This is a genomic window from Virgibacillus salarius, from assembly GCF_039521925.1.
In the GTDB taxonomy this organism is placed as follows: Bacteria; Bacillota; Bacilli; order Bacillales; family Amphibacillaceae; genus Virgibacillus; species Virgibacillus salarius.
Genome location: NZ_BAAACY010000170.1, coordinates 1 through 57671, shown reverse-complemented (window position 1 = coordinate 57671; position 57671 = coordinate 1). Strand labels below are relative to the sequence as shown.

The window sequence follows — 57671 nt, the reverse complement described above, 5'->3', positions numbered from 1 at the left end:
CATCGATAATTTGTCGAAAGATATAATTCGTTCCAGTTAAAACTTGCTCTCTACTTCTAAAGTTTCTGGCTAAATCAATGCGTTTTCCCGAATTAGTATTAGCAGCAAATCGTTTATACTTACCAATAAACAAAGACGGCTCCGCATGTCGAAAACGGTAAATACTTTGCTTTACATCTCCTACCATAAATCGATTTCCCTTACCAATTTGATCACTTAATAAATGTAGAATGGTCTCTTGTACTAGGTTAGTATCCTGATATTCATCGATGAGTAATTCAGAAAATCGTCGTTGAAATCCAACTGCCACTTTTGATGGTGTTGGTGACTCGGTTGAATCATCTTCATTTAATAACTGTAAGCAATAATGTTCGAGGTCCGTGAAATCTACCATTGCTCGCTCCCGCTTCTCTTTTGTAAAGCGTTGTTTAAATTCCTTCACTAACTCCGTCAATTGTTTAATTACTGGCGCCATTTCACGCATATCTTCTAAATGACTAGCTAAATCTCTACTAAACCAGTCCTGCTTCATATCATTCCAACGTTTTTTATAGCTATTTCTTAGCTTTTGAACATGCTTTTTTTTCTCCTCATTTACTTCAACACGTTGACTCGATAGTTTTGAAAATGTGTAGTCTTTCATGAAATTATAAAGTTGATTCCAATCACCTTGAACTCGTTTAACTTCCTGCAACATAGCTATATCTTCTTCTATCGTATTCGCATACTGGTACGGTCCGTCATTTTCTTTTGTTATATTCATAGCAAGTAGCATTTCTTGCTGAATAGCTTCAAACTTCCCTTCCACCTCACGCTTAAGTATATTTAACCAATAAAGATCTATTTGCTCATCATTTTCTGATACATCATACGCATTTGCTAATTGATCTAGCCAGTGATCAGGCCAAGGATTCTGTACAGCAAACGAATAGAGAGAAAGGATTAAGTCTTCTACTTCAGCATCACTACGGTCACTCGAAAAACGATCTACGACTTGAAAAAATAATGCCTGGTCAGCGCCATCTGCACCATACCAATCCTCAAACAAATCATCCATTACCTCTTGTTTCATTAAATCTACTTCCATTTCATTAGCAATGCGAAATGAAGGATCAATATCTAATAAATATGCATATTGACGTACAACTTCAAGACAAAAGGAATGCAGTGTGGATATCGATGCCCGTTGTAGTAGGGATAATTGTTTCTTTAGATGTTGGGAAGATGGGTCTTCAGCCAAAGCCTTTTCAAGAGCTGCGCCAACTCGCTTACGCATTTCTTGGGCTGCAGCATTTGTAAAGGTTACTACGAGTAGAGAATCGATATCTACTGGGTTCTCTTTATTAAGGAGCTTCTGTATTATTCGTTCAACGAGTACAGCGGTCTTCCCTGAACCTGCTGCCGCTGCAACGAGTACATCGCTCCCACTGGTATATATTGCTTCCTCTTGTTCTTTTGTCCAGCTTACCATGAATCGCCCTCCTCTCTCTGAATACGGTTAAGGATATCTTCATCCTTTAAGTCGGTTAGCTTTCTGTAATCATTCGTTGCTATGGTTGAATCAAACTGACATACAGCATGGAATGGGCAATATGTACATGCAACTTGCTGCTTATGCTGATAAGGGTTTAAATCAACTCCCCCTGTAGTCATATCAATACCAGCTTTAGCCATAAGTCGATGCATATGATTTTGTAAACTAGCGAATGTTTGTTGATCTGCTATTTTGGAATAACTATAAAAGCCACCCTTTTTCTTTACACCTGCAGGAACAATTTGGCTAGCTCCAGAATCTAATGCAGTATCCATCCATTTCACAATTTCTTCGTCTGATAATAGTAATCCTTGCATTTTATATTTCTTAAACAATTCTTCCGCGATGGAGGCATCATCAAGTCTCCCTTTTCCTGTAATCATTGGATTATGGACATGGAAGTATAATACTCCTGCTGGTGTCGCTTGAACCCCTAGCCACTTTTCAGAGTGCGTTAACACCACATCTAAATACGTAAGCATTTGTAGAGCTAGACCATAATAAACTTCCATTAGGTTAAGTCCTTTGGCACTAGACTTATAATCTATAATTCGTAAAAATAGTTCATCATCCTTTATTGCTCTGTCGACACGATCAATTCTACCTCGTAGCATTAACTCAAAACCATTCTCCAACGTAATCGTTAATGGTGGCAGCTTCTGATTTTTACCAAAACCTAATTCTAACCCAACTGGAGAGAAATTACTTTGTCTTGCCTGCTCACTTAATACAAAAGCCGCTCGTGCGATAACTTCTTCCAGCTTTTGTTGAATGTATTTATAACGGTTAGAACTGTGTAGAATCTGATGCTGCAGTACTGGCGCTAAATGGCTTACAGCCTTAGACGCATAATTAGCTGCATCAGACTGGTTCAAGTGTGAAAAATCTCTACCTTCGCTTTGAACCCATTCTGTAATGGTTTTTAACGCTTCATGGAATAATTGTCCAATATCTGGTGCATCTAACTTGTATGTTCTACGCTCTTCAAGTCCTAAACTGTATTTTGCAAAGTGCTGGTATGAACATCGATAATATGTCTCTAATCGAGAAACACTCGCCTTTACCTGTTTTGGATAAAGCTGATCAATGGTTTCACTAGACAAGTCGGTAGGTTTATTTTGATAGAATAAACTTTGTAAAATTCGATACGTCGTATGATACTTCTTGTGATGCTCCATATACCAATTCAGTACATACCACCATATGCTCCTAACAGGGTAGCCTTTTTGATATCTAGCTAACTGAGCTGTTAAAGCAGCTCTTGTCTTCGTTGGTGTCGTTATAAATCGACCTGCATCTAATAATTCATCAGGATCCTGCAAAACCAAGTGGTCACTGGAGCTTGGAAATAGATCCTCCATACGCTTAATCAGCTGTGAAGGCATCTTTGCCTTTCCTTCATCATCACTTAAAGGATAACTAATCCACAATCTGTCTCTAGCTACCGTAAATGCTATATACATATAGAACCAATCATCAAGTAATTGGCGCTTGCTACTTTCTGCTAGCTTTAATCCATGACCAGCCAGCATTTCTCTTTCCTGTTCATTTATCAATCCATCAGTTGGTGGTTTCATTGGCCAAACGCCTTCATTTACACCGAGAAGGAAACCACATTTTATTCCACTGATTCGAGAACGATCGATAGAACCAACTATGACATGGTCCATACTTGGCGGAACATGAGCAAACGTTAACGTCTCGAAACCAGCTTCTAATGTTTTTCGAAACGTAGTTAGTGACATTTCCTCTTCTCCAGCCATCTCAACGATTTCATCAAACAATTGAATGACAGCATCCCATACCTGCTCCTGTTCCCTTCCTTTTTCAAGCTCTCCAACATTATCATAATCCGTACGTATTTCCTCTAATCGAACGGGAACTTGTAATTCCTCTAGTAATAAATAAATGGTTTCACATTTTTCCTGAACGGTTGAAGCGTCTCTCATTTGCGTATCGAAGTTTCCTAATGCCTGCGCCACTTGGTTACGATAATGATTTATTCTTGCTTGTGTATCTCTTTCCATATCTGTTTGCGCCATTTGGTCAAATCCTCGAAATCTTTGAAACACCCACTCTTCTTCTCCTAGCCAGTGCTCTCTTGATCTAATTCCATACTCTAGTACATAATTTTCTAATTCATCTATTGCGTCAGGGTTTAGCGGATATTCCTTATTTAAACTTGGAATAAAACCAGTTTTGAGTACGCGAAAAACAGCATCATATCGCCAATTTCCTTCTACCATATCTAATAAAGAACGAATCAATTCAATTAGCGCATGATTCTGCATGGTTCTTTTTTCATCAATAAAAACTGGAATGTCATAATCATTAAAGAGCGTTGCAATTAAATCATGGTACGTATCGGTTTGCCGAATAAACAGCGCAATATCACGATAACGATAGCCCTCTTCCCTAACAAGTCGAACAATCTCTTGAGCTGCTCCTTCTACTTCTGCTCGGGGATGGACTGCTTCTGCAATTTGCAGTGGAACTTGCCCATCATAGTGAGGGACAGGTCGGACATCAAAATTTTTTTCCAAATGTGCAAAGTAAGGCCGATCTCGAAATCTTCCATATTCAGGGTCAAGTTCAACGGTCTCTTCTATCATTACGTCATTCATTTCCGCAGTTTGCTTAAGTGCTTGGTAGGTTTCCGTTGTCTGGTAAAATAAATCCAATTCAGACACACCGTCCCCCTCTGGCTGCTCCACAGTTAACGCGACAGTTACACGTTTGCATTTTTTCATAAGTGCTTCTACTACCATCATTTCTTTTGGTGTAAACCGATGAAACCCATCAACGTATATCTCTGCTTCATGTAATAATTGCGATTCTTTGATCTTATCAGCAAGTAATTGCAGTTGATCCTCGCCATCTATATATTTATCTTGCAAAGCAAATAGTAATTTTTCATAGATATATACTAAATCCTCAAGCTTATTCGCTAACGCCTCTTCCCCAGGCTCCTTATGTACGTATTGACCAATTTGTTCAATTTGCGCATGCAATAGCTCTGGTGTAATGGTATATCGCTTAAACTCCGTTATCATTGTTTCTAATTGATGTAAAAAACCTTGTTTTTCCATTGCTTTTTGGAAAACATGCCACTCATCTTGTTTTTCTTCTATAATTTTGCGTAGCATCATTTGAATACCAACCGTACTAATAAACTGCTTCGTCCCGCCTCCTGTTTCCTGCAGCACCCTCCAAGCCAGCCTTGAAAAGCTTGCTACTTGAGCACGAATACTCCCGCGAATATCTTTATCATTAAACAGTGTATACTCCTGTTGAAATGTCATTTGATCTGGAACGATATAGAATATAGGTGGACCTTGTGGTTCCTGAATTAATTTGGCTTTCATCTCATCCAATGAACGGCCGCTTTTCCCCGTTCCTGCTCGTCCAGTAATAAAACGGAGTCCCATAATGTTTCCCCCATTTCCTTCTCCAATTTAAAAAGCTCTCATCCTTTTATTTTACCAAAGATGAGAGCTACTACATAACTATTTGCCAAGGCTTAAACTTGCTTGAGAAAGCGGCCAATATTTCACATCTACTTTCCCTACAAGCTGTGTTTGTGAAATAAACCCAAACGATCTGCTGTCCAGACTATTATCACGATTATCGCCCATTACAAATAGTTTTCCTTCTGGAACCTCTGTTTTACCCGTAATTTCTTCTAAGGTAAAGTTTTTGGTGTATGGTTTTCCATTACTTGCCTGAACGAACTCACTTAAAAATCGTTCTTCTACATATTTTCCATTTATATATAAGTTATCGTCCTTATATTTTATTTCATCCCCAGGAACACCTATTACACGTTTTACATAGTCCTCCTGTTTATTAGCGTGAAACACGATGACATCAAAACGATCCACATCCGTTAGATCGTAGACGACTTTATTAACCATTAATAAGTTACCATCGTTTAATGTTGGCTGCATGGATTCTCCGTCTACAACATAACTAGCAAAAATCACAGAACGGAATACCATCGCAACTATGATCCCAAGCAATACAAGTGGAATCACTTTTCGATATTTTATTTTTTTCATGCCAAACCTTCCTCCAGAGTATGTTCTCTTTACATCATACCCTGGAGGACAGTGTCTTAACCCTTTTCAGAGCCTATTTCATCTTTTTCAAGCGCCTTTTTCTGCAAACGCTTCTCGATATACTTACCAATAATCCAAAAAAGGACGATGCAACCTCCAACAATTATAGTCTTCACCGGATTTTTAGCAAATTCCATAATACTTGAGCCTACATAAGCAATGGAAAAGATCATCACCGATTTCCCCATAATTACAGCAAGAATAAACTGTTGCTTACTAATTTTCGACAAGCCTGAAACAACATTGATGACAGAGGATGGTGAAAAAGGAAAACACATTAATAAGAAAAGTGGTCCAAATCCATGTCGCTCCAACCAGGTTGTCACTTTCTTTACTTGTTTATTCCCTCGAATCGTTTTAAAAATTCGTTTATTACCAAGCTTGCGAATGACTAAAAATACTAAGATAGCGCCCAGTGCTGACCCTGCCCATGATAATAAAAAGCCTTCAAGCAACCCATATGCCGCTGCATTGGCAAATACAAATACAACCAATGGAAGAAAAGGGAGAAACGCTTCAATGAATGGCAACAATATCCCTGGTAGTGGCCCTAAATTCTCGTAATTATGAAGCAAGTGCATAATATATTCATCGAAATTGTCATTTTCAATCATTGTTTTCCAATCCGAAAGTTGGATGTCTAATAAATACATGTAGTAAAATCTCCTCAATATGTAAATGTCACTTTATCCTATTTTTAAGTCTATCTATTTTTATTTTAATGTAAACATCTAATTATGCATAGTCATATCCTTAATTTGCCACTTTCTTTTCATTTCTAATAGTTACCATTGATTAGTTTATTAATTTTTGCATATACTATGAACAAGAACAAACGTTCTTGTCAAGGAGGGAGATTGTCATGCGCTATCTAAACGAAGAAGAATTAACGATTGCTTCTCGCTTTCTGTTCCTATCGATGGCCATGGTCGTTATACAACAAGACATGCAACATTTCCAAAAAGGAGCGTTTAAAATCACAGAGCATTATATGGGACTTTTGAAAAGAATGGAGGCAGAAGCAGTCAATGAACGCAGAGTGTTACGAAGTACTATGCTTCATAAACAAATAAAGGTCGTTACATTAGAAAAAAATGATTCATTTTCTTCGTATTTATTCCTCTGCCGAGGTCGTGAGGAAAAACGGAATTATTTTAACCCTGCTATTCGAAAAAAAGTCCTAACTATTCTTGAGGAATTAATGGAAAAGGGGCAGTCCGATCAATATGCTTCTGCAAAAACCTAATACGATTATCTAAAAGATAGCGAAACTGCGCAGTTCGTTGAACCTGATTTAGCGCAGAACCATAGGAGATATCAAGAAATACACGCTTGCCATTCTTAAACAGGATTTCTGTACCATAATTAGCTGCTTTAAGAACTTGATCAATATGGGAGTGTGCAATCCATGAACATTTGGAGCTTGAAGGGGATGTAGTCGGGAAGAAATACATGCCACTAATTGGATCAATTGTGATTGGTGCTTTATGTGTAATTCCACAGATATCTTTGGTACCCTCTTGTCGACCTTTTAAACTTGCACCAAAAAACTTACAAGCATGATCGACAATTTTGCTAGGAGAAAAGCTGACTGGATATTCAGCTTCTTCTTCTAATACCATAGTAATGGGGTTATCTTTGGAATCACGTTGGGCAACAAGAGCAACAGTCAGTGGGGTGATTTCTGGTGTAGATGTATACAAATTCAACATTAAAATGCTCATCCTTTCCGAAGAAAAGAAAGTGGCTTATATATTAATTTATCAAAATTATAGAGAAAATGGAAGATAAAAACAATATCTTCACAAAATTCAACGATTGTTTTCTGCATCACCCTCATGTTTTAATTCATAATGCGATGGAGTGGTTTGCTCCTGTTTCTGAGATACATCAAACTCAGGATTTAACCATGTAAAAGTAGCAAGCTCCTTCTCTTCATCTTCGTATAAGTTCATCCCTTATCACCTCTTATCTCTATTCTCTCTCAATTTATACACAACCATACATTATTTGTTCAGTCTTATCCCACAACAAAAAAGAGGCTGGGACAAAACACAACTTCTTTACTCAAAATACGAATAATCATATTATCAATAGGAGTATCATCGCCGCACCGTGAAACTATATTCGTTTTCCGCGGGCACGGCCTCAGCTAACTTTGGTAAAGAAAAACACGTTAATACGTGGATCTTCGGACGCGTGCTGTTACCGCCGGAGTCTCGCTTATTTCAGGTGCTAAATGAATGATTCTGATCAAAAAACGAACGATAATTAATCAAAAATAATCATCGTTCGTTTTCGTTTTTAATTGTTTCTTCATTCTCTTGTCCCAGCCATTTTTTCTTCTCAATTTCGTGTATGCGATCTTAAATTTTTTCGTAATATCTTTCCTGTCGTATTTTTAGGTAATTCCTCAAGAAATTCAACAGTGGAAGGAATTTTATATTTTACTAGATAGGTAGCACAGTATTCCAATAACTCGTCCTCTGTTATAGAAGAATCATTAACCACAACGAAGCTGCATACAGCCTCTCCAGTTTGACTATCGGGAACACCGATAACAGCAACCTCGGAAACACCTGGATGGGCGTATAAAACCTCTTCCACTTCTCTTGGATATACATTATACCCACCCACAAGAATCATGTCTTTTTTCCTATCAACGATATAGAAGTACCCTTCATCATCCATTCGAGCCATATCTCCTGTATAAAGCCAACCATCCTTTAAAGCAATTGCCGATTCTTCCGGCATTTTATAATAGCCTAGCATAACGTTTGGTCCACGAACAACAAGTTCGCCTACTTCTCCCACCTGTACTTCTTCGCCAAACTCATCAACTACTTTGTTTTCCACGTGAAGGATACTTCTACCAATAGATCCTGGTTTGCGCGGACGATCCAATGGGTTAAAACAAGTTACTGGTGAGGCCTCAGATAACCCGTACCCTTCTGAAACCTTCACATGGAAGATCTCCTCAAAGGACTTTAAAAGAGCCACAGGCATAGATGCGCCGCCAGAAATACATAAACGAATCGTAGAAAAATGATCTACCATCTCTTTCCCACTTCGTACCAAGTAATTATACATTGTAGGTACACCAGCGAAAATCGTGGCTTGATATTGTTTACTAACTTGAAACACATCCGTAGGTGAAAATTTAGGCAAAATCAGTACTGTTCCACCATTCATTAATGGAGCGTTCAACGAAACCGTTAAACAAAAAACGTGAAACATAGGTAATGCAGCAATCACACGGTCTTGATTATTTATTGTTAAATAATCTGCTGTATCTTTTGCATTAGAATATAAGTTTTTATGTGAGAGCATCGCTCCCTTAGGTGTTCCTGTCGTTCCAGAGGTATATAGGATAATAGCCAAATCCTCTTGATCCAAAGAAGGGTCTATAAAGCTTGTTTCTCCAAGAGCTAAAATTTCAGTAAATGCTTTTGTTTTTTCTTGAAGAAAGAGTGGTGATGATACGTTTTTCTCGGAGTCGCAGACTATGTAATGATTAATCGCAGGTAATTGATCATCGATTGCATGAAACTTTTCCAATAATACATCCATTGTAATAACAGCCTTGACATCTCCATTCTTCACTATATATGTCATTTCACTTGATGTATATAAAGGATTAATTGGAATAATAACTAGACCAAGTCGTAACGCGCCATACAGACCAATGACATAATAAGGACTATTACCAACAACTAAGGCAACATGATCTCCTTTCTTGTATCCTAAGGATGCTAGGCCAGAGGCAAATAGCGAAACAGCATGATTCAGTTCAAAATAAGACGTTTCTTTATGTTGAAACACATATGCCGTCTTGTCAGGATACTTTTTTGCAGTAACAGCTAATTGTTCACTTAAATTCACTGCTAATCCTCCTCATGCATAATGAATGAATAATCATTCATTATGCAGCATTTTTTAATAGAAGAATACTTCCCATTACTTTGGCTATTCCTCTATCTTCAAAAACATATGAATTATTTTACTATTTTAGTATAAATTACGATTTTTATCATTTCAAGTGCAAGCGTTAACAAATTGTGAGAAATTCAAATTCTATTCCTTCACAGTAAGGAGATCACTGTGTTAAAAGCAAATTAGGCCAAAAAAAAGACATCCTTAGTTGGATTTCTTTTTTTCTCTATAAAACGAATAGACAAAGTAGATAGATAGTAATGGAGCCGTCGCCCCTGCGGAAGCAGCAACTGCTGAAGATCCCGCTAGGAGCGAGTTTGATTCCTGTAAAAGCTGCAGCTGTCCGTGAAAAGATGACGGCTCTAATTGAACTTCTAAAAAGCCCTAGGCTTAACAATTATCTTCATTTAATAAATTAAATTAATAAAATCATCTTTAGAAATTTTTCCTAAGTAATGAGATACATCAACATTTGCCAATGCTTCTTCCAGAGCTTGGCGATTATGACGAACACCTACTAACTTTTCTTCCATGACTTTTATTTCACCAATACCAAAGAAATCCCCATAAATTTTACAATTTCCAATGACACCTTTTTTAACATCTAGTCGCACATCAACAAGACCAGCAGGGAATTTATGTGATGCTTGAATGTTGAAGGATGGTGATTTCCCATAGTTCCATTCCCAATTTTGATAGCGCTCACGCGATATTTGATGGACATTTTCCCAATCTTCCTCAGTTAACTCATAGCGCGGAACATCAGCAACATCCTCTACGTCGAATACATGTCGCAGAATAATCTCTTTAAATTCATCAACGGTAATTTTTTTCTCAAGAAATTCTGAAATGTTAGCAACACGACTACGGATTGACTTAATTCCCTTTGACTCAATCTTTTCTTTTTTAACTTTTAATGCAGAAACAACATTTTCTATTTCAGAATCCAGCATAAGTGTACCATGGCTGAACATTTTCCCTTTGGTTGAATACATGGCATTCCCTGAAATTTTCCGACCTTCTACAGTAAGGTCATTTCTCCCTTGTAGTTCAGCTGGCACACCAAGTTTATTTAAAGCATCAACCACTGGTTGTGTAAATTTAGCAAAATTTTGAAAGCTATTTCCATCATCTTTCGTTATGAAGCTAAAGTTTAAGTTACCTTCATCATGGTATACTGCTCCGCCACCTGATAATCTACGGACGACTTTAATGCCGTTATCATCTACATATTGTGTATTTATTTCTTCGATCGTATTTTGATTCCGACCGATAATAATAGATGGAGCATTCACATAAAATAGTAAATATGTATCTTTCTCACCAAAATTTTGCAATACATATTCTTCAAGTGCAAGATTAATTGATGGGTCTGTAATCCCTTTATTGTCAATAAACTTCATCGTTTATACTCCCTTCAACATAAAAATAGGTATTTGGTATAGCTTTAGTTTAATGTAAATAAGAGTAGTAATCAAAAAATAAACCTAGCGCTCCCAAACCAAACCTTCTTTTGCAATTTGTATTACACCTTGATAAATCTGTTCCGCCTCTTCTTTTAATTGATTCTTATCACCGTACTGAGGCAAATGACTTAAAATTAGCTGTTTAACATTAGCTTGTTGTGCAATTGATGCTCCTTCACTACTAGTCATATGCCCTACATTTGTCCCATCTTGTTCCGCATAAAGATTGCAATCTGTAATCAAAAGATCTGCATTCTTCGCAAAATCAATCCAGTCTATATGATAACTAGTGTCTGCTGTATATACAATAACATGTTGACCATCTGTAATACGCATTCCATAACAAGGGACTGGGTGCTTCGTTTTTAGAAAAGTAATGGTAAACGGTCCTACGCTTAAAGGCAATGCTGGGTCATATTCTATTCCCTTTGTAAATGAATGTGTCAATGAATCAAATGCGTCTCTATCCTCTGTATGTGCAAAAATGGGTAATACACGGCCTACTCCTGTTATATAATAGTTGACCAATCTTGCATACTGTAGAACTCCAATATCAGCGATATGGTCGTAATGATAATGAGACAATAGGACAACGTCCAAATCTGAAATTGCTTTAAACTGTTGCAATTTTGATAAAGCTCCACTACCCATATCTAGCACCATGCTATAACCTCTCGTTTCTAGTAAATAGCATGAAGTTGCTCCATTTGGCGCAGGATACCCACCCCAGCAGCCAATAACAGTAAATTTCATAAGCATACACTCCTATTTTTTATTTTGTTGTAACACAGTATTGACTAATTGAATACTGTTATATTACAATGAGTTTAATTCAATCAAGAGGAGGAATCACATGATAAACGTCATGGAGTTTTTTAGAAATCTACCTAAGAAAAAGTGTAGTAAATGTGGTCATGAAATGGTTGAGAAAGCAGATTGCTACGGTAATTTATGTGACGATTGTGATCATCCAGCTAGATAATGTTATCATTTAATTCTTGATAAAGAAATAATCTTTGTAAGTGCTATTTCCATCAGTGGGGGTTTTGCCTTCACCCCCACGTATTATTTACGATACCGTCGACCTTTGTAATGTGGATAAATCAAAATCACCAGAAACCAACAGCTTTAACCTACCATAAAGTGAGTTTTTATTGCCAAGCTATAAGCTCTCTAGCCCCCAGCCAGAGGTTTTCTCCTTAAAACAAAAGCACAAGCGCCTGATTAGAAGCCTAGCGACTGGAGCGAGTCAACGGAGATAGAGCTTGCGAGCCGATGTTGACTTAGATTAGGGCGGTTCGTGAAGTCGCGTAGTTTCTAGGCGCTGGAGCTGGACGAGGCTCAACACGCCCATCTTTATCCACTTGGGCAAATTTTATAATTTCCTAGACTAAAAAAGCCGAATAGAATTTCAGCTTCTATCCGGCCCACTGTATATATGATTACTGTAAGAATGATATGACATCTTGTGCGGTTTGCTCACCTTGTTCAATACAATCGGGAATACCAGCCCCATCAAAGGAACATCCTGTTAAAAACACTCCTGGTACATGTTTATTAGCCTCATTACGCACTTCAGAAAGACGCTCCAAATGTCCTACAGTATATTGCGGTCGTGAATTCTTCCATCGAGTAATGACGCGAAACTCTGGCTTTGCTTTAATTTTCATGGTCTTATTTAAATCATTTAAAACAACATCCGTCAATTCATCGTCAGATAAGTCGACTACAGACTCGTCATTTGGTCTCCCTACATAGCACCGTAGTAAGATCTTTCCTTTAGGTGTCGTTGTTGGCCATTTCTTATGCGTCCATGTACAAGCTGTGATTTGATAATCGCTGCTTCTTGACACTAGAAAGCCTGTACCATTAATATCCTTTTTAATAGCTGACTGATCGAATGCTAAAACAACATTTGCTGTAGATGTAGATGGAACAGTAGTAAATGGTTTAAAGAAATCATACTGGCTAAAAATTTTTGGTATTGTAAAATGCGGTGTAGCCATGATGATTGCATCAGCTTTATACACATTTCCATTGCTTAGTAACAAATGGTACCCATGCTCCTTTTTTTCCACATGATCAACAGATGTTTGCAAGGAGATGATGTCGTCGTCAAGTACTTCTTCCAAACGATTCACAAGTGTTTCCAATCCATTTGTAAAGGAAAAGAATACGCCTTCTGGATTTTTCTTTTTACGCTTATCCGCCTTTGGCATCGTTTTCTGCAAGCCCTTTATTACACTACCATATTTTTGCTCCAATTGATAAAAGTTCGGATAGGTTGCCTTTAAACTCATTTGGTCAATATCCCCAGAGTGAATTCCAGATAATAATGCCTCAATTTGATTTACTAATAACTCATTTCCAAATCGACGGCGGAAAAAAGCACCTAGTGATTGATCGTCCTTTTGTTTCCCTTTAGGCAATACCAAATCAAATAACGCGCGAGCCTTACCCTTTGGTGAAATTAACTTAGAAGTGAGTAACGGTCCGATATCCTTTGGAACTCCCATAAACGTTCCTTTAGGCATCTTATGTAATCTATCATTAACCAATATATAGGATTGTCCTGTTGCATTACGGACGATTTGCTCTTGTAACCCTAATTCTTCCACAAGTTTAACAGCAGGCTGTTTTCTGACAAGAAGTGAATCCGGACCTTGTTCAATCGTAAACCCATCACGTCTCAAGGTTTTTATTTTTCCACCTAAGCGGCTATTTGCTTCAATTAGCTTAATCTCATAGGGTAGATTTTTTGCTTTTATCTCTTTTTGTAAATAGTAGGCAGCAGATAAGCCTGTTATTCCGCCACCCACAATTGCAATCGTCTTGGTTGGCTTCATTGTACTTCACGCTTTACTTTTTTCAAAACAACTTCAGACAATGTACGAATGAACTGGGGATGAACATTCGGCATTTCCGGACGATAGTATGTTGCTCCTAGCTCGTCACAAACTACTTTGCATTCATAATCATTATCAAATAGTACTTCTAAATGATCCGCAATAAAGCCGACAGGCGCATAGACAAATGTACGATATCCCTTTTGCTCATAAAGATCTCTTGTTAGATCTTGTACATCAGGTCCAAGCCAAGGATCAGGAGTATTCCCTTCACTTTGCCAACCAATTTCATAATTACGAATACCCGTTTCTTTAGCAATTAACTTCGCTGTTTCTTCTAACTGTTGTGGGTATGGGTCACCATTTTGCAAGATTTTTTCTGGCAGGCTATGTGCTGAAACAATTAGGACTGCTTTTTCACGCTCATCCTCTGTCATTTTATCGTAGACAGCAGATATTTGATCTGCCCAATACTTAATAAATCCTGGCTCGTCATACCAGCTTTCTACAGAAGTAATGGATGTCACGCCATGCTTAGCAGCTTCATCATTCGCTCGTTGATTATAAGATTTAACACTAAAGGTAGAATAGTGAGGAGCTAATACAATGGAAACAGCTTCCTCAATACCATCATTTGCCATTTGCTGTACAGCATCCTCAATGAATGGTTCGATATGCTTTAGACCGATGTAAGCTTTAAATTCAACTTCATCCTGTAAAGCATTTAAATTTTCTTCTAATGCCGCTGCTTGCTGCTCTGTTATTTTTGCTAATGGAGAAATTCCGCCAATTGCTTTGTAACGATCTTTTAAATCCTGTAATGCAGCTTCATCTGGTTTTCTCCCATGGCGAATATGCGTGTAATAACGTTCGATATCCTCCTCTTTATAAGGTGTTCCATAAGCCATTACTAATAATCCCAATTTTTGTTTTCCCATTACCAAGCACCTCTTCATTTAGATTTCTTGCTTAAAGATTATTTGTTCTTTCCTGTATATTCATGAATAAAGGCCGTCAGTTTTTCTAATGTAGCCGGTTTGATATCCGGCGTAACCCCGTGACCAAGGTTAAATACATGATTGCCATCTGCAAGGCCTTCATCCAGAATAGTTTTGGTTTTCGTTTTAATCATTTCCCAATTCGTTAGTAGAATCGTTGGATCAAGATTTCCTTGGACTACTTTGGTTACCCCGATTTGTCTAGCTTCAGCAATTGAGGTACGCCAATCCAAACCAATAACATCCACCGGCAAGTCATTCCATTCAAGTAATAAGTGCCGTGCACCAACCCCAAAAATGATTAGTGGTACTTGATGCTTTCTCAACTCGGAGAAAATACGCGTCATTACTGGTTTTATAAACACACGATAATCAGCAGCATTTAAGTTACCTACCCAGGAATCGAAGATTTGAATAACTCGAGCTCCCGCTTCAACCTGGGCATCCACATACGCTATCACCATATCTGATAGTTTGTCCATTAAAGCAAACCATGCATCTGCTTGCTGATACATGAATGCTTTCGTTTTATTGTAATTTTTAGAAGGTCCGCCTTCGATCATATAACTAGCTAACGTAAACGGGGCACCGCTAAATCCAATTAAAGGCACATCTAGCTGCTCTTCTGTCAATAGGCGAATTGTGTCCAACACGTATGGAACATCTGCTTTCGGATTAATTGCACCAAGCTTTTCTACATCATGAAAAGATGTAATTGGATTATGAATAACTGGACCAATTCCCGATTTAATTTCAACATCGACGCCAATAGCAGGTAATGGCGACATAATATCTTTATATAAAATCGCAGCATCCACGCCATAATTTTCAACGGGCAATCTAGTAACATAGGCACATAATTCTGGTTGATGCGTAATTTCAAATAATGAATACTTCTCCTTTAGAGCCCTGTATTCTGGTTGGGATCTCCCCGCCTGACGCATAAACCAAGCTGGTGTATAATCGGTAACTTCCCCCTTATATGCGCGAATTATCGTATCATTTATTTTCTTTGACATACCATCCATCCTTTTCACGTACTTCATTAGCCACTAATAACTATATCGATTAATAGTAAACCTGTATAGTAATGCTTACTGATTGTCATGAATTTGTCTAAATTACCACGTTAATTGTACTGATTTAGAGCGTTTACCTTCTACTTTTGTTAATGGGTTATAAGGAACAATATAATACCTTTTCGATCTAAATAATGCGTCATCGATCGTAAATTCTGTAACACCTTCAACTTCGCCAATTCGCTCATCTATGCCAGCTTTATCACGGTAAATTCGATAGATGACACGTTTATCCGTAGACCCCTCCCATGTCAGCTTACCCCTTACTAGTGATATACTCCCAAAGGAATAACTAGCTTGTAAATTCTTGATTTCAGGGAGGACTATCGGCTTCGGAACAGCTGTAACCTTTTCTGGTTTTGTAAATGACTGGACAAGTGAATCCTGTTTATCCAACTCCGTTAAAATGCTTTTTACAAGCCTTGTTGGGTATTCACTACCACCAGTTAAGTAATGCTCCTTATCCGATTTATCATATCCCATCCATAATGCCATGACGTATTCTGGTGTATAACCGGCAAACCACGCATCTTTTGTCTTTCCTTTGACTTGCAAATGTTGTGTCGACCCTGTCTTTCCAGCTAATGCTTTAGAAAAATCTCCAGCACTTGCAGTTCCACTGGCCACTGTTTCTATAAGCATCTCCGTCATGTTCCAGGCAACCTGGGAATCAAACACTTTCGTAGACTTTGGCTTAGCATGGAATAATAGCTTTTGATTACGATTATAGATACGGTCTATCGCATTCGATTCGATCACTTTTCCTTTCCGTGGAAAAACGCTATAGCTTTCCATTAGCTCAATGGGGGTTATTCCCTCCGTCAGTCCTCCTAAGGCAATTGCAAGTCCTTCATCCTTTATAGAAAGGTTTAGTTTGCTTAAATATTGCTTAGCATTTGTGATGCCAATCTCATTTAAAAGCCAAACAGCCGGTGCATTTTTTGAGTGAATGACTGCATCATAAATAGAAACAGCTCCTTCATAATTGTCGTCATAATTTTTGGCCGTATAACCATCATAATCAATTTCTTGATCTGGTATAAGTGTATAAGGCTGAAATTTTTCTTTTTGCATCATAGCTGGTCCATATACTGCAATAGGCTTCATCGTCGAACCTGGTTGTCTTGATACTGTAGCACGGTTCAGGTCACCTAGTTGATAATCTCTACCTCCGATAATGGATACGATCTTTCCGGTTTTCTGCTCCATCATAGCAAAGGCTCCTTGTGTACCAGCAGTATTACCTGGGAAATAATTCTCGTTTTTAAACTGATCATATGCTACTTTTTGTGCAGTATCATTCATATTTACAATAATTCGATAGCCTCCGCGCTTCAGTTCTTCCAATGATAGATCATGCTCAGCTGCGGCTTCCTTCATGACAAAGTCAACATAGCTCGCAGCCCATGGTTTTGGATCCCATTTATTCACATCTAACCCAAGAGATCTCTGTTCCTCTTTAACGCGCTGTTCTGTAGTAATTACACCTGCATCCTCCATCGATCTTAAAACAGTATTACGTCTATCCTTAGCCTTGTCAGGGTGGTTTATTGGAGAATACCCATTTGGTGCCTTAGCAAGCCCTGCCAGCAAAGCTCCTTCGGCAATCGTTAATTCTTCAATTGGTTTGGAAAAGTAATAATTTGCAGCAGTTGCTACACCATATACCCCTTGTCCAAAATAAATTTCATTTAAGTACAATTCAAGAATGCGTTCCTTAGGAAGTGTTTGTTCTAGGTAAACAGCTGCCATCACTTCTTTCGTCTTACGTAACCATGTTTTATCATTCGTGAGAAACAGGTTCTTAGCAAGCTGTTGTGTGATGGTGCTAGCTCCTTCCACTTTACTCATTGCAATAATATCTTTGTATATCGCCCGAAACACAGAACGGAAATCGACACCAGCATGACCATAAAACCGCTTATCTTCAATCGAAATAAACGCCTCTTGAACATGCTTTGGGATATCAGCAAGTGAAGCAAGGGTGCGGTTCTCATTGTATAATCGACCTATGATTTCTCCATCCTCAGTTTCAATCGTAGTTGTAGCATTTAATAAAAATTTCTCATCATCAACTACTAGCCTACCTGCAAATACAATGGCAGCAAAACTTAAGAATCCAATAAAAATAATAAATAGACAGCTATAAAGTATTACCTTTAATTTACGAACAAGGTGGGAACGCTTGGACTTCCTTCTTTCTATTCTGCTCATTTGTTCACCTCTACACATTCACACCTACATTATACGACACAAATCTACAATCTTAAAGTTTTATACTTCATATTAATTAATAATTATTTCAAATAGATTCTAAAGAAAGATTTATGTGAATGCAAACAAAAAACAACCCCTATAGCAAAGCAGAGTTTGTTTTAATCACGATTAAAGATTAACTGATTTGTTAGATAACCATTATTTATAATTTCTTCTAAAATTTTCTCCTTCACTGATTCTTCTACTTTATATTCTGTCCAAACATTTATCTCAAGCTCTTTAGCTTGTAGTGATATTAGTTCAACAGAAATCTTAGCTTTGGAAAGATGCATGTCGAAATGGCAGTTACATCAGCTTGTGCTGCTTGAGTTATTTTCTCAATATCGTATGCATCACTAATTTTTTTGTCGGCGATATTCTCACCAACATAAAACAATAATTCAGGTTCACTGACCTCATATGCAGTAGCATGATACGCTCCATGCATCACATCAAAAGAAAGTTCTTTAATAAGGAAGTTGCTATCGTATTTAGCTTCTAAATAATCCCTAAAACTAGCTTTGGCATTGGCCATCCCCCATGGTGTTCCATGAGCAACAAAAAAAATAAGACATATAGATAAAACCAAAAGAATGGGGACCGTAATTAACACGTTTTTAGAAAGTTTCATAGTGCTTCCACCTTTCCTAGTGTATAGCATAGCATATTTTCTAAATTGACAAATATTTATTTTTCCACGTGTAAGATTTAATAAGAAAAGATATTGACTAACTAGTATCTGTATAGGGTATGATGACTATAAGAGCATTCAAGAAAGGGGAAATATAATGAAAGCTTTTATGACTAATGGAACTGCAGATTTTCTAAAGAAGCTTGAAGAAAAACATACGGATAAACAACTTTGGATCATGAGTTCAAATTCAGGATCACTTGCCTATTATGAAGATGAAAAGAAAAGCATATTTGCATCAGGAAGAGAATACGACATTCTAATCCACAAAGGAAATTTACAGGAAGAGGGATATGTCGTTATGAATAATATTCCAGTAACGGAAGAGGGGCAGCCAGTATTCGAGGATCGTTTTAAAAAACGTAAACACGAAGTAGACATGATGCCTGGCTTTCAAGCATTCCGGTTGTTAAAGCCCAAAAAAGGGAATACGTACGTTGTATTCACACAATGGAAGTCAGTACAAGATTTTGAAAACTGGAAAAACTCGGATCAGTTTAAGCAATCCCATAAAGGACAATCAACAAAACCACCGGCTTATTTCGCAGATAGACCATTCCTTACTACGTATCATATGTTAAGTGACGAATAAGGATATACTAAACTGGGGAGGTCTCAGAAGATGACATTTTCAACACAGTTGGAATAAAATACCTTTCTATGGACAGTTATTCAGCATCCTCGTGAGGTCACGAATTCCGGGGATTTTTACACGATTGCCTTTCCCATAGTAGGTTGGGCATATTCTATGCCCATATGAACACTTGTAGATTCCCTCGTTATAATCCGTAATTAATGGAACTTCCTCTATGTTGTCTTTGCTTAGATACCTTTGATATTCACAACCATTATTGGGGATAAACAAAACACCTAATGATGGAAGTTTCACTTTATACAGTAATTTTCAAGAATAGTCGTTTCTGAATCCGCAGCGAATATACACTGCTTTTGTCGATACGGACCTTTCTCTAAAATTTATAGCACATATTCTATGTACCACAAGGGTGACCTAAAAGCCTTTAAACCAATCGAACATTTACTGGCAGCCGCCCCACTTACCTATATTGAGATTTCACCTTATTACTTGAAGTGGGGGATTACTGCCAGCTATATGTGGAATACAGCCTCTTTCTAAACCATAAGAAAAACGGAGCAAAATTCGCTCAGTCCTTATCACTAAATGCTCAGATTTACACTTCCTCTAGTAGCTATTATGGAATAATAGCTACTGCTTGCTTGACCACCACTCCGGCTTGCCCACTTCCCTTTCCGTGGGGTTTGTCCTTCAGCTAACTTTTTTAGCAAAACCCGCTCAAAAAAGTGGATCTTCAGGTCAAACATTTCCCACAGGAGTTGAAGCGACCGGCCTTCGCTATCATCAGGCTCTACAACGCTAGCATGAAGTAACACAGCTGTTTTTATACTCACGGATAGCGATTTTCACTTTACCCATTGTAAAAAAAGTCAACCTATTTCTTATGACAAGAATTGTTGCACTTTCTCATAGCGGAGACTAATTACGTAGACTCCTGCGGGATTAGCGCGAGCCGAAAATCCACTTTGCAACGTGTTCTTCTTTGCAAAGTTAGTTGAGGCCGCGCCCGTGGAAAGCGAAGTAATTAGTCGGAGCATTGCCCAATATACATCAAACATTTCAAAATAACTACTTGGCTTAACCAGTCATTGCACTGATTTTATACTTTCTTAACTTATAAGAAAAGCAAGCTAACTGTCATACAGTTGCTTGCTCTCGTTTACTAATTTTTTATAACTGTTAAACCATGATTATGAAAAAAATACATGACTTACTAGTTTTTTACATATTGATCAAAAAACGATTGAAAATTTTCTTCCCCTTTATCTCCTACAATACGAGCTACTTCTTTACCACCTTCGAAATGAATTAAGGTTGGCGTTGATTCTATTCCATACGCACTCCACTGATCATTAAATTCACGAAGATTCATTTTTTTCATATCCACGTTATTATCTTCAGCCAATGGCACAAGATAAGGCGTTGTATTCTGACAATGTACACATAATGGATCATAAAAATAGACAGTAACTGGATCGCCACTCTCCACCTTTTGACTTAAGTCATCTGGTAGAATTTGATTCCCGTAATTTGGATCATCTAACTGATCAATTGTCCCTTGATGAAGCTCCTTGTCACCATAAGGATTTTCATTTGACTCAACCGTTTTATTATTTTTATAATCAATAACAAAATATAGACCGGCAAATAATAGTACGATAACGCCAATAAATACTAGCATTTTTTTCTTCACTTATTTCATCTCCTTTTGCTCTTTCCATAAAATAAGGTGTAACACAAAAATAATGATGAATGCAGTACCTGCTAAAAACGGTATGGATACAAAACCAAAGTAGTTTACATAAGTAAGGTTACACGGAACAAGACCACAAGCTCCTCCTGTATCCTGCAATGCTGGTAACTTTTGCACCAAATAGTGGTAGGTTGAAACAAACATTCCAATTCCACTCATAATTAATCCGGGCAAAGCAATGGAAAGGTCTTTCTTTACTGCTGCAACACCATAGATAATGACTAATGGATACATTAATATGCGCTGAAACCAGCAAAGCTCACACGGTTCATAGTTCATAACTTCTGAAAAAAATAAGCTTCCTAGCAGTGCAATAAAAGCCTGAGCCCAAATAAGTAATAATAAATTCTCTGCTCTTTTAGAAATTTTCCCCATCGAAGAAGTCCTTTCTTTTTTGATAGGATCGACACCAAAATACTGTTCTTTATAAGTAAGCACCCTTTAAAAGCACAACAGTGGATAATATGCAGTCAAGGAACTATAAAGTCAGTCTTATCGCACTATCGAATACTATCCTATTAGTTTACTACATATGTATTATACAAATCTAGGGGGTGAATGACAAAAGGCTAGCTTAAAATCACTCCTATTCTGTGACAATTTTATGAAATTTGCTAGTTAATTACCTGACAAATGATTACGATGAACATACACAGCAGCTTGTGTACGATCATGGACCTCTAGTTTAGATAAAATATTACTCACATGTGTCTTTACCGTTTTAATACCAATAAATAATTTCTCACTAATTTCTTGATTGGTCATTCCATTGCCAATACATAATAACACCTCTAATTCACGTTCTGTTAATTCATCATGCCGTTTTTTTTCAACAGAACGAAAGCTCGACATCATTTTTCCAGCTACTTTCGGCTCAATCACTGTTTCACCTGCAGCAGCCTTTTTAATTGCGTCCGTAATCTCAGTAGCTGAAGATGTCTTTAATAGATAGCTAAAAGCACCTGCTTCTAGTGCTGGAAATACCTGCTCATCATCATAGTAACTTGTCAAGATAATGATCCTACATGGAGGATTCGTAGCCATGATTTTCTGTGTGGCATCAATACCAGTTCCATCCTCCATAATTAAGTCCATTAACACGACATCTGGCTTGGTTTCACGAATAAGTTCTACTCCTTCATTACCACTTGAAGCTTCCCCTACTACATCTATAGCATCGTCTGTTTGCAAATATGCAGTTAATCCCTTCCTCACGATTTCATGATCGTCTACAACAACCACTCGTATCATCGCCTCATTCCCCCTTTAACACGGAATTCGAATATCAATGTAAGTTCCTTCTTGTAAATTAGAACGAACAGAGAATGTCCCTCCTAGCTCTTCACTACGCTCTTTCATTGTTTTTAATCCATAGGATGTTTTTCTTTCATGTAATACATCAAAGCCTTTTCCGTTATCACGAACATGCATAAATAACTCATTGGATCGTTTCGCAATATCAATACGTACTTCGGTTGCATTTGCATGACGCAAGATATTTGATAATGATTCTTGAACTATTCGGAAAACTTGTTCTTCAATTGTTGAAGAAACCGATAACTGATTAGGAATACTAATATGGAATTCAATATTGCTTTTCTGTTGTAATTCATTTATTAATTTAGAAATACCATCTGACAATGACTCTCCAGAAAGGTATACGGGACGTAAGTGCAATAACAATGCACGCATTTCTGCCTGTGATTGAAGTGCGGCTTTAGACACTTCAATCATTTGTGTTTTTGCTTTTTCTGGGTGTTTGTCAAATTGCTTAATCGCCGCTTCCGATAACATCGTTAACGCAAATAGCTGTTGACTGACTGCGTCATGCAAATCTCTAGCAATTCGCTGCCTTTCCTCTATAACAGCTGCTTTATGTGCTGATTTAGCAAATTCAGACTTTTCATCCGCCATTCGTTGTAAGGAACGTACTTGATTTTGTAATTTTTCACCGAGCTCATTCATTTCATTACCAATACGCGTAATCTCGTCTCCTTCGTTAAAATAAACTTTTGTCGTATAATTACCATTAGCAAATTGGGTGATTTGTACAGAAAGATAGTCAAAACGATCCTTAACATCTCCACCAGACTTAAACCCTGCATATACCGAAATAATTAGTGCTAATCCAATATATAACGAGATAAATAAAAATATACTTGCAGCAGATAACCAATTTGGATGAAATAATACATAGATAGAGAGTAATATAGATAAAATCGTTACACATGTTAGAAACAATCCATATATATGTGAACGAATATAACTGTAACGAATACTAGCAAACCGCTGATTCATGTGGTTAACCTCCTACACATAATCTATTCGAATCGATCCAGCTTTTAATTTGATATTAAAGTCAATTTTTCGAAGGGATGTATCATAAGCTTTTGTTTCATAGGTTAAGGAACGATTAATCCCCTCTGCCGTTTGACCAATAACATTTACTTCCCCTGCCTTCACAGAAGCGTACACCTTGAACTCAACACTTTCAGGCATTAGAATTGTTACATCACCTGCGAGTGAATGAATGGTTATCGGTATTTCTTTATCTGGAATAAATGCCTTGGAAAAGTCAAAGTAGAAATCACCAGCCCAGTTACTTAGCTTCATTGGCTCTACTTTCCAATTCTGATTAATAAATTCATGACTACCAAACGAAAACATAGAGGTATGATCCCCATGATCTCCTTTATATTCAACCTTCATTTTTTTTCTACCTACAAGCATAAAGCCAATATAAATAATTAATAATGGCCATAACTTAAATATATCCCCAAATGTAAAGGAAATGATTTCGAATCGATCCAATAGAAGTAACGTTCCGAATAGGATAAAAAAGGAGCCAAAGATCCAGCTCCCCCCAATTTTTTTTAAAAAATCAAATAACCACTTTAATCCAATTACGATGAAAAATATTGGATAAATATATGACCAAGCCAAAGAAAAATTGAAATGAATTACTCCAATATTAGCTAATACGAGCATGACGCCTATTGCAATGAAAGTAATCGCAATAAAATAGCGCACCATATTTTTCATTCTGTTCACCCTTTTATGAAGAGATTAATGTTCGTAGTTTCTTGTTCTTTAAATTATATATGGCAATGAACATAACGACGATTCCACTGACGATAATAATTGTCTGTATCGACACGCCGACAGCAATTAATAATGATGTAATAACATAAGAGATTGGAACAAGTCCTGTTGATACAGTCATTAATAGACTCATCATTCTGCCAAGCATTCGTTTCTCCGTCGACTTTTGTAAAATCGTCATGATTGGTATGTTTACTAATTGTAAAAGGAATGCCAGGCTAGCAACTAAGCCAGCAGTTAGGTAAAGATAGGATGACATACCGATAGAAGTATAGATAACTCCTAATACGATTAAACTAATAATGACAGTTAATCCCTGCTTTTTTAGCTTTATCGATGCTAGGAAAATAGCACCAATCAATGCACCTATCCCCATTGCTGTTTGTACAGTGGCCAAGCTAATTGCATTACCAGCAAAAATGTCCTTTACAATGATAGGCATCCCTATTGAAAATGGCCCTGTAAAAAAGAAGTTCAAGAAGAATGCAGTAAAAACAATGGACATAATCAGTTCATTTTTTCTAGCGTAGGAGAAGCCTTCCTTTAAATCCTCCAACGGTGTCTTCTTCTCCCCTGTCGCGTCCGCTTGCTTCAATCGCATAAATAATACAGTCAAAGAAGCGATAAGTAACATGACAAATGCTACAGAAAAAACGCCTTTAAACCCAAGTAACGCTATTAATGTTCCGCCTAGTGCAGGTCCTAAAATCGGGCTAATCTGTGTCGTCATTTGAATAAGAGAATTACCTCGCTGTAACTGCTCTTTTTCCAAGATCATTGGCGTTAGTGAATTAATAACTGGGTAACTAAAAGCATCGGAAATGCCAAATAATGCAGCAAGCACAATTAAGTGCCATACGGTGACCGCATCCATAAATAAAAATAATAGTAAAACGAAAATTAAAATTGCCCTTGTAAAATCAGAAATAAATAAAATCGTACGCTTATTAAAGCGATCTGCTACTATTCCTCCAACTGTCAATAATAATAACCGTGGTACAGAGGCTGCGAAGAATAACATCCCAAAATAAAATCGATTGTCATCTAATGAGAGCATAAGCCATTCTGCACCAATTAAATAGACATAATATCCTGGTGCAGAAAACAATGATCCAATAAATAATAATATAAAATTACGATTTTTAAATATCGGTAAACCTTCTTGTTGATTTTGTTGTACTGTAGCATCCATTGAAAAAACTCCCCCTCGTCAAATTCGAACTATTCTTAGCTTACTTATATTTATAAACGAGAGAAACCTTCCAAAGGATGCTTTTAATTCAGCCTCGAGACGGATAACAGCGTTTCTTTTGTAACCACTGGTAGAGATTAATACTCACTAGTAAACAAAGAAAACCAATAAGAAACCCAGCGAGCACATCTGTTAAATAATGGACATTAATAATATAACGGCTTATTCCTATTAAAAATATGAGCATAGCAAAGAAAAATTCAATGATAAACCGCCTCTTGGACGATTGTAATCGTTGAGATAGAAAATAAGCGCATAAACCATAACAAACCATCGGTATCATGGCATGGCCTGAAGGGAAACTATGACCTTCTGCATTTGCGGCAACTAATATGCTAGGTCTTTCTCTATCAACAAGATGTTTGATCGCAACGTTTATGTAATGCGTTAAGAGTGTGCCACCACTAAGTATTACAGCTGGTAACCAATCCTGATAGAGGAACCAAAATACAACTGCCATAATAATCACGAATGGAATAGTGAATGGCCAAGAGCCTAAATCTGTAAGAAAACGGAAAACCTCATAAAGTATGGAATCTTCTTCTAATCCGATGACAGGATCCCTTGTCCATTGGTCTAGATAAGGAAGTTTATGATTCATGATTTGATATATCCACCAACCGTTAATACACAGAGCTATCATTAAAAGTAGAAGGATATATTTACGGCTATACTGCATGCTTATCCCTCCTATTTCTATTTATAATACATGAAAATAGGTTTTAAAAAAACCAGATAGGGAAATGTATCTATAGAACAAACAAATTTTATAAAGGGTGAGTAATAAATGGAAAAAGAACTACAATTATTAATCGATGGACTAAATGAAGACTTATCGCATGAATATGCAGCTGTCATACAGTATACTTATAGTGCTTCCGTTGTATACGGATTATACCGCTCAGCCCTCAAGCCTTTCTTTGAAGCAGAAATCAATGATGAATTAGGTCATGCTTTATATTTGTCTGAGAAAATAAAATCACTTGGAGGTAATCCGACAACAAAAGCTGCAGATATTCCTCAGCCTACGGAAGTAAAGGATTTATTAGAAGCCACACTTCAATCAGAGGCTGCTACCATTGAACGATATGAAAAACGTAAAAAGCAAGCGGAGAATTTAGGTTATACGGAGCTAGTTGTTAAGCTTGAGGATCTAATTACTGACGAAACACAACATAAAGAGGAAATTGAGCGTCTATTAGCTGACCCTCGATTAGCATCATAAATAAACAGTTTGCTTTCGGAACAAAATTTATTAGCGATTAACCCCTACCTCAAATGAAATGGAGGTAGGGGTTTTTCTCTATATGTATTTACATATATCCGTCCATACATGAAATTATCCTCAATTTTCATGTATACATGCCTAATAAATATTTTTCAATGTTATAATAAGTGAAAAAACATCGAGGAGGTCTTTTGCTTGTTAGAAAAAGTCCATCAGTCCATTGATCAGCTCTATTCAGAAATGGTTCATATACGTAGACATTTGCATCAGTATCCAGAGGTTTCTTTTCAAGAAACAAAAACCGCTGCATTTATTGCTAATTATTATAACGAGCTAGGTATTCCTTGTGACACAAACGTAGGGGGAAACGGTGTAATCGCAACCCTGAAGGGGAAAAAGGCAGGCAAAACGATCGCGTTACGTGCTGATTTTGATGCACTCCCTATTCAAGATGAAAAGGATGTTCCCTACAAATCCAAAGTTGATGGTGTCATGCACGCTTGTGGGCATGACGGCCATACCGCTACCTTACTAATACTGGCAAAGGTTATGAAAGAATATCAAGATCAACTTCCAGGAACCATTGTATTTTTACATCAGCATGCAGAGGAATATGCACCAGGTGGAGCTAAGCCAATTATTGAATCAGGAGCCATAGATCACGTCGATGCGGTATTCGGCACCCATTTATGGGCAACAACACCTGTTGGTGTTCTGCAGACTTCCAAACAAGCATTTATGGCAGGAACGGATCGATTCGAGATTATTATTCAAGGAAAAGGTGGTCACGGGGCTTACCCACATGAAACAAAGGATGCGATTGTGATCGGCTCTCATTTAATTACTCAGCTTCAACAAATAGTAAGTAGACGTGTAGATCCATTAGATACGGCCGTTGTAACTGTAGGCGTATTTGAGGCTGGTGAGGCCTTTAATGTCATTGCAGACAAAGCAAAGATTGTTGGCACTGTACGCTATATTAATCCCGAACTCCAAGACAAGATTATTGAGGATATGAAATGCATTATAAACGGAGTATGTATAAGCAGTGAAGCAACCTACTCCTTTAACTATGTGAAAGGCTATCCTCCGCTTATTAATCATGCAAAAGAAGCTGAATTAGTTCTGCGAATTGCCGAGAAAGATATTGAGGATATTTATAAAGCAGAGGAAATTAATCCGTCTATGGCAGGAGAGGATTTCGCTTATTACCTCATGGAAAAGCCTGGAGCCTTTTTCTTTACCGGTGCGCAAAAGCATGCAGATCCTTATCCACACCATCATCCTAAATTTGATATTGATGAGAGATCCATGCCGATTGCTGCAAAAACACTCATTCAAGCCTACTTTGCTTATCAGGAACAGGAATAATTACAATTAAGGATTTTATCTCTCAAAGAGCTTGGAACGATGCCGCAGCCTAAAATATAATCGTTTTCCACCGGCAGAGCCCTCTCGCTGGATACGGAAGGTTTCGGTAGTGATTCATCGCACGTAGAAAAGCACGCCTCTTTTCCAAGGAATCTCGCATTTATTTTAATCAGAAAACAAACTATAATTAGTTTTAACTAATAACTAATTATAGTTTGTTTTTTATTGGTTCTTATTTACTTTCGTCCAAGATTCTTTTTCTTTATACTAATTTTTTCTTTACATACCCAAGAATAAATAGAAAATTAAACAAGCTTCCACTGATAAGGAAGATTACCATTCCTAAGTATTGACCTAAAGCGATAAATACAATGGAAAATATAACGGTTTGTATACCAGTTAACTGAAATAACAGTTTCATTAATGACGCTTGACGCACAGCCTTAGAAACTGGATAAAGGTCTATCCACATCACCGTTCTATGATGCTGATAAAGTGCCATCATCTGAAAACTGCTTAAGTATAAAAACAAAATAGCAAAAACTACTTTTAACCAGAATGATGGAATAAAATATATAAACAGTCCGCCTATTACAATCAGTCTTACAAACATACCTAAATAATCGCCGCTTCTAATAAAGGTAACTCGATATAGATAATCATACGTGTATTTCTGCATAAATGGCAAGCTGCTTACCAACTTTACAAGCCATTGTCGCTTGCGCACACGACTCTTTAAATGAGGTACATCAGCAAACATATTAGCAAGACGATAAAATGCTTGCATTCTATTCTGGTCTTTTTCTACGAGTAAATCCCAAACAATTCCTGGCTGCTTACGGCAAGTTTGATAAATATAGAGGAATAATGCTGTAAATAAGACAGTGCTTATACCCGCTAACAGCATATTACCATCGATTAAGAAGTAAAATACCGCTACATTTAGCACTGTTCTAACTGTAATATCTGTTCGACGTACGCCAGGTTCTCGAACCTTAAGCATCCACCAATTTGCAATTAAATTTCCTGCTTTAAATAGGAGTAGAACAGCAATGGTAATCATATAGACTTGACCTGATCGCCTATCATAGATAGTACTATACAGTGGTCCCAATGCTGCAGCAGCTAATAAAACAAGATAGAGTTGAATGATAAAGCTATAAAGCAAGGTATTCCGAAAATAAGGACCCATTTTATGTTCTGCAGCAATTAAAAATACAAGATCAGGCTCTTTAAGTAATGTGCGTACAGGACTATAGCTAGCAATCATACCGAATACTGTACCAATAATTATTGCAGCAGGGAAATTTTCTGGTATTTCTAGGAGCCACTTTTGATAATAAAACGCAAGCGCAGAAATGAAAAAAAGCAGAGCTACAGCAATATGTCCATTAAAAATGTAGCGTAGATAACGGCTTGTCTCTTTTACATGAGCAGCAAATCGATTTTTAAAGAAAGCATGTGAATCAAACATGGCTATCTTCTTCCTTTGTTAATTGAACATATAAATCATCTAATGTTGCACCTGGCATATTAAAGCTTTCACGTAATTCTTCAAGCGTACCCATTGCCCTAATTTCACCATCGTGTAATATTACAAAGCGATCACAATATCGTTCAGCAGTTGCCAATATATGTGTAGACATTAGAACACCAGAACCATTATTCTTCATTTCCTCCATAAGTTGTAAATATGACTGAATACCTAAGGGATCTAATCCAACAAACGGTTCATCTACAATGTACAATGGTGGTTCTATTAAGAAAGCACACATAATCATTACTTTCTGTCTCATACCTTTAGAAAAGTGAACCGGGAACCAATTTAGCTTTTTCTCCATTCTAAATTCTTTAAGTAATGGCTGTAATCTCTTTTCAAAAACTTCTTCTGGTATATCATAAGCCATTGCCGTTAAGCGAAGATGCTCATAAAGCGTTAATTCATCATAAAGTATTGGCATCTCAGGGATATAGGCCATTTGGTTACGATAACTTTCCGCATTTTCTTTAAACGTCTTGCCATTAACAGAGACTGTCCCCTTTTTTGCCTGCATCAAACCAATGACATGCTTAATAGTCGTACTTTTCCCTGCTCCATTTAACCCGATTAATCCAACTATTTCACCTGAATGCACGTCAAAAGATATTCCATGAAGTACATTTTTATGCGTGTATCCGCCGTATAGATTGTTAATATGTAATAATGCTTCCACGATTGGCTCCTCCTCTTCGTCTAGTGTATATTTTATCATTTGTGGAAGGGAAAACCAAAGTAAACTATATGCTTTTTTTCGACAAAACGAATAATACTAGCCTGTTTAACATTCATTGTTAAGGAATAGGTGACTCCCTCTCTAGTAGAGGGCAAATGATTTACAAAAAAATTGTATAATTTTTAAACTCGCGTAAACACTATTTAGTGAAGGGATAAGGATGTAACCAAGTTCACCAGAAACAAGTATTTTTCGTGTGATAAACACAAATGAGGTGTCAGCGATCGAGTATCTAATGTAAATTTCGTGTATTCTTACACAAATGAGGTGTTAGTGATCGATATCTAACTGAATTCGTGGATTAAACACAAAAATGAGGTGTTTGTGAACGGTAATCTAATGATATAAATCCTTTTTTTGAGCACATCTTCCATTAAGAAGATACAACAAAAAGGTTTTGTAAATGAGCGTAGCAAAAAGCTAATTGCTTTTAAGACAGTTGTTTACAATGTCCCCGCGTTAGAAGACATTCTTTCCCTTCATCAGACTAGTCCTTTGGGCTAGTCTGTTTTTGTACAGATCACTTCTATTTCAACTTTCTGTTATTTTCACAATAGAATTCTTTACAATGACGGCTATTCCTATATACAATAAAATAAAAAGCAGAGGAATGGTGATACGAATGAGTCATGAAGATTGTATTTTTTGTAAAATTATTGATGGAGAGATACCCTCCGCTAAGGTGTATGAGGATGAAGACGTCTATGCATTTCTCGATATTAGTCAAGTAGCTAAAGGCCACACATTGGTTATTCCAAAAACACATGTGAAAAATATTTACAAAACACCAGCAGAAGTAGCTTCTAAGCTATTTGAACGCGTACCCAAAATTGCGAATGCAATTAAAGATACGTATAAACCGATTGGAATGAACTTACTAAATAATAATGAGAAGGCTGCCGATCAGTCCGTATTTCACCTACATATCCATATTTTACCTCGCTACGTGGAGAATGACGGATTTTCTTCCAATTGGACAGTGCATACTGACGACTATACATCAAATGATTTACAACAAATTGCAAGCGAAATCAATAGCGCTATTAAATTGTAATAAACTGGCTAAAAATAAAGCTACGAATCTTTATATTCGATGACAAATTTGTTATAATAGCATTATACTCCTGCAGCTGACAATCAGTGTACAGTTGAGGAGCAAAGCGTTACTTGTTTAGAGCAGAGATAGCTGAGAAGAGGAGAGGTATAAATGAATACAAAAGCGCTGGTTACTTTGTCCCTATTAGTAGGTGTTGGTGCAGTACTGCATACAGTAGTTCCGCCGATAATTTTTGGAGTTAAACCCGACATGCTACTTTCTATGATGTTTTTAGGAATCCTTTTGTTTCCTACGTTAAAGTATGTAGCGATAGTAGCGATTGTAACAGGAATTGTGTCTGCATTAACGACGACAGCACCGGGAGGGCAAATCGCAAATCTTATTGATAAGCCAATTACTGCAGTTATTTTTTTACTTTTGTACCTGCTTTTGAAAAATCGCTTAAATAATTCGATTAGTGCCCCACTACTTACAGCAGTGGGTACCATGATTTCTGGTGCAATTTTCTTAAGTGTAGCTTTATTCATTATCGGTTTAATGGATGGCTCATTCTTGGCATTATTTGGGCTTGCTGTATTACCAGCTGCATTACTTAATACAATTATTATGGCTGTCGTTTTTCCGATTGTACAGCGTATTATAAAGAGGTCACAGCCACTTGTATCTACTTAATCGATATCAAATCCTCTGGCACAATGTCGGAGGATTTTTTAAAAATTACTTATTAATTACGTTTGACACTATACCCCTTAAAGGTAAATATAACTATGAGGGGAAAGGAGCGAATAAATAATGACTAACAGTAAATCATTATTATTAGGTATCCTAGTTGGAGGGAGTGTTAGTGCAGCAGTTACTTTATTAAGCACTCCATCAACAGGTAGAGACTTTCGCAGCCAAGTAAAAAGCAAAAGTCTAGAATGGAAAGACATGTTATTGAATTTAAAACAAGATGGACTTCGTTTAAAAAAACAAATTCGTGCCACTTCTCAGGAGGGTGCGACCTTAATTAAGGAGCTCACCCAAGATATGAAAAAATCTGTAGGTGATTGGAAAGCAACTGTAGAACCCCATCAAGAAAATATTCACCATTATTTAGAACAAATTGAGTCGAGTTTAAAAGATTTAGAGGAAAAAGTAAAAACACAGTAATCCCAAAAGGTTAAATCAATAGGAAAAGCACAAAAAGCTTACGCAAGGTTCCCCCTCAGTAAGCTTTTTGTGCTTTTTGAACAAATGTAGGAACTTCAGCGTCACTATCTTGCATAAGATATTCTTCTCCTACTTACTTTGACTTTGCTTGCAAGTCTTCAATCGAATCAATATCCATGTATTCTGGTACAACAAGCCCGATTTTTGCTCCTTCTAGATTTGCACCCATATCTACAAAGTCCTCCTTGAATTCATCATAGAAATCTTTGTGTGTCATAGGCATCCATGCAGCTAAGGTAGCATCTGCATCACCATTGGCAATAGCCTCAAATACAACAGCCACATCTACCGGAGTGATGGTCACATCAAATCCTTTTTGACGTAATACCTCTGCTACAACATTTGCTGATGAGCGTTCTGAATCCCATGGAGTAGACACTAACTCAATGGATACGCCATCTACATCTTCTACGCCTTCTGTCCAGGCTTTTACTTTTTCAGGATTGTCTTTTACCCATTGCTTCGCAACTTCTGCAATATCCTTACCACTTTCAGAGGCTTCATACATGATACCTTCCATGTCTTCAACGCTCCAATTGAATTGATCAATTAATTTATAAGCATTAGGCTTATCCTCTTTTAATCCTTTACGAGCTAATGATTTGATAACCTCTACATCGCCATAAATTCCATTTGGATCTTCTAAATATTTAATATTATCAAATTTCGCAAACATCCAATGTGGATTCCAGCCAGTAACAACAATCGGCTCTTCATTTTTAATAGCATCTTCCAACTCTGTTACCATCGCAGCTGTTGATGACTGCTCTAATTCCCAGCCAGACAATGTTTCATATTCTTCAATTGCTTTTTCTGTCGTAACAGTTATACCTGCTCCTGGTTCAATACCAGTGATCGTGTAATTCACTGCTTCACTATAATTCGTTTCTTCACTAGCTTCCTTTGAACCATCTGCTTGCTTATCTTCCGATTCACTTGAACCACAAGCAGCTAATACAAATACAGATAGTAATCCAACACATAACATGGCTAACCATTTCTTATTACTCACCTAAACATCCTCTCATTAATTTATATCAATAGGAAAGCTGATACGATTTGTATCAGCTTGTCATTTTACTTATTCTACTCCTTTAACCCATTCATCTACTTTTTCTTGGTTTTCCTCTACCCATGCAGCAGCTGCATCTTCAGGAGAGGTTCCGTTAGAAATTTCAAGCATTACAGCTTCCATATCTTCAGTAGTCCAGTTAAATTGGTCTAGAATTTTATATGCATTTGGCATATCATCTTTAAGCCCTTTACGAACCATCGTATCAATGGTTTCTGCTTCACCAAATGTACCTTTTGGATCTTCTAAATATTTTAATTCATATTTAGCAAATTTCCAGTGTGGAGTCCAACCAGTAACAATAATATCTTCTTCGTTTTCAATAGCTGAACCTAATTCCGTTGCCATTGCTCCACTAGATGAGGTTTGTACTCCCCATCCCTTCAGATTGTCATAATCTGTTAAGGCTTGTTCAGCGGCTCCAACAACACCAGCTCCTGGTTCAATACCAGTAATCGTTTTGTTGGCTTGTGCATCTAAGTCTTCAATGCTATTTACATCCATATATTTAGGCACAACTAATCCAATTTTTGCACCTTCAAGGTTTGTACCAAGTTCTTCTACTTGATCACCATATTCTTCATATTGGTCAGCATGTGTTGCTGGTAACCACGCAGCCACCATACCGTCTGCTTCACCATTTGCGACAGCTTCCCACATTACAGCGTTATCAAGTGGTGTTAATTTCACATCAAAGCCTTGATCTTCTAAAACCTTTCCAACGACGTGTGTAGAAGCAATTTCTGAATCCCATTCAACATAAGCTAATTCAATTTCTTTTGCTTCACCTTCAGAAGCTGTTCCTTCATCAGAACCATTACCTGTTGACTCATCATCAGAGCCACAACCAGCTGCAAATAATGATAATGAAAGCCCTGCTACTAGACCAAGGCGTTTCCAATTACGTTTAAACATAATGCTAATCTCCCCTTTTATTTAAAATTTATATATGGAAACTTTTCATTAGAAAAGATACCAACATAGGTTATTGTTTTTGCTTATTCATATTTTGAGTAATTCGATCGATAATAATCGCAAGAATTACAATTCCCACTCCAGCAACAAAACCAGTTCCTACTTGAGCTCGTTGCAATGCAGATAGTACTTCTCTACCAAGCCCAGGTGCACCAATCATAGAAGCAATAACTACCATAGATAGTGCAAGCATCACGGTTTGGTTTATCCCTGCCATAATCGTCGTTTTTGCCATTGGTAATTCTACCTTAAATAACTTTTGTGCTCCTGTACTACCAAATGCCTCGGAAGCTTCAACTAATTCCTGAGAAACTTGACGAATTCCTAAATTTGTAAATCGAACGGTTGGTGGTGTTGCAAAAATCAGTGATGCAAAAACACCAGGGACCATACCAATTCCGAAAAAGGCAACAGCCGGTATTAAATATACAAAGGCTGGCATTGTCTGCATAAAGTCAAGAATCGGCGTAATAATTGCTGATGCTATTCTACTTTTTGACATCAGAATTCCTACAGGCACACCAATAATTACCGATAAAATACTAGCAAGTAATACAAGTGTAAAGGTACTCATTAAGTGCTCCCATAATTCTTGGTTATAAATAAACCAAAGTCCAACAATCGAAAAAGTAGCTAGACCAAATTTCTTACCGGAAATAAAGAATGCAATAACTGCAACTAAAAGAATTATGATAACCGGCGGAACAGATATTAGAAATTCAGATGTACTCTCCATAAAACTTCCGAAATGTTCTTTGATCGGGTCAAATAAAAAGGAAAACTTCTCCGTAATCCATTCCGTTGCGTCTTTCGTTTTCTCTGCAATCGGTAATTTTGGAACAAAATCTAATACATTATTAAGCATTTTCTAAATTCACCTCTCCATCACTGGATAGTGCAGCAAGAACTGCACCTCGAACAATAATTCCAATTAATTTTTCATTTTCCACTACAGCTACTGGAATTGGTGAATCATGGATAATGTCAAAAATCTCATGCATCGGTGTTTCTCTTTCGACTTTCGGAATATCATTCTTCAAAACCTCTGTTAAGTTATTAATTTCTTTTTTGCGAGCTTCTGATGCATCATCGGCGGTTATATAGCCTTTCAGGTTACGCTTGCTATCTACTACAAAAATGCTAGATAATCCTTCTTCGCGCATGCGTTCTAAAGCTACACGTGGACCATGCTTCTCCATGTTTACTGTTTCTGGGCGTTTCATAATATGCTGTGCAGTCAATACCTTTGAACGGTCAACGTCTTCAACAAACTTTTCAACATAATCATTTTCAGGATTGACTAAGATTTCTTCAGGTGTTCCGATCTGAACAATTGATCCATCCTTCATGAGTGCAATCCGATCTCCAATCCGTAATGCTTCATCTAAATCATGCGTAATAAACAAGATCGTTTTCTGCATAGTCGTTTGTAAATCTAGTAATTCATCTTGCATTTCTTTACGAATTAATGGATCTAATGCAGAGAAAGCCTCATCCATTAAAAGGACTTCAGGATCGTTAGCCAATGCTCGAGCAAGACCAACTCGTTGCTGCATTCCACCTGATAACTGACTTGGTTTCTGATGAATATAATCTCCTAAACCTACTAACTCTAGTGCTTCCTGCGCTTTTTTCTTACGATCTTCCTTTGGAACCTTTTGAATTTCCAAACCGTATTCAGCATTTTCTAGAATGGTACGATGTGGAAACAATGCAAACTTTTGAAATACCATACTTAGCTTTTCTCGACGGACTTCGCGCAATGATTTTTTATCCATCGTTGCTAAATTGTCTCCATCTATCATAATGGTTCCTTCAGTAGGCTCTATCAAGCGATTGATTAGCCGTACTAATGTTGATTTACCACTTCCAGATAACCCCATAATGACAAAGATTTCCCCTTCTTCAACAGAAAAGGACGCCCGATTCACCCCTACTGTGTTGCCTGTTTCTTTTAAGATGGCATCCTTTGACAAACCTTTATCGAGAAGCTTTAGCGTTTGCTTCGGATTTTTACCGAAAACTTTTGATAGATTTTTCGCTTCTATTACTGGCAATTCATTCACCTCTTTTTTCTATTTCAGCCCATGACCCATGATGAAGGGACTAATACTTTTCTATCAGGATAGCTACACAAAAATACGCGTGCAAAACTATCTTGCATGTTATATAGATTTCCACGAGCTCCGAACAAATTATTCAATTACTTTATCTACTATAACGATTTTAAAGATACAATACAAACTTTAAATTCTATTAGTTTTGTATATATTTTTTGTACAGTTTATACTGTACGAACATTACATTAAATTTGCTTTGTATACCTCCGATTTCCTTTAAAATACTAGTAGATAAACAGTTTTTAATCATTGGGTAATTAGTGTAATCTTGATATATCAAGGCTTTAGGAGGATTTTATGAATAGACCTCAAACAGAAATAATCACCAATAAAATCATGTTGGAATTTTCAAAAACTGTAGAGATGTTCGGATTTACCCCGTTAGAGTCACGATTGTTTGCCTTTTTATACTTATCAGAAAAGCCAAAAACATTAGACGAAATGGCTGAAGCCCTCGGAAAAAGCAAAACTTCCATGAGTACGAGCATACGCTCACTTTCAGACCAGAATCTTGTAACACGTGTTTGGAAAAAAGGGGTCAGAAAAGATCTTTATGAAGCACATACGCAATTATTCAAGTCATTTATGAATTCCTATATTAGCAAATGGATAGATGCAGCGAATCAGCAAAAAGTATCTCTAGAAGATATTAATGACATCATTAAAGAAGGAAAGGATTCTGATTCCAATGCTAAGCTTTATCTTCATATGGAATCAAGGTTACATCATTTAATACAGTTCCATCAGCAAGTCGAGGATTTATTTCGCGAGATGAAGCAGGAATAGTATTTAGGTGCAATAAGCATGAAAAGAAATAATCGCGGACCATTGTTTATAGCAGAACAAAAGTAGCGACTGGAGCAAGTCAACGGGGGATAAGGAATTACGATGAGCTTGCGAGCTGATGATGACTTAGATTAGGGCGATTCATGAAGTCACCTAGTTTCTGGGCGCTTGCGCTGGACGCGGATCAACATACCCATATTTATCCACATGTTAATTTTTATAGTTTCCAGACAATAAAAAAGAAGATAATTTCAGTACATTATCTTCTTTTCTAACCCTTATTATTTTGTTTGATTATACGAATAAATTCATTCATGAGAGAGGGGTAGAAGCCTTCTCGTTGCAGCGCATTAATCGTACTATCCGGTTCAAGCTTTTCTGTTAACATACCTGCAAAATGAATAAGTAATGATGAGAAATGAATCAGACCTTCTTCTTTTTGTGCTTCATATTGTTCGTTAAGCTTCTCGAGGCGCTCCATTAGAATAGCAAATTCTTCTCTTGTTAAATTTCTTTCAATCACTAATTTCGTAAATGGATATTCATCCATATCAATTATTTTGGAAAGTAGTTGTAAATGAAAAGCTGCTGTCTCAGCCTCATTGAAAGTGCCCACTTTATCATACTCCTCCCCTACTAGCACGCTTTACGTCTACCTTACATAGGCTTAATATTAAACGATCTATAGCAGCATGTCCTTACTTGTATTATAAACTTTTCTTAACGTCCAAAAAAAGTATAAAAAAAGTATTGATTTTTCCCTTTAATCGTACTATCATTCTTGAAGGATAAAAACTTCTAAGAAGCATGATGGAGGGATCAAAAATGAATTGCTGGAAATCAATCAACCTTGCAAAAGAATTTGGCAAAAGTCGTTTGTACCTTGTGTCTTTTTTAACTGCCTTACTCTCATTTATTTTTCTCTATGTACCTATTACATTGGCCCAAGGAACAAATGAAGTGAATGAACAGGGTATTATTCCTTTCCTGCTATTGCTTGTGCTGTTACCGACAGTTCATTCATGTATGCATATACTTCCTTTGATCCTGATGAATAAACGAATAAAAGTAATTTTTAAGATGAAATATAACGTTTTTCCTGTATTTTATTATTATACGAAATATCACTTAACAAAAAAAGCATATTTATTAGTTGCGCTAGCACCTACTATCTTAATTACGATACCTGGGCTAGTTGCAAGCTATTATTTTATCGATTACTCTGTCTATATTATCATATTGACGTCGGCCAATATCGGTATCGCATTTATTGATTTACTTTATGTAGCATATCTTTGGAAAGCACCTAAGCGATCACTAATAGAAAATAGAGAAGATGGTAATGGATTTGATATTTTAATAAGAGCGCATCAACACTAAGATTCTTCTGAGACAAAAGTAAATAAGAAACAATAAAAAAGAACTATAATTAGTTGTGATATTAATTATAGTTCTTTTTTAATTAAAATAAATGATTTAGCATCTGACTCCTGAATAAATGCGTAATCGCCCGATTAGAAACGTAGCGACTGGAGCTAGTCAACGGAGATAAAAGCATCACGGTGTGCTTGCGAGCCGATGATGATTTAGATTAGGGCGATTCGTGAAGTCACCTAGTTTCTGGGCGCCAGAGTTGGAGCACGCCCACATGAACAAATTTTATGATTTCTTATCTTTTGAAAAAGAAGCGCGCTTCTTCTCTGAGTGATGTATTGCTTCCGAAGTCTTCGTAACCCTACGGGAACAGCACAAGTCCGATGACCACTTGTAACTTTTTCCTTTATCAACTTAGTTGAGGCCATCTACGGAAAGCGAGTATATTTCTCAGGATATGGCGATGATACCTATATTAATAAAACGATTATACATATTTATAGTAATTTGTCCCATCCTCTTTCCTTTTTTCTTGAAACTTAGAATATTCTTCTCTGTTCAGAATGTTAATCTTTTGATACAGTAATGAATAGGATATTGTAGAATGTAATTATAGAGGAGAAAAACAAGTTGTTTGTTAAGTACGACAAGGGGGTCCTACGATGAATATTATCTTTCTCTTATATGGATTTATTATATTACTTATTTTTAATTCATTAACGCATCAATTTTGTCTAAAAATGGAAATGGAGACCTTAAAGCAAGGAAAAATGTTTCGAGTTATAAACATTATGGTAACCGTCTTACTTGTGTGTTCCTACGTACGAGTAATGAATGTAATGGTATAAGCACACCCTACTGTTTCATATAAGGCTGTATTTTTTATATCCTAATATGTTATATTTATTGTTAGGGGAGATTATTGTACAAGCAGATTAGGAGTGTTCATGTATGAAGAAAACAGCAATTGCTGTCACATTGACTGCAGGATTATTCACACTTGCAGCATGTAGCTCAGGTGACGATGAAGCGGTCGTGAAAACTAACGCAGGAGATGTGACAAAGGAAGAATTTTACCAAGAATTAAAAGATCGTTATGGTGAAAAGATTCTTCAAGAAATGGTAACTATCGAAGTACTTGAAGATAAGTACGATGTATCCGATGACAAAGTAGATGAAGAAATCAAGAAAATGAAAGACCAGCTTGGTGATCAGTTTGACGCTGCCGTACAACAGCAATTTGGCAGTGAAGACGCATTACGTAGTGTCATCAAAATCAGTCTACTTCAAGAAGCTGCTGTCTCAGAAGATGTAGACATTAAAGAAGAAGAACTAAAAGATCTTTATGAACGAAAAAACACTGAAATTAAAGCACAGCATATCTTAGTAGAAGATGAAAAAACAGCAAAAGAAGTCAAAAAGAAAGTTGATGACGGTGGTGACTTTGCAAAGTTAGCTAAAGAATATTCTACTGATACTGGGAGCGCCGAACAGGGTGGTGACCTTGGTTACTTCTCATCAGGTCAAATGGTACCCGAATTTGAGGATGCTGCTTATAGCATGAAAAAGGGCGAAGTAAGTGATCCAGTTAAAACCCAACATGGTTACCATATCATTAAAGTAAATGATATTCGTGATAAAGAAGAAAATATTGGGAAATATGAAGATGTAAAAGAAGATTTACGTCGTGAACTATTATCACAAAAAATGGATGCAACAAAAGCGCAAGAGAAAATTGATAATATTCTTAAAGATGCAGACATTGAAGTGAAGATTGATAAATATAAGGATATGTTCGAAAAGGAAGAAGCAAAGGAATCTAAAGAGGATACCGAAGCTAAAGGATAACTTTCAAACTTTAAAGGACTAGTCACAATTCGTGGACTAGTCCTTTTGCATACCATATGTCAAGATTTCTCTGTTAAACAGAAGCCCTTAATTAAGATGTTTCTTTTTCTTGCTCCTGCCTTTGCTTCCTTTCCCTTTCTGCCCGTAAACGATCCATATACACCTTTCCCTCTTTTTCAATAAATTGGTGCTCCAATTTTTTCTCGGCATGCATTGCTCGAAATGCCATAAAACCGCTTAGAAAAATAAATATGATCATTACGAATACCCACCAAGGCACTCCTAGTATCATCATTTAGGCCTCCTTGTCCATCTTCTCTACAAAATATATATGAAAAGAACATGAAAAAAATGCCCGTAACTTCATTTCTGTTTATTCTTCAAATAACGGCTTATAGAATGAACGATTGTCCATAGCAAATAGCCGTTCCGTAAATTCCCCTGGATTCACTTTATCAAGTGCCCGATTAAGCATATTCATTTTAGCATCAAATAAATCAATAAGATGCAATATTTCAGCTTCACGAACTAATGGTGGCTTTGGACTCCCCCATTCTGGTTTTCCGTGATGACTTAATACGAGATGCTGTAAGATCACAACCTCCTCTCCCTCAATCTGCATTTCTTTTGCTATCATTCCAATTTCCTCTACCATCATGGGAATATGTCCAAGTAATTTACCTTCGAGCGTATATGTCGTTGTCACAACACCAGACAATTCTTTGACCTTACCAATATCATGGAGGATAATTCCCGCATACAGTAAATCCTTATTCAATTCTGGATATAATTTATGCATTTCTTTCGCAATTGCCAGCATACTCACAATGTGGTGGGCTAAGCCTGATGCATAGTCATGATGATTTTTAGCAGCTGCTGGATAGATGAGTAATGCTTCCTGATACTTCTTTATAAAAGCCCGAACTATTCGTTGTAACGTAGGGTTTTGCATTTCAAATATAGCTTCTGTTAACTTCTCTATTAATCTATCTTTTTCAATAGGTGCTTTTTCTATAAAGTCAGAAACATGTACACCGTCTGTAGGCTGTGCAGGACGTAATGACAAAATTTTCAACTGTGCTTTTCCGCGAAATTGATTCACTTCTCCTGAGACTTTCACTATTTGTTCAGCAATGAAGGTGGCTTCATCTTCTTTTGTACTATCCCAAAGCTTTGCTTCAATCTCTCCCGTTGCGTCGCTTAGTATAAGTGTCAAAAAAGGTTTTCCATTACTTGTTAATCCTTTTGTAGCTTCTCTTATAAGTAGAAATCCATCATAGGAATCGCCAATGGTGACTTGGCCAATTCCTTTTTTAAGGTCACTATTCATTTGATTCTCCCCCTTAGATATTCGTGCCTGTTCTAGATTATCTAAACAAAAAGAGACTGACATTAAATAGCCAAAGCCCATTTATCTGTCAATCTCCGTTGTCCATTAATGTTTTGGAATATAGTCGAAGATCTTTCCGGATTCAATTACCTGAATAAACTTCATTAACCATTCATAATAATTCTGTGCATATCGTAGACGTTCAATATCTTTACTTATTTTATTTTTTAGGTTTTCATCATCTGTCTCTTCATAAATCTTTTCCAATTCCGCAATAGCTTCATCGGCTTCCTCGATGTTTGTCTCTGTATGATGGCGCCAACGGTTACCAAATAATGAAGTAAATGATTTATACCAATCTTCTTCTGATTGATACAAATCCTTTCGTATGCCTTTCTTAAATGTTGATTCAACCATCTTCATATCAGATAATGATCGAACACCTGTAGACATACTTGTTTTACTCATTTCTAAGGCATCGCGCATATCGTCCAACGTCATCGGTTGATCTGCAAAATATAAAACACCGTATAATCTTCCAACAGAAGATGTGATACCATATAAATTCATATTTTTAGCAATGACTTGAATGAATTTTTCTATTGTCTCATCATATAATTCCCAATCTTTTGATACATTTTCCTCTGGCAATGGATGTCCCTCCACCTGCATATATATATAATCTGCAAATAGTTTATCATTATTTGTTAATTAATGCGAACAGAATTTCATAGATGTATATAACTTTTATTTTCTGAAGCTTCAACCATTTCTTTTTTACATGTAAAAACAAGGACTTGCTGCTGTTTAGCAATACGATTTAAAATGTTTATTATACGTTGCGTACGAATAGAATCAAAATGGACAAATGCATCATCTATCATAAACGGTAGTGCATGCCTTTCACTCATACTACTACTAATCGCTAATCGCAAGGAAACATATAACTGATCAATCGTTCCCTGTGATAACTCCTTTATCGTAAAGCGCGTGCCATCATTTCTCTCTACCTTAAACGGAACATCCTGTGATGGAGGATATACTTTTTGATATCGATTTCCGGTCAATTCTGCAAAAAATAATGACGTTTCCTCGATAATTTCGCTCAAATATTTATCGCGGTAAGACCGCTTCGTTCTGAGTAGTAATTCTTTGGCCGTTTTCATAACAGCCCATTTTTTTACTAACTGGTTTAGTTTTTCCTTATCTTGCTCTATAAGATGTATGGAATCTGAATATTCTTCAGACATTTCTATTGAGGTTATCATGGCATTACGATCTGCCAAAGTCTGTCTGCCTTTTTCTAGAGCTTCTTCTAAATTGCTTATGCGTTCTTTTGTTTGCTCTAACTCCATTCGTAAGGAATCTGCATCCATGTCCTCTTGCGTATAATGCTGCCAAGTAGTAGCCTTAAACAAGGCAGAGAGTTGACTTTCCAGCTTTGCTCTGCTATTAGTTAAGGTACGTTTTTCGTCTACTATTTTGGCCTTCTTATAGAAATCCTCCTCTGAATTAACCTCGGCAATTGTAAATAACTTTGCCATTTCTTGTTCATAGGTTTTCATTTTTTCATTCAGATTATATTGATTTTCCATTGTCTCCTGAAGTAGTTGCTGATTAAAGTCTAGTTGCTTTATCGTTTCATCGTTTTCCTCAACGATATGCATAATCCAATCATACTGCTGTTTAATGGGTTTACCTTTCCCATCCCGATTTACTTTTGATAAAAACATTGATATTCTATCTGACATTTTTTCTAATGCTTCTTGATTTTCCGTAATTCTGTCTCTATATTCCTGCAATTGCTTCGACATTCTAATACTATTTTTTAGTTCATGGAAAAATTCCGGCCAGTAAGTCGGATTAATCTCCTGTAAAAAGGGATATTGTTCGTGTTGTTCCTTCATTTGATTTTCGATCCGTTGATATCTTTCCATATGCTGGAACTGTTTTTCTTCCCATTGTAATAAGGATATTTCGGTTGTTTTTAGCTGCTCTTGTAATGACCGAATCTCATTCTTTAACTGCTGTTGCTGTTCAAGCTTACTTTCTAATTCTAAACATTCCTTCTCCGTGACGTTATTACTTGGCTGCGGTTTTTCTGAATGTAGCATATGATCAATTTCAGCTATTGATTTTTTTTGCCAAAACCATTGACCTACACCTGTCATCAACACAAACATAGCAATTACCAAGAATAAATTTCGTTCTATTGTTATTGCGACCAGTAAACAAATCAAAGCTGCTGAAATTGCTGCTAACACAATGTATTTTGCTTTTCTTTCTTTCATTAATTTCTTATACTGCCAGTCTTTACTTCGTTGGTTTTGAACATGGTTTATTTGCTGTAGCATTTCCGAATGCTTAACAGATTTCAACTGATGTTGCCATTCATCGATTGTTCTCTCTGGATAAAGATTTTCTCTTCCAGTATCTATTTGATTCCATAAGATCGTTCGCTGTTTGTTAAGTTGGTTACGTTCTATATCTAATTGCTCTTTTTCAAGATCAAGCTTATCCAAGTCGTTTTTTATATGCTTCCAATGCTTTTCTGTGTGAAAGGATAGATGAGTGTTTTGTAAGTCTTCTTCATTTAAAGAAATGTTTAGATTTTCTAACGTTTTTTCAATATGTAGCTGTTGCTTTTGTAATGCAACCTGCAGTCTGTTATTTTCTTGTTGGTACGCTTCATAAGAAGCTTTATCCGCTAATAAATCCTTTGCTTCCTGTATAATAACTTCGTTTACTTTTCTCTCCTCTAATGAATGAATCGTTTCGGATAACCGACGTATATTTTCATGTGAAACTGCATTTTCACTTTTAAGTGGTAGTAACAACTCTTTTTGCTTTTCCAATCTCTCTCTGCCACTCTCCGGAAAAGCTAACACTTCAGGTAAGTGTTGTAACCGTTCCATAACTGCTTGATATTCCTGAATAATTGGCCAAGCATGATGCTTCTTTTCCAACTTAATTCGCTTTGCCGTTTCTTGTTCTAAATCAATTCGAAGCGCCTGTAGTTCCTTTTCTATTTGCTGAGCTTCTAATTTCTTATTTCGATAGGAACCTTCCGATTTTTTCCATTTATCTAAACGTTCTTGCATTTGCTGTAAATTACTTAATTGCTGGTTAATCGCTGGTTTTTTGCCGTATGGTTTATATAACTCACCTATTTTAGAATCCAATTGCTTCTCAACGGTATACAAATTCGTAGAGCCCGTCATACCAATGCCTAAAATAACATCCCCCAGATCATCTTCTTTCATCGTTGTTATAGTAGCTAAATCATTTGCAGAAAATGAAAAGATTGATTGGTAGATAGCATAATTCATTCCTTTTAAACGTTCTTTTAACCATTGCTCCTCTTCTTCATTGCCATCAGCAGTGTAACAAACAGCAGCACCATTTCGTACTTCATGAAATCGCTCAATAGTAAATCGTACTCCCTTATCAACAACGGTAAGTCTTCCCCCCATTTTCCCACTCGTTTTTGGTCGATAAAACTCTCGTTGCTTAGGTGGTAAACCAAAAAGCATAAAAAGAATGAAAGTATGTAAGGTTGATTTGCCTGATTCGTTTTCTCCATAAATATACGTTACCTGTTGGTTTGAAAAATCGATCGTATCGTCTACCCATTTACCAAAGCCAAATATGGTAGCTTGTTCAAATTTCACGCTCTTCCCTCATTCCTTTAATAGCTCATAAATAAGTAATTCTTTAACAGCTGTTTTCAATGCCATCTCTTCTTCTATTGTTAATCGTTCCACAAATTTACGAGCACGTTTCTGTTGATATATTTCGGCAATAAACGGTTGAATGGATTGATTGTCAATTTCATAGAGTAATTCACTAATGAAATGATCTCCCTTGTATAATTCTCGATCAAAGCTAGCTACCTTTTTACTCACGCTATATCGAAAAATATAACTCCAAACCGATGATTGTATCGTTGCCTCATTTATTAACTCCATCATTTCTTCCATCCTACCATCCTGTTGCCATTTAGTTATTCGTTGATCCGTACTTATTAAAGTTAAATCAATTAATTGTGGTGTTGAATAGGTAAGATTATTTACATGCTCCATTAATACCGATTCCACTTCATGTACGGAATTACATGGGGATACATTAACAACAAGTGGATTAATTTGAATGGCTTGCAGTGGAATGAAAGCCAGATCAGTCGTTCCTTCATTTAATACAACATGATAACAACCTTTCATCCCTGTTTCTTTTCGATTTCTGCCTTGGATATTTCCAGGATAGACTATTGCAGGAGTTTCTTTTAAAATTTGTCGTTTATGGATATGACCAAGCGCCCAATAATCGAAGTGCCTTTCAGATAGTTCTTGTACTTGAAATGGCGCATACCTATCATGTTCTGTATTACTTTGAACACTTCCATGTAGCATTGCGATATGAAATGGAACTGAAGTATCGGTTATTTGAAATTCATTCACTTTATTTGCTACTACAGCACGATTCTCATAACTAAAACCGTAAATCAAAGCTAATACCTCTCCATTTCGTTGGTACGGAAAAGGTTGAACCTCTTCCTTTGAAAATATATATACATTATCGGGATAGGCTACAGGATGTTTATTCCCATTTATGTAATCATGATTTCCATAAGACATGTAAACATAAATTTCATGATTCTGTAATTTTTCAAATGCTTTCTTTAATCGTATTTGAGCTTTTAAACTTTGTTTTTCATTATCAAACAAATCTCCAACGATTAACACGAAATCAACACGTTGATTAATAGCGGCTTGTACTAAGTTATCTAATGCTACAAATGTACTCTCCCTCACCTCTTTAAATATAGGGTCAGGTGTATTTGCTAATCCTTTAAACGGACTATCCAAATGCAAGTCAGCAGCATGAATAAACGATAATTGCTTTGACATATAAATTCCTCCATCTTTCTTCATTTTAGCAAACAACCGAATAGAATGCACGTTCGATTAATTACATACAAAAAGATAGCTGTCCGTATAATCAAGCAATTTCTGCTGCTTACAAAGCTTTTCAAGATGGCAAACGATTTGTTAGCTTACCGTCTTAATGAATAACGAGCGTATGAACCCCCGGCATAGCCAGGGGTTTTCTAACATGAACAAAAGCGTAACCGCCCTGTTAGCAACGTAGCAACTGAAGCGAGTCAACGGAGATTAAGGAGCACGGTGTGCTTGCGAGCCGATGATGACTTATCGTCAGGGCGATTCGTGAAGTTACCTCGTTTCTGGGCGCCGGAGCTGGACGCGGCTCAACAGGCCCATATTTATCCACATGGGCTAATTTTATAATTTCCTGGACTATAAAAAAACTTGTAGAAAACGTAAAGGTTTTCTACAAGTAAAGGTCTATCAATAGGCAAACGATTAACATTTATTCTTTTTTTGATAGCGCGATTGCCTTTTTAAAATCTTTTAAAGAGCTGGATCGACCGTACATCAGCACTCCGCCTTTATAAACTTTTGCACCTAGTAATGCTAATAATACTATCGTGGCTACAAGTATACCGATAGATAAAGCTACCTCCCAAACAGGTATATCAAGCATTCCAACTCTTAAAAACATAATTATAGGTGAGAAAAATGGTATGAACGATGTAATTTGTACTAAACTCGACTCTGGCATACTTAATCCATAGATTGCGATAAAGAAAGCAATCATGATTAAAAAAGTCATCGGCATAATTAACTGCTGTGCATCTTCAATCCTACTCACCAATGAACCAAGCATAGCTGCAAGGGTTCCATAGAGTAAATACCCTAAGATAAAAAATACAATGGCATACACGTAAATAGATATAGACATGTCACCAATTCCAAAATACGTGAAGACTCCCTCCGTAAGCTCATCTTGCTTTGAACGAATTTGTGTATAACCGACTACGAGCAGTAAACCAATTTGAGTCAATCCCAACAATGCGATTCCAATAATTTTAGCAAACATATGAGTGACTGGTGACGCACTTGAGATTAAAATTTCCATCACCCTTGACGATTTCTCTGTCGCTACGTCAGTAGCTATCATGTTTCCATACATGATGACTGCCATATATAATACGAACATCATCACATAAACAATTCCCCGTGCTTGATTTAACTCTTCATCTGTCTTTGCCGTTTTATCTAGTGCAACTGTTTGAAAGGATACCGGGGCATTAATCTCCGCTAATGTAGCTGCATCAATCTCTGCTTGTTCCGTCGCATAGGATACCTTCAATTGCTGGAGTTGTTGCTCTATAAACAGCTGATTTCCTGTTTCCGATACATTATTTGCATAATAGGTCGCTTCGGGTAATTGCTTTTTATTGATCGATAAATTTATAAATGCCTTATATTCCTCATTCTGTACTGCCTGCTTTGCTTCTTCTACCGTTCCATTATAGGAAGTTAGTTCAACTTTTTCATTCGATTGTTCTACAAGCTCATTCAACGGTTCAAAAAGTTCATTGGAATCATCGATAACGACTATCTGATCTGCTTTATCATTAGAGAACATGTCTATAATGGACTGAATATTCACCAGGCCAATAATTAATAGTAACGAAAGTAAGGTGGTAATAATAAATGACTTTGTTTTTATTCGAGTCATATATGTGTGTCCAAGGATAATCCAGAACTTATTCATAAGACGCACCCACTTTCTCTATGAAAATATCATTTAACGAAGGTTCTTCTAATTCAAATTTACGAATAAATCCTTTTCCTTGCAGCGCTTGAAATATATCCTGCGAAATTGCTTCACTTTCTATTTGTAAGCGGCAACCTTCCATTACATTCTTATAGGTCACCACTCCAGGAAAACTTTGCAGAAAATCCAATGGAAACGATGCATGAATAATTAAATTTTTCCTACCATATGAGCGTTTAATATCCTGTAATGACCCTTGAACAACCTGCTTTCCTTTATGAAGAATGCAGAGATGCTCACATAGCTCTTCCACATGCTCCATGCGATGAGAAGAAAATACTATAGATGTTCCCTTGTCTTTTAAATCGATTACTGCTTCTTTAAGCATTTCAACATTGACCGGATCAAGTCCAGAAAACGGTTCATCTAAAATAACTAATTTAGGTTGATGAATGATGGATGAGATGAATTGAATTTTTTGCTGATTACCTTTGGATAGCTCTTCCACCTTCTTATTCATGTATTCTGGTATCTTGAATCGTTCAAGCCATCCCGTTAGTTTATCTACTACTTCAATTTTTTTCATACCACGAAGCTTTCCTAAATAAATAAGCTGGTCTTTAACGGTTAGCTTTGGATATAGTCCTCTTTCTTCTGGGAGATACCCTATTAAATGACTTTTATCATAATGTATGGCTTCACCATTCCAAGAAATATTTCCTTCTGTTCGATCTAATAAGCCTAATATCATTCGAAATGTTGTCGTCTTACCTGCACCATTTCCCCCAAGGAAGCCGAACATTTCCTTTTCAGGGATCTCTAAAGAAAGTGCGTCTACAGCCGTATGTGAGCCAAATCGCTTTGTCACATCTTCTATTTTTAGCGTCATTAAAATCCTTCCCCCTTTTCTTTAATCTGTACTACGATCCAAATGGTTAATTGTTTCATTTTAGCCTGAGCTTTTGCTACGAAAGCAGAAACGTAATGTGCAACATCCTACGAATAACATGACTATAAACCAAGAGAAAATATATATTACATGCTATCCTAAAGCCTTGCCTTAAGTTGATTAGTTTCTTGTAATAGTGAAAATTCAATCAATTGGGGATTTGGTTTATCCCCCTATATTGGTTTCACATGATTGCTTCAAGTAAGAACCTTAATGCCATATGTGGAATAACACTCTGTACCAAATAGATATCAGAGTCCTGCTCGATTAGCGAGAAATCCTCCTTTAACACCTATCATCCCTATCAAATATAAAATTCAATCAAATATCTTCGCAAGTAGTAATAATAAACTTAATTTCACCTTTCTCTCTTAAAATATTTGCTCATCGGGAAACTTGTGACTTTTATACTAAATCCACCCTACGTAACCGCTAATCCTCCCGTTTTTCTCGGATCTATGTTTTCAAAGTTAGCTATTTCACCTTATAATAAGGTAAAATTTACACACAGTATACATACGAATCTTTTAAATTATCAAGTCTACTTACACGTTAAAGAAAAGGGGTTTTAATGAAGGAATTTACGCAGTCCTGTCGAATATATATAAGTAAGTTACTTCAAGGAGGAGCATATGTTATGAGAAACTATACACTAACTGTATTTAACCGTTCAGGTGAAAAGCTATTGGATGAAACATATACCGCCGCTAGTGATGATGAAGCAAAAGAAATTGGAACAGCTAAACTAGAAGAGGGAGGTTACCTTGAATATACACATCGCTGTGTTACTCCAGAGGCTAAATTAATATTATTTCATCGATAAATTCCCGCCGTTTTTTCTTCAAAGATCCATAAGCTCTGTTTTCACAACGAAACCGATTTTCTATAACTAGAAAGTCGGTTTCAACCTGTACTTATTTCCCTTTAAATACCGGTTTTCGTTTCTCCAAAAAGGCTTTAACCCCCTCCTGATGATCTTCCGTGTTTCGTAGTTCCCATTGCGATTGCTTCTCTTCTTCTAAATAATAACGTAATACTTCCTTTTGCTTGGAATGATATATCATTTTGGTTTGCAGCATGGCAGCTAATGGTGTTTCTAATAGTTGATTGGCCAACTTAGTCGCATGAGGCATCGCTTTATCCTCTGCTGTAATGTCAACCAACCCCATTTGTTTTGCCTTTATCCCATCCACTTGTTTTAATCCCCAAATAAATTGCTTTGCTTGCTGTGTACCAAGCCGTTCCTGTAACCAAAAATGACCACCGCCATCAGGTACAAGTCCTACACCAATAAATAGCATGCCTAATTTTGCCTCTTTCTGTGCAACAACAAAGTCAGCAGTTAAAGCAATACTTAAACCCAATCCAGCTACCGATCCATGTATAGATGAAATAATAATTTTAGGCATCATATATAGTTTCAATACAATTTGTTCAATCATTTCCATAATATTATCAAAGTACGATTTATCTGAAAAACCCTTCATCATTGAAATATCTCCACCAGAGCAAAACGCATTTCCTTCTCCTGAAAGAATCACAATTGCATCATCATTTTTTTCAACTTCTTTTATAGTTTGTAACAGTTCTTCCAACATTTCTTCATTTAGTGCATTATAACGTGCTGCCCTGTTGAAGTAAATATATGAAATGCAATCTCTACTTTCGTATATAATCGTGTCTCCCATCTTCTTTACCCCTTTCTGATTTCTATATGTAACCATTCGCTAATATCTACCGATTATCCTGCTTTTAGCAATATTACTTTAATTTTTAAATGGAAAGGAATTTCAGTAAAAGGAGTTTCATGTTTGCTCACCGTTTTAAAAGCTTGGATGCTAACAGTTTAATTAATAAACGTCAAAGAGCGTAGAAAAATACACTTTTTCTACGCTCTACATGCAGCTTTTAACTTATTATTCGTTTTTATCCTCTGATGTACCATAGAGTTCTTCTAAAGGTTTTGTAATAATTCTGCTCACATCATTAATAACTAGATTAAGGCGTTGCTCCTCTTCCATTAATTTAGATATATCTTGATGCTGCTGAACTAATTCAACAACTTGTCTTGCTTTTTCAACTTCTTCTTCAGTAATTTCTTGTCCCTGCATTTGTTTCTCTTGCAAGGCCATTTGAGTATCACGAAAATTATCAAACATCTGCTTTGCAGATGGGTCATTCATTACTGCATCATAGGCAGTTTTTAAGCTCTTAAATTCTTCACTTTCTCGAATTGCTTTTTCTAAATCATAAGCACTATCATAAATATTGGGCAAGACAAATCCTCCTTCATATTTCTTACTCTCATTTACTATAACAAACGAAATACGTCGTGTATAGCGTTTCAAATTTTGCAGTCAATTCAATTATTTATTTTTAAATAATTTTTCGACTGTTATAATAAAAAAAAGCACTGAAGAAAATGAGGGTTTGCCAATGATTGAACAACTAAAAAATATTTTCCCTTCTCTTATTGTCGATAGTGAAGAAAAAGGTTATGTTAGTGAAACCTATCAATGGTTTTTAACACATAATGGGGAAAAAATCGGCATTGCTAAGCAGGAACTATCGGAAAAAGATGGTCGATTAATGCGTACATTTTTAACACCGTATCAAGGACCACCTCTCACTAAAAAGGAAAAAGTATGGAAGCAAATCATTGATCAAAATTTCACGGAAGCTCCTACTTCAATTACTTCTCCCTATCGCTTTGTTTACTTTTCTATGAATAAAAACCAGATAAATCCGGGAGTATTTAAAGAGTCAATACAAACATTGTTCGACTATTCCGTTCCCATCATATGGGAAAACGAACATGAAGGTATTCTTATCGAAGAGAAGCCCATCATAGCAGAGGAGAGTATATCTTACGAACAGATTATTGATATATTAATGAGTGATTTATACGTTAATATTCACTTCTTTGTTGGTCCATATTCCAAGAATTATAAAGATGCTAAGCATCAGTATAAGAGCTTGTTAACCTATGCTAATAGGATATTAACCTATACAGATAAATCGGTAATAAGCTACAAAGAAGCAATTCCTCACATTCTGGTTGGCTTCTCAGATCAAGCATTCAGAGAATATATCGCTGAAACGATTCTACAGGAATTCACCGATGACACCGACTTATTACAGACTATTCACACCTTCCTTCAATGTAATTTAAATGTTTCTGTTGCTGCGAAGGAGTTATATATGCATCGAAACAGCCTGCAATATCGGTTGGATAAATTTATTGAAAAGACTGGTATCGATATTCGGCAATTTCACCAAGCCACAACTGTATATTTAGCATTACTAGCAAATATGCACAAAGAAGATTAATATCTTTGTGCATGTTTGCTGTTTCTATTTGTCCAGGCTTTTTTTATACTATAACTAATTAAACGTTTACAAAAATAAAGGAGGAATAGAGCAATGGCAGAACTTCGTTTAGAGCACATTCAAAAATCGTTCGATAAAAAGACGATTGCCGTAGACGACTTTAACCTACATATTCAAGATAAAGAATTTATTGTTTTTGTTGGACCTTCTGGTTGTGGTAAATCTACAACCTTACGAATGATTGCTGGTCTTGAAGAGATAACCGATGGTGAATTATACATCGATGATAAAAAAATGAATGATGTGGCTCCAAAAGATCGGGATATTGCTATGGTGTTCCAAAACTATGCATTATATCCACATATGAATGTATACGATAATATGGCTTTCGGTTTAAAATTACGTAAATTCAAGAAGGATGAAATTGAGAAACGTGTTAAGAATGCTGCAAATATTCTCGGCCTTGAAGCTTATTTAGATCGTAAACCAAAAGCATTATCAGGTGGGCAACGTCAACGTGTAGCACTTGGTCGTGCAATTGTCCGTGATGCCAAGGTGTTCTTAATGGACGAACCATTATCAAACTTAGATGCTAAATTACGTGTACAAATGCGTGCAGAGATTCAAAAGCTCCATCAAAGACTGCAAACAACAACCATCTACGTAACCCATGACCAGACAGAAGCGATGACTATGGCAACACGCCTTGTTGTAATGAAGGATGGAATTATCCAACAAATCGGAGCTCCTAAAGATGTTTATGATAACCCTGATAATGTTTTTGTCGGTGGATTCATTGGATCTCCATCTATGAACTTCTTCACTGGAAAACTAAATGGAAATACTGTGGAAGTCGGAGAAACGAAAATAGAAATACCTGAAGGAAAGCTTAAAATATTACGAGACCAAGGTTACGAAGATAAAGAAATCACTTTAGGTATCCGTCCAGAAGATATCCACGATGAACCAGTATTTATTGAATCATCACCAAACACTAAAATAACAGCTAACATTGAAGTGGCTGATTTGATGGGTGCTGAGACGTACCTCTATTCTAAAATAGGAGAGCAGGATTTCATTGCACGTATCGATTCTCGTACAGATATAAATGTTGGCGAAAATATTGAGCTTGCCTTTGATATGAACAAAGCCCACTTTTTTGACATTGAAACAGAGCTTCGTATTCGTTAAATTTTATATATACTAAAATTGCGGGGAAGCCAATTGGCTTCCCCGTCTTTTCCACCATTATTATTAAGCTTTTGGTCCTAGTTGTTGTTGAGCAGTTTGAACAAGTCTTTTAGTGATTTCTCCACCAACTGACCCGTTTGAACGAGAAGTAGAATCAGGACCTAAAGTCACACCAAATTCTTGAGCAATTTCATATTTCATTTGATCAAGAGCTTGTTGTACTCCAGGAACAACTAATTGGTTTGAACTGTTGTTAGCCATGTTTATCACCTCCTGTAATCATAGTGTGAGCAGATTACAAAAAACTTATCATAAGTTTTCACTGGTAAATTGTAGATTTGTTGGCAAGCATATAATTAACATAATAATTTTTCATAGATAAAAATAACTGCCGAGAAAATTTTTCTCGGCAGCCTAAAGGTTGCTGATGAAACAGTATGCATTTTATTTTGGATACGTCATTTCTTTCGGATTCACATATTGATCAAATTCTTCTTCAGTAAGCAACCCTAATTCAACAGCTGTTTCTTTTAATGTAGCATTGTCCTTAAATGCTTTTTTAGCAATTTTTGCTGCATTCTCATAACCGATATGTGGGTTAAGTGCTGTCACTAGCATTAATGAATCTTTTAGATTTTTATCGATTTGCTCCAAATTTGGTTCGATTCCCTTGGCACAGCGCTCATCAAATGAAAGTATACTATCTGATAGAATTTGACAAGATTGAAGGAAATTATAAGCAATAACTGGCTTAAACACATTCAACTCAAAATTACCTTGACTTGCAGCAAAACCAATCGTTGCATCATTTCCCATTACCTGAGCTACTACCATTGTAACTGCTTCACTTTGTGTTGGATTTACTTTTCCAGGCATAATCGAGCTTCCAGGTTCATTTGCCGGTATAGTGATCTCGCCAATTCCACAACGAGGTCCACTTGCAAGCCACCGAACATCATTTGCAATTTTCATCATATCCGCCGCTAATCCTTTTAAAGCTCCATGCGCATATACCGTTTCGTCATGACTTGTTAATGCATGGAATTTATTTGGTGCAGAAACAAAATTTTTACCTGTATAGGTATTAATTGCTGCACAAACACGTTCAGAGAACTCAGGATGAGCATTTAAGCCTGTCCCAACAGCAGTACCACCAATAGCAAGCTCCTTGATATGCTGAACACTTTCTTTAATCATAGCTTCTGATTTTTCTAGCATACGATGCCAACCACTAATTTCCTGTCCCAATGTTAATGGTGTAGCATCTTGTAAATGGGTACGCCCGATTTTAACAATATCCTTGTAGGTTTCCATTTTTGAGCGGAAGGTATCTTTCAATGTCTTAATAGCTGGTAACACCGTATCTTCCAATTTCATAACAGACGCAATATGCATTGCTGTAGGATACGTATCATTGGAGCTTTGTGATTTATTAACATCATCATTCGGGTGCAATGTTAACTCACTTTTCTGCTCACTTAACCACTTATTGCCGACATAGGCAATAACTTCATTTACATTCATATTAGATTGTGTTCCACTACCTGTTTGCCAAACAACTAAAGGAAAGTGCTCACTAATTTCCCCACTAATAATTTGTTCTGCTGCAAAATTGATTGCTTCCGCTTTTTTTTCATCTAATAAACCTAATTCCATATTTGCATGGGCAGCACTCTTTTTCAAAATAGCAAACGCTTTAATTATTTCCGTCGGCATTTTTTCATTACCAATTGGGAAATTTTGCTTACTTCGTTGTGTTTGAGCACCCCAATATTTATCAGCAGGTACTTGAATTTCACCTATTGTATCTTTTTCTATACGATAATCCATTACGCTTTCCTCCCTATGTAGATTCATTCATATAACCTCCTTCTATTGTATCAGAAAATTGACAGATGAAAATATATAGAATGTACGGATTTTCAACCAAGTTGACAAATTTACTTGTTCTTTTTGTACTGACACAAAATTGTACGCGTTTATGGTTCCAATCCATCTAGCTTTTCTTTTATAATATGTAAGATAGGAAACGATAGTTAAAGTGTGGGAAGACATAGTTTTTCATTCATCATATCTAAAACGATTTCGAAAGCAGAACAGAAGTCTTCTAAAACATTACATAAAGGAGGATTTCGTTATGCCAAATATATGGACACATATACTCTTTTGTGAGGACGTGGCAGATGCTGTAACCCAAACTTATCCATTTTCTAATTACGAAGCATATATGAAACTTGGTGCACAGGGTCCAGACCCTTTTTTCTATTATAATTTCTGGCCAGGAATGAAGAAGGAGCATATACAGAATATCGGAAATGCTCTTCATACAAGGCATTGTGGGGACTTTCTCATTGACTTGCTAATGGAAGCTGGAAAAATGAATGCAAAAGCAAAAGCGTATGTTTTCGGATTTGTCACTCATCATATCTTGGATAGAAATACTCATCCATATATCCATTATCGAGCTGGGTATGAAGAAAATAAACATCAAAAGCTTGAAGTTCTGATTGACACCATAATGATGGAAAAATATCATAATTTAAAAACATGGAAAGCACCAGTTTATAAAGAAATAGATGTCGGTATGTCTCTGGATAGAAACATTAGCTTGCTTTTGTATAACACGATTGAAAAGCACTTTCCTGAGCTAAATCGCCATTCGTCATCATATATTCATAAATCTTATCGCCATATGAAGTTAGCTTTAAAGGTATTATCTGATCCTCATGGGTGGAAGAATACAATTTTAAAATCTTTTATATCCCCTTTTTCACATCAGCCTATCAAGGAAAATACAGATTATCTTAATTTGAATCAAAAAACTTGGTATCACCCAGCTACAAAAAAGCCGAGCAACCAAAGCTTTCTTGATCTATACCGGCAAGCAAGAATGGAAGGTATTGATATCTTAACCCTTGTATATGATTATTGGAAAACAAATGATTTCAAATATGTAACCTTGTTAACTGAAAAGATTGGCAATATTTCTTATGATACAGGCGAGCCATTACATTTAGAATTAGAAAATAGATATTGTGAACCGATTGTCTAAGAATAGTGCTTAAAAATAAGCGCCCAAATCACATTAAAAGCTGGTATAGCTATCGAATCCAGTGGTCCTTTAAATATACCTCCGTTTTCGTAACTTGTTAGCAATATCTCCTTAAAGTATGTACACAAGGCTGAGATATAACGAAAACGGTTCATTTTGAAGATTAAGAAAAACTGAGCAAAATTCGCTCAGTCCTTATCACTACATGCTCAGATTTACGCTTCCTCTAGTAGCTATT

General features: G+C 36.6%; 56 protein-coding genes (1 of these 56 running past the window's edge). 16 read left to right on the top strand and 40 right to left on the bottom strand.

Features of this window, described 5'->3' with window-relative positions; translation table 11 throughout:
• The 4 genes from addA to ABDZ84_RS20600 form a co-directional block, all read right to left on the bottom strand.
• Window positions 1-1471, bottom strand: partial view of a helicase-exonuclease AddAB subunit AddA gene (addA, locus tag ABDZ84_RS20615; protein WP_343782835.1) — the start only. The gene continues 2255 nt to the left of window position 1, outside the view; the window shows 1471 of its 3726 coding nt (coding positions 1-1471); its start codon is at window positions 1469-1471; its stop codon lies off the left edge, out of view.
• A complete protein-coding gene (gene addB, locus ABDZ84_RS20610; protein WP_026680612.1) occupies window positions 1465-4962 on the bottom strand; it encodes a helicase-exonuclease AddAB subunit AddB in 3498 nt (1165 codons plus the stop codon). The genes addA and addB overlap by 7 nt, the downstream gene beginning before the upstream one ends.
• A gap of 78 nt (window positions 4963-5040) precedes the next feature.
• On the bottom strand, window positions 5041-5592 hold the full coding sequence (lepB, locus tag ABDZ84_RS20605; protein ID WP_026680611.1) for a signal peptidase I: 552 nt from the start codon (window positions 5590-5592) through the stop codon (window positions 5041-5043).
• Window positions 5593-5648: 56 nt separating this feature from the next.
• Complete coding sequence (locus ABDZ84_RS20600; protein WP_026680610.1) at window positions 5649-6305, bottom strand: TVP38/TMEM64 family protein; 657 nt, start codon at window positions 6303-6305, stop codon at window positions 5649-5651.
• A 209-nt stretch (window positions 6306-6514) separates the two neighbouring features.
• Between ABDZ84_RS20600 and ABDZ84_RS20595 the strand changes: the two genes are divergently transcribed.
• Window positions 6515-6898: a YhjD family protein gene (locus ABDZ84_RS20595; RefSeq protein ID WP_121604868.1), complete on the top strand. Its 384-nt coding sequence runs from the start codon at window positions 6515-6517 to the stop codon at window positions 6896-6898.
• Here ABDZ84_RS20595 and ABDZ84_RS20590 read toward each other — a convergent pair.
• From ABDZ84_RS20590 to ABDZ84_RS20570, 5 genes are all read right to left on the bottom strand, one after another.
• A complete protein-coding gene (locus ABDZ84_RS20590) occupies window positions 6837-7364 on the bottom strand; it encodes a competence protein ComK (protein ID WP_121604867.1) in 528 nt (175 codons plus the stop codon). The two genes, ABDZ84_RS20595 and ABDZ84_RS20590, sit on opposite strands and share 62 nt — an antisense overlap.
• Before the next feature lie 99 nt (window positions 7365-7463).
• The gene (locus tag ABDZ84_RS20585) at window positions 7464-7607 is read right to left on the bottom strand and encodes a hypothetical protein (protein WP_161629266.1); all 144 of its coding nucleotides are present in this window, start codon (window positions 7605-7607) and stop codon (window positions 7464-7466) included.
• Between the two features lie 391 nt (window positions 7608-7998).
• Window positions 7999-9534: a fatty acid--CoA ligase family protein gene (locus ABDZ84_RS20580; protein ID WP_026680609.1), complete on the bottom strand. Its 1536-nt coding sequence runs from the start codon at window positions 9532-9534 to the stop codon at window positions 7999-8001.
• Window positions 9535-9992: 458 nt separating this feature from the next.
• Complete coding sequence (lplA, locus tag ABDZ84_RS20575) at window positions 9993-10988, bottom strand: lipoate--protein ligase (RefSeq protein WP_026680608.1); 996 nt, start codon at window positions 10986-10988, stop codon at window positions 9993-9995.
• A gap of 84 nt (window positions 10989-11072) precedes the next feature.
• Window positions 11073-11804, bottom strand: a complete 732-nt coding sequence (locus ABDZ84_RS20570; RefSeq protein WP_026680607.1) for an MBL fold metallo-hydrolase — start codon at window positions 11802-11804, stop codon at window positions 11073-11075.
• Window positions 11805-11904: 100 nt separating this feature from the next.
• On the opposite strand from ABDZ84_RS20570, the gene yhfH reads away from it, so the two are divergent.
• Window positions 11905-12033 carry a protein YhfH gene (gene yhfH, locus ABDZ84_RS20565; protein WP_080668645.1) on the top strand — a complete coding sequence of 43 codons (129 nt, stop codon included), beginning with the start codon at window positions 11905-11907 and terminating at the stop codon, window positions 12031-12033.
• Between the two features lie 460 nt (window positions 12034-12493).
• On the opposite strand, the gene hemY is transcribed toward yhfH, so the two are convergent.
• From hemY to ABDZ84_RS20540, 5 genes are all read right to left on the bottom strand, one after another.
• Complete coding sequence (gene hemY / locus ABDZ84_RS20560; RefSeq protein WP_026680606.1) at window positions 12494-13897, bottom strand: protoporphyrinogen oxidase; 1404 nt, start codon at window positions 13895-13897, stop codon at window positions 12494-12496.
• Complete coding sequence (gene hemH / locus ABDZ84_RS20555) at window positions 13894-14835, bottom strand: ferrochelatase (protein ID WP_026680605.1); 942 nt, start codon at window positions 14833-14835, stop codon at window positions 13894-13896. The genes hemY and hemH overlap by 4 nt, the downstream gene beginning before the upstream one ends.
• A 38-nt stretch (window positions 14836-14873) precedes the next feature.
• Window positions 14874-15914: a uroporphyrinogen decarboxylase gene (gene hemE, locus ABDZ84_RS20550; RefSeq protein ID WP_026680604.1), complete on the bottom strand. Its 1041-nt coding sequence runs from the start codon at window positions 15912-15914 to the stop codon at window positions 14874-14876.
• 102 nt (window positions 15915-16016) lie between these two features.
• Window positions 16017-18188, bottom strand: coding sequence for a transglycosylase domain-containing protein (locus ABDZ84_RS20545; protein WP_121604865.1), 2172 nt, complete (start codon window positions 18186-18188; stop codon window positions 16017-16019).
• Window positions 18189-18486: 298 nt separating this feature from the next.
• Window positions 18487-18861 carry a hypothetical protein gene (locus ABDZ84_RS20540; protein ID WP_166530695.1) on the bottom strand — a complete coding sequence of 125 codons (375 nt, stop codon included), beginning with the start codon at window positions 18859-18861 and terminating at the stop codon, window positions 18487-18489.
• 157 nt (window positions 18862-19018) lie between these two features.
• Here ABDZ84_RS20540 and ABDZ84_RS20535 point away from each other — a divergent pair, with 157 nt between their 5' ends.
• Window positions 19019-19513 carry an antibiotic biosynthesis monooxygenase family protein gene (locus ABDZ84_RS20535; protein WP_026680601.1) on the top strand — a complete coding sequence of 165 codons (495 nt, stop codon included), beginning with the start codon at window positions 19019-19021 and terminating at the stop codon, window positions 19511-19513.
• Window positions 19514-20097: 584 nt separating this feature from the next.
• Here ABDZ84_RS20535 and ABDZ84_RS20530 read toward each other — a convergent pair.
• The 8 genes from ABDZ84_RS20530 to ABDZ84_RS20495 all read right to left on the bottom strand — a co-directional run bounded on the left by ABDZ84_RS20530 (window position 20098) and on the right by ABDZ84_RS20495 (window position 26302).
• Entirely contained in the window at window positions 20098-20349 is a 252-nt protein-coding gene (locus tag ABDZ84_RS20530) for a hypothetical protein (protein WP_343782827.1), read from the bottom strand.
• Between the two features lie 380 nt (window positions 20350-20729).
• Window positions 20730-21209, bottom strand: a complete 480-nt coding sequence (locus ABDZ84_RS20525) for a thioredoxin family protein (protein ID WP_026680600.1) — start codon at window positions 21207-21209, stop codon at window positions 20730-20732.
• Window positions 21210-21644 carry a disulfide oxidoreductase gene (locus ABDZ84_RS20520; protein ID WP_026680599.1) on the bottom strand — a complete coding sequence of 145 codons (435 nt, stop codon included), beginning with the start codon at window positions 21642-21644 and terminating at the stop codon, window positions 21210-21212.
• Window positions 21645-21887: 243 nt separating this feature from the next.
• On the bottom strand, window positions 21888-22520 hold the full coding sequence (locus tag ABDZ84_RS20515) for a response regulator (RefSeq protein WP_026680598.1): 633 nt from the start codon (window positions 22518-22520) through the stop codon (window positions 21888-21890).
• A gap of 15 nt (window positions 22521-22535) precedes the next feature.
• Window positions 22536-23567: a sensor histidine kinase gene (locus ABDZ84_RS20510; protein ID WP_026680597.1), complete on the bottom strand. Its 1032-nt coding sequence runs from the start codon at window positions 23565-23567 to the stop codon at window positions 22536-22538.
• Window positions 23568-23579: 12 nt separating this feature from the next.
• Entirely contained in the window at window positions 23580-24311 is a 732-nt protein-coding gene (liaF, locus tag ABDZ84_RS20505) for a cell wall-active antibiotics response protein LiaF (RefSeq protein WP_026680596.1), read from the bottom strand.
• A 13-nt stretch (window positions 24312-24324) separates the two neighbouring features.
• Complete coding sequence (locus ABDZ84_RS20500) at window positions 24325-25563, bottom strand: MFS transporter (protein ID WP_026680595.1); 1239 nt, start codon at window positions 25561-25563, stop codon at window positions 24325-24327.
• An 88-nt stretch (window positions 25564-25651) separates the two neighbouring features.
• Window positions 25652-26302, bottom strand: a complete 651-nt coding sequence (locus ABDZ84_RS20495) for a phosphatase PAP2 family protein (RefSeq protein ID WP_026680594.1) — start codon at window positions 26300-26302, stop codon at window positions 25652-25654.
• A 108-nt stretch (window positions 26303-26410) separates the two neighbouring features.
• Here ABDZ84_RS20495 and ABDZ84_RS20490 point away from each other — a divergent pair, with 108 nt between their 5' ends.
• Window positions 26411-26848, top strand: a complete 438-nt coding sequence (locus tag ABDZ84_RS20490) for a ferritin-like domain-containing protein (RefSeq protein WP_026680593.1) — start codon at window positions 26411-26413, stop codon at window positions 26846-26848.
• Window positions 26849-27046: 198 nt separating this feature from the next.
• Entirely contained in the window at window positions 27047-28222 is a 1176-nt protein-coding gene (locus ABDZ84_RS20485; protein WP_026680592.1) for an amidohydrolase, read from the top strand.
• A gap of 262 nt (window positions 28223-28484) precedes the next feature.
• On the opposite strand, the gene ABDZ84_RS20480 is transcribed toward ABDZ84_RS20485, so the two are convergent.
• Both ABDZ84_RS20480 and ABDZ84_RS20475 read right to left on the bottom strand, forming a co-directional pair.
• Window positions 28485-29696 carry an ABC transporter permease gene (locus ABDZ84_RS20480; protein WP_026680591.1) on the bottom strand — a complete coding sequence of 404 codons (1212 nt, stop codon included), beginning with the start codon at window positions 29694-29696 and terminating at the stop codon, window positions 28485-28487.
• Window positions 29689-30435 carry an ABC transporter ATP-binding protein gene (locus tag ABDZ84_RS20475; RefSeq protein ID WP_121604860.1) on the bottom strand — a complete coding sequence of 249 codons (747 nt, stop codon included), beginning with the start codon at window positions 30433-30435 and terminating at the stop codon, window positions 29689-29691. Before ABDZ84_RS20475 ends, ABDZ84_RS20480 begins: the two co-directional genes overlap by 8 nt.
• 682 nt (window positions 30436-31117) lie before the next feature.
• Here ABDZ84_RS20475 and ABDZ84_RS20470 point away from each other — a divergent pair.
• The 3 genes from ABDZ84_RS20470 to ABDZ84_RS20460 all read left to right on the top strand — a co-directional run bounded on the left by ABDZ84_RS20470 (window position 31118) and on the right by ABDZ84_RS20460 (window position 32704).
• Window positions 31118-31549, top strand: a complete 432-nt coding sequence (locus tag ABDZ84_RS20470; protein ID WP_343782821.1) for an HIT family protein — start codon at window positions 31118-31120, stop codon at window positions 31547-31549.
• A 153-nt stretch (window positions 31550-31702) separates the two neighbouring features.
• Complete coding sequence (locus tag ABDZ84_RS20465) at window positions 31703-32224, top strand: tryptophan transporter (RefSeq protein ID WP_166530602.1); 522 nt, start codon at window positions 31703-31705, stop codon at window positions 32222-32224.
• 120 nt (window positions 32225-32344) lie between these two features.
• Window positions 32345-32704 (top strand): YtxH domain-containing protein, encoded by a 360-nt coding sequence (locus ABDZ84_RS20460; RefSeq protein ID WP_026680587.1) that lies wholly within the window; start codon window positions 32345-32347, stop codon window positions 32702-32704.
• A 133-nt stretch (window positions 32705-32837) separates the two neighbouring features.
• Here ABDZ84_RS20460 and ABDZ84_RS20455 read toward each other — a convergent pair whose 3' ends face one another.
• From ABDZ84_RS20455 to ABDZ84_RS20440, 4 genes are all read right to left on the bottom strand, one after another.
• Window positions 32838-33752: a glycine betaine ABC transporter substrate-binding protein gene (locus ABDZ84_RS20455; protein WP_166530603.1), complete on the bottom strand. Its 915-nt coding sequence runs from the start codon at window positions 33750-33752 to the stop codon at window positions 32838-32840.
• 93 nt (window positions 33753-33845) lie between these two features.
• Entirely contained in the window at window positions 33846-34751 is a 906-nt protein-coding gene (locus tag ABDZ84_RS20450) for a glycine betaine ABC transporter substrate-binding protein (RefSeq protein ID WP_343782817.1), read from the bottom strand.
• 70 nt (window positions 34752-34821) lie between these two features.
• Window positions 34822-35676, bottom strand: coding sequence for an ABC transporter permease (locus tag ABDZ84_RS20445; RefSeq protein ID WP_026680584.1), 855 nt, complete (start codon window positions 35674-35676; stop codon window positions 34822-34824).
• On the bottom strand, window positions 35669-36868 hold the full coding sequence (locus ABDZ84_RS20440) for a quaternary amine ABC transporter ATP-binding protein (RefSeq protein WP_026680583.1): 1200 nt from the start codon (window positions 36866-36868) through the stop codon (window positions 35669-35671). The genes ABDZ84_RS20445 and ABDZ84_RS20440 overlap by 8 nt, the downstream gene beginning before the upstream one ends.
• A gap of 360 nt (window positions 36869-37228) precedes the next feature.
• On the opposite strand from ABDZ84_RS20440, the gene ABDZ84_RS20435 reads away from it, so the two are divergent.
• A complete protein-coding gene (locus ABDZ84_RS20435) occupies window positions 37229-37717 on the top strand; it encodes a GbsR/MarR family transcriptional regulator (protein WP_026680582.1) in 489 nt (162 codons plus the stop codon).
• Window positions 37718-37988: 271 nt separating this feature from the next.
• On the opposite strand, the gene ABDZ84_RS20430 is transcribed toward ABDZ84_RS20435, so the two are convergent.
• Window positions 37989-38333, bottom strand: coding sequence for a DUF1878 family protein (locus ABDZ84_RS20430; RefSeq protein ID WP_026680581.1), 345 nt, complete (start codon window positions 38331-38333; stop codon window positions 37989-37991).
• A 209-nt stretch (window positions 38334-38542) separates the two neighbouring features.
• Between ABDZ84_RS20430 and ABDZ84_RS20425 the strand changes: the two genes are divergently transcribed.
• From ABDZ84_RS20425 to ABDZ84_RS20415, 3 genes are all read left to right on the top strand, one after another.
• The gene (locus ABDZ84_RS20425; RefSeq protein ID WP_026680580.1) at window positions 38543-39097 is read left to right on the top strand and encodes a DUF3267 domain-containing protein; all 555 of its coding nucleotides are present in this window, start codon (window positions 38543-38545) and stop codon (window positions 39095-39097) included.
• Between the two features lie 656 nt (window positions 39098-39753).
• On the top strand, window positions 39754-39939 hold the full coding sequence (locus ABDZ84_RS20420; RefSeq protein ID WP_026680579.1) for a hypothetical protein: 186 nt from the start codon (window positions 39754-39756) through the stop codon (window positions 39937-39939).
• 103 nt (window positions 39940-40042) lie between these two features.
• Complete coding sequence (locus ABDZ84_RS20415; RefSeq protein ID WP_026680578.1) at window positions 40043-40939, top strand: peptidylprolyl isomerase; 897 nt, start codon at window positions 40043-40045, stop codon at window positions 40937-40939.
• 91 nt (window positions 40940-41030) lie between these two features.
• Here ABDZ84_RS20415 and ABDZ84_RS20410 read toward each other — a convergent pair whose 3' ends face one another.
• The 7 genes from ABDZ84_RS20410 to ABDZ84_RS20380 all read right to left on the bottom strand — a co-directional run bounded on the left by ABDZ84_RS20410 (window position 41031) and on the right by ABDZ84_RS20380 (window position 49800).
• Window positions 41031-41231 carry a sporulation YhaL family protein gene (locus ABDZ84_RS20410; RefSeq protein WP_121604856.1) on the bottom strand — a complete coding sequence of 67 codons (201 nt, stop codon included), beginning with the start codon at window positions 41229-41231 and terminating at the stop codon, window positions 41031-41033.
• An 81-nt stretch (window positions 41232-41312) separates the two neighbouring features.
• Window positions 41313-42269: a 3'-5' exoribonuclease YhaM gene (yhaM, locus tag ABDZ84_RS20405; RefSeq protein WP_034678769.1), complete on the bottom strand. Its 957-nt coding sequence runs from the start codon at window positions 42267-42269 to the stop codon at window positions 41313-41315.
• A 105-nt stretch (window positions 42270-42374) separates the two neighbouring features.
• Window positions 42375-42920 carry a GbsR/MarR family transcriptional regulator gene (locus ABDZ84_RS20400; protein WP_026680575.1) on the bottom strand — a complete coding sequence of 182 codons (546 nt, stop codon included), beginning with the start codon at window positions 42918-42920 and terminating at the stop codon, window positions 42375-42377.
• A 77-nt stretch (window positions 42921-42997) separates the two neighbouring features.
• Window positions 42998-45940 (bottom strand): ATP-binding protein, encoded by a 2943-nt coding sequence (locus ABDZ84_RS20395; RefSeq protein ID WP_205388399.1) that lies wholly within the window; start codon window positions 45938-45940, stop codon window positions 42998-43000.
• Between the two features lie 9 nt (window positions 45941-45949).
• Window positions 45950-47176: a metallophosphoesterase family protein gene (locus ABDZ84_RS20390; protein ID WP_026680573.1), complete on the bottom strand. Its 1227-nt coding sequence runs from the start codon at window positions 47174-47176 to the stop codon at window positions 45950-45952.
• 481 nt (window positions 47177-47657) lie between these two features.
• Window positions 47658-48908 carry an ABC transporter permease gene (locus ABDZ84_RS20385; protein WP_026680572.1) on the bottom strand — a complete coding sequence of 417 codons (1251 nt, stop codon included), beginning with the start codon at window positions 48906-48908 and terminating at the stop codon, window positions 47658-47660.
• The gene (locus tag ABDZ84_RS20380) at window positions 48901-49800 is read right to left on the bottom strand and encodes an ABC transporter ATP-binding protein (protein WP_026680571.1); all 900 of its coding nucleotides are present in this window, start codon (window positions 49798-49800) and stop codon (window positions 48901-48903) included. Before ABDZ84_RS20380 ends, ABDZ84_RS20385 begins: the two co-directional genes overlap by 8 nt.
• Window positions 49801-50497: 697 nt before the next feature.
• Here ABDZ84_RS20380 and ABDZ84_RS20375 point away from each other — a divergent pair.
• Window positions 50498-50683: a YhzD family protein gene (locus ABDZ84_RS20375; RefSeq protein WP_026680570.1), complete on the top strand. Its 186-nt coding sequence runs from the start codon at window positions 50498-50500 to the stop codon at window positions 50681-50683.
• A gap of 91 nt (window positions 50684-50774) precedes the next feature.
• On the opposite strand, the gene ABDZ84_RS20370 is transcribed toward ABDZ84_RS20375, so the two are convergent.
• The gene (locus ABDZ84_RS20370; RefSeq protein WP_121604853.1) at window positions 50775-51548 is read right to left on the bottom strand and encodes an enoyl-CoA hydratase; all 774 of its coding nucleotides are present in this window, start codon (window positions 51546-51548) and stop codon (window positions 50775-50777) included.
• A gap of 228 nt (window positions 51549-51776) precedes the next feature.
• Entirely contained in the window at window positions 51777-52136 is a 360-nt protein-coding gene (locus ABDZ84_RS20365; protein ID WP_026680568.1) for a YlbF/YmcA family competence regulator, read from the bottom strand.
• Window positions 52137-52296: 160 nt separating this feature from the next.
• On the opposite strand from ABDZ84_RS20365, the gene ABDZ84_RS20360 reads away from it, so the two are divergent.
• A complete protein-coding gene (locus ABDZ84_RS20360) occupies window positions 52297-53190 on the top strand; it encodes a PucR family transcriptional regulator (RefSeq protein ID WP_026680567.1) in 894 nt (297 codons plus the stop codon).
• Between the two features lie 93 nt (window positions 53191-53283).
• Complete coding sequence (locus ABDZ84_RS20355) at window positions 53284-54381, top strand: ABC transporter ATP-binding protein (protein WP_343782810.1); 1098 nt, start codon at window positions 53284-53286, stop codon at window positions 54379-54381.
• A 63-nt stretch (window positions 54382-54444) separates the two neighbouring features.
• On the opposite strand, the gene ABDZ84_RS20350 is transcribed toward ABDZ84_RS20355, so the two are convergent.
• Both ABDZ84_RS20350 and fumC read right to left on the bottom strand, forming a co-directional pair.
• A complete protein-coding gene (locus tag ABDZ84_RS20350; protein WP_026680565.1) occupies window positions 54445-54642 on the bottom strand; it encodes an alpha/beta-type small acid-soluble spore protein in 198 nt (65 codons plus the stop codon).
• Between the two features lie 183 nt (window positions 54643-54825).
• Window positions 54826-56211, bottom strand: coding sequence for a class II fumarate hydratase (gene fumC, locus ABDZ84_RS20345; protein ID WP_026680564.1), 1386 nt, complete (start codon window positions 56209-56211; stop codon window positions 54826-54828).
• Window positions 56212-56518: 307 nt separating this feature from the next.
• On the opposite strand from fumC, the gene ABDZ84_RS20340 reads away from it, so the two are divergent.
• Window positions 56519-57433 carry a zinc dependent phospholipase C family protein gene (locus ABDZ84_RS20340; protein WP_166530598.1) on the top strand — a complete coding sequence of 305 codons (915 nt, stop codon included), beginning with the start codon at window positions 56519-56521 and terminating at the stop codon, window positions 57431-57433.
• Window positions 57434-57671 lie beyond the last annotated feature (238 nt).

Excerpts from the sequence above, each read along its gene's own strand:
- addB (WP_026680612.1), bottom strand. The coding sequence starts at position 4,962 with ATGGGACTCCGTTTTATTACTGGACGAGCAGGAACGGGGAAAAGCGGC.
- lepB (WP_026680611.1), bottom strand. The coding sequence starts at position 5,592 with ATGAAAAAAATAAAATATCGAAAAGTGATTCCACTTGTATTGCTTGGG.
- ABDZ84_RS20600 (WP_026680610.1), bottom strand. The coding sequence starts at position 6,305 with ATGTATTTATTAGACATCCAACTTTCGGATTGGAAAACAATGATTGAA.
- ABDZ84_RS20595 (WP_121604868.1), top strand. The coding sequence starts at position 6,515 with ATGCGCTATCTAAACGAAGAAGAATTAACGATTGCTTCTCGCTTTCTG.
- ABDZ84_RS20590 (WP_121604867.1), bottom strand. The coding sequence starts at position 7,364 with ATGTTGAATTTGTATACATCTACACCAGAAATCACCCCACTGACTGTT.
- ABDZ84_RS20585 (WP_161629266.1), bottom strand. The coding sequence starts at position 7,607 with ATGAACTTATACGAAGATGAAGAGAAGGAGCTTGCTACTTTTACATGG.
- lplA (WP_026680608.1), bottom strand. The coding sequence starts at position 10,988 with ATGAAGTTTATTGACAATAAAGGGATTACAGACCCATCAATTAATCTT.
- ABDZ84_RS20570 (WP_026680607.1), bottom strand. The coding sequence starts at position 11,804 with ATGAAATTTACTGTTATTGGCTGCTGGGGTGGGTATCCTGCGCCAAAT.
- yhfH (WP_080668645.1), top strand. The coding sequence starts at position 11,905 with ATGATAAACGTCATGGAGTTTTTTAGAAATCTACCTAAGAAAAAGTGT.
- hemY (WP_026680606.1), bottom strand. The coding sequence starts at position 13,897 with ATGAAGCCAACCAAGACGATTGCAATTGTGGGTGGCGGAATAACAGGC.
- hemH (WP_026680605.1), bottom strand. The coding sequence starts at position 14,835 with ATGGGAAAACAAAAATTGGGATTATTAGTAATGGCTTATGGAACACCT.
- hemE (WP_026680604.1), bottom strand. The coding sequence starts at position 15,914 with ATGTCAAAGAAAATAAATGATACGATAATTCGCGCATATAAGGGGGAA.
- ABDZ84_RS20545 (WP_121604865.1), bottom strand. The coding sequence starts at position 18,188 with ATGAGCAGAATAGAAAGAAGGAAGTCCAAGCGTTCCCACCTTGTTCGT.
- ABDZ84_RS20540 (WP_166530695.1), bottom strand. The coding sequence starts at position 18,861 with ATGAAACTTTCTAAAAACGTGTTAATTACGGTCCCCATTCTTTTGGTT.
- ABDZ84_RS20535 (WP_026680601.1), top strand. The coding sequence starts at position 19,019 with ATGAAAGCTTTTATGACTAATGGAACTGCAGATTTTCTAAAGAAGCTT.
- ABDZ84_RS20520 (WP_026680599.1), bottom strand. The coding sequence starts at position 21,644 with ATGGGGAAAATTTCTAAAAGAGCAGAGAATTTATTATTACTTATTTGG.
- ABDZ84_RS20515 (WP_026680598.1), bottom strand. The coding sequence starts at position 22,520 with ATGATACGAGTGGTTGTTGTAGACGATCATGAAATCGTGAGGAAGGGA.
- ABDZ84_RS20510 (WP_026680597.1), bottom strand. The coding sequence starts at position 23,567 with ATGAATCAGCGGTTTGCTAGTATTCGTTACAGTTATATTCGTTCACAT.
- liaF (WP_026680596.1), bottom strand. The coding sequence starts at position 24,311 with ATGAAAAATATGGTGCGCTATTTTATTGCGATTACTTTCATTGCAATA.
- ABDZ84_RS20500 (WP_026680595.1), bottom strand. The coding sequence starts at position 25,563 with ATGGATGCTACAGTACAACAAAATCAACAAGAAGGTTTACCGATATTT.
- ABDZ84_RS20495 (WP_026680594.1), bottom strand. The coding sequence starts at position 26,302 with ATGCAGTATAGCCGTAAATATATCCTTCTACTTTTAATGATAGCTCTG.
- ABDZ84_RS20490 (WP_026680593.1), top strand. The coding sequence starts at position 26,411 with ATGGAAAAAGAACTACAATTATTAATCGATGGACTAAATGAAGACTTA.
- ABDZ84_RS20480 (WP_026680591.1), bottom strand. The coding sequence starts at position 29,696 with ATGTTTGATTCACATGCTTTCTTTAAAAATCGATTTGCTGCTCATGTA.
- ABDZ84_RS20470 (WP_343782821.1), top strand. The coding sequence starts at position 31,118 with ATGAGTCATGAAGATTGTATTTTTTGTAAAATTATTGATGGAGAGATA.
- ABDZ84_RS20465 (WP_166530602.1), top strand. The coding sequence starts at position 31,703 with ATGAATACAAAAGCGCTGGTTACTTTGTCCCTATTAGTAGGTGTTGGT.
- ABDZ84_RS20460 (WP_026680587.1), top strand. The coding sequence starts at position 32,345 with ATGACTAACAGTAAATCATTATTATTAGGTATCCTAGTTGGAGGGAGT.
- ABDZ84_RS20455 (WP_166530603.1), bottom strand. The coding sequence starts at position 33,752 with ATGTTATGTGTTGGATTACTATCTGTATTTGTATTAGCTGCTTGTGGT.
- ABDZ84_RS20450 (WP_343782817.1), bottom strand. The coding sequence starts at position 34,751 with ATGTTTAAACGTAATTGGAAACGCCTTGGTCTAGTAGCAGGGCTTTCA.
- ABDZ84_RS20445 (WP_026680584.1), bottom strand. The coding sequence starts at position 35,676 with ATGCTTAATAATGTATTAGATTTTGTTCCAAAATTACCGATTGCAGAG.
- ABDZ84_RS20435 (WP_026680582.1), top strand. The coding sequence starts at position 37,229 with ATGAATAGACCTCAAACAGAAATAATCACCAATAAAATCATGTTGGAA.
- ABDZ84_RS20425 (WP_026680580.1), top strand. The coding sequence starts at position 38,543 with ATGAATTGCTGGAAATCAATCAACCTTGCAAAAGAATTTGGCAAAAGT.
- ABDZ84_RS20420 (WP_026680579.1), top strand. The coding sequence starts at position 39,754 with ATGAATATTATCTTTCTCTTATATGGATTTATTATATTACTTATTTTT.
- ABDZ84_RS20415 (WP_026680578.1), top strand. The coding sequence starts at position 40,043 with ATGAAGAAAACAGCAATTGCTGTCACATTGACTGCAGGATTATTCACA.
- ABDZ84_RS20410 (WP_121604856.1), bottom strand. The coding sequence starts at position 41,231 with ATGATACTAGGAGTGCCTTGGTGGGTATTCGTAATGATCATATTTATT.
- yhaM (WP_034678769.1), bottom strand. The coding sequence starts at position 42,269 with ATGAATAGTGACCTTAAAAAAGGAATTGGCCAAGTCACCATTGGCGAT.
- ABDZ84_RS20390 (WP_026680573.1), bottom strand. The coding sequence starts at position 47,176 with ATGTCAAAGCAATTATCGTTTATTCATGCTGCTGACTTGCATTTGGAT.
- ABDZ84_RS20385 (WP_026680572.1), bottom strand. The coding sequence starts at position 48,908 with ATGAATAAGTTCTGGATTATCCTTGGACACACATATATGACTCGAATA.
- ABDZ84_RS20380 (WP_026680571.1), bottom strand. The coding sequence starts at position 49,800 with ATGACGCTAAAAATAGAAGATGTGACAAAGCGATTTGGCTCACATACG.
- ABDZ84_RS20375 (WP_026680570.1), top strand. The coding sequence starts at position 50,498 with ATGAGAAACTATACACTAACTGTATTTAACCGTTCAGGTGAAAAGCTA.
- ABDZ84_RS20370 (WP_121604853.1), bottom strand. The coding sequence starts at position 51,548 with ATGGGAGACACGATTATATACGAAAGTAGAGATTGCATTTCATATATT.
- ABDZ84_RS20360 (WP_026680567.1), top strand. The coding sequence starts at position 52,297 with ATGATTGAACAACTAAAAAATATTTTCCCTTCTCTTATTGTCGATAGT.
- ABDZ84_RS20355 (WP_343782810.1), top strand. The coding sequence starts at position 53,284 with ATGGCAGAACTTCGTTTAGAGCACATTCAAAAATCGTTCGATAAAAAG.
- ABDZ84_RS20350 (WP_026680565.1), bottom strand. The coding sequence starts at position 54,642 with ATGGCTAACAACAGTTCAAACCAATTAGTTGTTCCTGGAGTACAACAA.
- fumC (WP_026680564.1), bottom strand. The coding sequence starts at position 56,211 with ATGGATTATCGTATAGAAAAAGATACAATAGGTGAAATTCAAGTACCT.
- ABDZ84_RS20340 (WP_166530598.1), top strand. The coding sequence starts at position 56,519 with ATGCCAAATATATGGACACATATACTCTTTTGTGAGGACGTGGCAGAT.